At 53.1% G+C, this 57,671-nt stretch carries 51 protein-coding genes and 1 pseudogene (2 of these 52 running past the window's edge); 50 read left to right on the top strand and 2 right to left on the bottom strand.

All coding sequences use genetic code 11. The features are described from left to right. The 5 genes from mgtE to glgA form a co-directional block, all read left to right on the top strand. A protein-coding gene (mgtE, locus tag Q8N00_07810; GenBank protein ID MDP2382697.1) for a magnesium transporter crosses the window boundary here: on the top strand, positions 1–69 show its 3' end. The gene continues 1,356 nt to the left of window position 1, outside the view; only the last 69 of its 1,425 coding nucleotides appear in the window; the start codon falls outside the window, past its left edge; the stop codon is at positions 67–69. A 61-nt stretch (positions 70–130) separates the two neighbouring features. Beyond that, positions 131–883 (top strand): DNA repair protein RecO, encoded by a 753-nt coding sequence (gene recO, locus Q8N00_07815; GenBank protein MDP2382698.1) that lies wholly within the window; start codon positions 131–133, stop codon positions 881–883. Positions 884–923: 40 nt separating this feature from the next. Beyond that, positions 924–1,280, top strand: a complete 357-nt coding sequence (locus Q8N00_07820) for a DUF971 domain-containing protein (protein ID MDP2382699.1) — start codon at positions 924–926, stop codon at positions 1,278–1,280. Next, positions 1,277–1,798, top strand: a complete 522-nt coding sequence (locus Q8N00_07825) for a hypothetical protein (protein ID MDP2382700.1) — start codon at positions 1,277–1,279, stop codon at positions 1,796–1,798. The genes Q8N00_07820 and Q8N00_07825 overlap by 4 nt, the downstream gene beginning before the upstream one ends. A 51-nt stretch (positions 1,799–1,849) precedes the next feature. After that, a complete protein-coding gene (gene glgA / locus Q8N00_07830) occupies positions 1,850–3,313 on the top strand; it encodes a glycogen synthase GlgA (GenBank protein ID MDP2382701.1) in 1,464 nt (487 codons plus the stop codon). A 50-nt stretch (positions 3,314–3,363) separates the two neighbouring features. On the opposite strand, the gene Q8N00_07835 is transcribed toward glgA, so the two are convergent. Together Q8N00_07835 and Q8N00_07840 are read right to left on the bottom strand one after the other, a co-directional pair. After that, entirely contained in the window at positions 3,364–3,852 is a 489-nt protein-coding gene (locus Q8N00_07835; GenBank protein MDP2382702.1) for a hypothetical protein, read from the bottom strand. A gap of 188 nt (positions 3,853–4,040) precedes the next feature. After that, positions 4,041–4,649 (bottom strand): LuxR C-terminal-related transcriptional regulator, encoded by a 609-nt coding sequence (locus Q8N00_07840; protein ID MDP2382703.1) that lies wholly within the window; start codon positions 4,647–4,649, stop codon positions 4,041–4,043. Between the two features lie 352 nt (positions 4,650–5,001). Here Q8N00_07840 and Q8N00_07845 point away from each other — a divergent pair, with 352 nt between their 5' ends. From Q8N00_07845 to Q8N00_08065, 45 genes and pseudogenes are all read left to right on the top strand, one after another. Continuing rightward, positions 5,002–5,349, top strand: a complete 348-nt coding sequence (locus tag Q8N00_07845; protein MDP2382704.1) for a PilZ domain-containing protein — start codon at positions 5,002–5,004, stop codon at positions 5,347–5,349. A gap of 84 nt (positions 5,350–5,433) precedes the next feature. Then, entirely contained in the window at positions 5,434–6,087 is a 654-nt protein-coding gene (locus Q8N00_07850; protein MDP2382705.1) for a polysaccharide biosynthesis/export family protein, read from the top strand. Positions 6,088–6,104: 17 nt separating this feature from the next. Beyond that, on the top strand, positions 6,105–6,740 hold the full coding sequence (locus Q8N00_07855; GenBank protein MDP2382706.1) for a polysaccharide biosynthesis/export family protein: 636 nt from the start codon (positions 6,105–6,107) through the stop codon (positions 6,738–6,740). Between the two features lie 13 nt (positions 6,741–6,753). Then, positions 6,754–8,061, top strand: coding sequence for a hypothetical protein (locus Q8N00_07860; GenBank protein ID MDP2382707.1), 1,308 nt, complete (start codon positions 6,754–6,756; stop codon positions 8,059–8,061). Next, the gene (locus Q8N00_07865) at positions 8,061–10,385 is read left to right on the top strand and encodes an AAA family ATPase (protein MDP2382708.1); all 2,325 of its coding nucleotides are present in this window, start codon (positions 8,061–8,063) and stop codon (positions 10,383–10,385) included. Before Q8N00_07860 ends, Q8N00_07865 begins: the two co-directional genes overlap by 1 nt. 2 nt (positions 10,386–10,387) lie before the next feature. After that, positions 10,388–11,434, top strand: coding sequence for a TIGR03013 family PEP-CTERM/XrtA system glycosyltransferase (locus Q8N00_07870; GenBank protein MDP2382709.1), 1,047 nt, complete (start codon positions 10,388–10,390; stop codon positions 11,432–11,434). Between the two features lie 5 nt (positions 11,435–11,439). Beyond that, positions 11,440–12,372, top strand: a complete 933-nt coding sequence (locus tag Q8N00_07875) for a DUF3473 domain-containing protein (GenBank protein ID MDP2382710.1) — start codon at positions 11,440–11,442, stop codon at positions 12,370–12,372. Positions 12,373–13,163: 791 nt separating this feature from the next. After that, positions 13,164–15,101 carry an asparagine synthase (glutamine-hydrolyzing) gene (gene asnB, locus Q8N00_07880; GenBank protein ID MDP2382711.1) on the top strand — a complete coding sequence of 646 codons (1,938 nt, stop codon included), beginning with the start codon at positions 13,164–13,166 and terminating at the stop codon, positions 15,099–15,101. Between the two features lies 1 nt (position 15,102). After that, a complete protein-coding gene (locus Q8N00_07885; GenBank protein ID MDP2382712.1) occupies positions 15,103–15,351 on the top strand; it encodes an acyl carrier protein in 249 nt (82 codons plus the stop codon). Between the two features lie 246 nt (positions 15,352–15,597). After that, positions 15,598–17,106, top strand: coding sequence for a class I adenylate-forming enzyme family protein (locus tag Q8N00_07890; GenBank protein ID MDP2382713.1), 1,509 nt, complete (start codon positions 15,598–15,600; stop codon positions 17,104–17,106). A 152-nt stretch (positions 17,107–17,258) separates the two neighbouring features. Then, on the top strand, positions 17,259–18,260 hold the full coding sequence (nadE, locus tag Q8N00_07895; protein MDP2382714.1) for an NAD(+) synthase: 1,002 nt from the start codon (positions 17,259–17,261) through the stop codon (positions 18,258–18,260). A gap of 356 nt (positions 18,261–18,616) precedes the next feature. Then, on the top strand, positions 18,617–19,264 hold the full coding sequence (locus tag Q8N00_07900) for a hypothetical protein (protein ID MDP2382715.1): 648 nt from the start codon (positions 18,617–18,619) through the stop codon (positions 19,262–19,264). Positions 19,265–19,299: 35 nt separating this feature from the next. Beyond that, positions 19,300–20,328 (top strand): FemAB family PEP-CTERM system-associated protein, encoded by a 1,029-nt coding sequence (locus Q8N00_07905; protein MDP2382716.1) that lies wholly within the window; start codon positions 19,300–19,302, stop codon positions 20,326–20,328. A 62-nt stretch (positions 20,329–20,390) separates the two neighbouring features. Further along, positions 20,391–22,691 carry a GNAT family N-acetyltransferase gene (locus tag Q8N00_07910; GenBank protein ID MDP2382717.1) on the top strand — a complete coding sequence of 767 codons (2,301 nt, stop codon included), beginning with the start codon at positions 20,391–20,393 and terminating at the stop codon, positions 22,689–22,691. Then, on the top strand, positions 22,688–23,776 hold the full coding sequence (locus Q8N00_07915; protein MDP2382718.1) for a glycosyltransferase family 2 protein: 1,089 nt from the start codon (positions 22,688–22,690) through the stop codon (positions 23,774–23,776). Before Q8N00_07910 ends, Q8N00_07915 begins: the two co-directional genes overlap by 4 nt. Beyond that, positions 23,777–24,913: a GNAT family N-acetyltransferase gene (locus tag Q8N00_07920; protein ID MDP2382719.1), complete on the top strand. Its 1,137-nt coding sequence runs from the start codon at positions 23,777–23,779 to the stop codon at positions 24,911–24,913. A 20-nt stretch (positions 24,914–24,933) separates the two neighbouring features. Continuing rightward, on the top strand, positions 24,934–26,055 hold the full coding sequence (locus Q8N00_07925; GenBank protein ID MDP2382720.1) for a GNAT family N-acetyltransferase: 1,122 nt from the start codon (positions 24,934–24,936) through the stop codon (positions 26,053–26,055). Beyond that, a complete protein-coding gene (locus tag Q8N00_07930) occupies positions 26,039–27,046 on the top strand; it encodes a VanZ family protein (protein MDP2382721.1) in 1,008 nt (335 codons plus the stop codon). Before Q8N00_07925 ends, Q8N00_07930 begins: the two co-directional genes overlap by 17 nt. Next, positions 27,043–28,101: a polysaccharide deacetylase family protein gene (locus Q8N00_07935; GenBank protein ID MDP2382722.1), complete on the top strand. Its 1,059-nt coding sequence runs from the start codon at positions 27,043–27,045 to the stop codon at positions 28,099–28,101. Before Q8N00_07930 ends, Q8N00_07935 begins: the two co-directional genes overlap by 4 nt. Beyond that, complete coding sequence (locus Q8N00_07940; protein ID MDP2382723.1) at positions 28,098–29,285, top strand: ATP-grasp domain-containing protein; 1,188 nt, start codon at positions 28,098–28,100, stop codon at positions 29,283–29,285. The genes Q8N00_07935 and Q8N00_07940 overlap by 4 nt, the downstream gene beginning before the upstream one ends. Continuing rightward, complete coding sequence (locus Q8N00_07945; GenBank protein MDP2382724.1) at positions 29,278–30,438, top strand: glycosyltransferase family 2 protein; 1,161 nt, start codon at positions 29,278–29,280, stop codon at positions 30,436–30,438. The genes Q8N00_07940 and Q8N00_07945 overlap by 8 nt, the downstream gene beginning before the upstream one ends. A 23-nt stretch (positions 30,439–30,461) precedes the next feature. Continuing rightward, positions 30,462–31,265, top strand: coding sequence for an alpha/beta hydrolase (locus Q8N00_07950; protein MDP2382725.1), 804 nt, complete (start codon positions 30,462–30,464; stop codon positions 31,263–31,265). Then, complete coding sequence (locus tag Q8N00_07955) at positions 31,262–32,257, top strand: hypothetical protein (protein MDP2382726.1); 996 nt, start codon at positions 31,262–31,264, stop codon at positions 32,255–32,257. The genes Q8N00_07950 and Q8N00_07955 overlap by 4 nt, the downstream gene beginning before the upstream one ends. Positions 32,258–32,358: 101 nt before the next feature. Further along, a complete protein-coding gene (locus tag Q8N00_07960) occupies positions 32,359–32,841 on the top strand; it encodes a hypothetical protein (protein ID MDP2382727.1) in 483 nt (160 codons plus the stop codon). A gap of 278 nt (positions 32,842–33,119) precedes the next feature. Continuing rightward, on the top strand, positions 33,120–34,532 hold the full coding sequence (locus tag Q8N00_07965; protein ID MDP2382728.1) for a lipopolysaccharide biosynthesis protein: 1,413 nt from the start codon (positions 33,120–33,122) through the stop codon (positions 34,530–34,532). Next, positions 34,529–35,755: a glycosyltransferase family 4 protein gene (locus Q8N00_07970; GenBank protein ID MDP2382729.1), complete on the top strand. Its 1,227-nt coding sequence runs from the start codon at positions 34,529–34,531 to the stop codon at positions 35,753–35,755. The genes Q8N00_07965 and Q8N00_07970 overlap by 4 nt, the downstream gene beginning before the upstream one ends. Then, positions 35,742–36,875 carry a glycosyltransferase family 4 protein gene (locus Q8N00_07975; protein MDP2382730.1) on the top strand — a complete coding sequence of 378 codons (1,134 nt, stop codon included), beginning with the start codon at positions 35,742–35,744 and terminating at the stop codon, positions 36,873–36,875. The genes Q8N00_07970 and Q8N00_07975 overlap by 14 nt, the downstream gene beginning before the upstream one ends. A 3-nt stretch (positions 36,876–36,878) precedes the next feature. Further along, entirely contained in the window at positions 36,879–38,147 is a 1,269-nt protein-coding gene (locus Q8N00_07980) for an O-antigen ligase family protein (GenBank protein MDP2382731.1), read from the top strand. 46 nt (positions 38,148–38,193) lie between these two features. Next, positions 38,194–39,357, top strand: coding sequence for a glycosyltransferase family 4 protein (locus tag Q8N00_07985; protein ID MDP2382732.1), 1,164 nt, complete (start codon positions 38,194–38,196; stop codon positions 39,355–39,357). A gap of 22 nt (positions 39,358–39,379) precedes the next feature. Continuing rightward, positions 39,380–40,615, top strand: a complete 1,236-nt coding sequence (locus Q8N00_07990) for a glycosyltransferase (protein MDP2382733.1) — start codon at positions 39,380–39,382, stop codon at positions 40,613–40,615. Next, positions 40,612–42,018 (top strand): hypothetical protein, encoded by a 1,407-nt coding sequence (locus Q8N00_07995; protein MDP2382734.1) that lies wholly within the window; start codon positions 40,612–40,614, stop codon positions 42,016–42,018. Before Q8N00_07990 ends, Q8N00_07995 begins: the two co-directional genes overlap by 4 nt. Positions 42,019–42,063: 45 nt before the next feature. Then, positions 42,064–43,908, top strand: a complete 1,845-nt coding sequence (gene asnB, locus Q8N00_08000) for an asparagine synthase (glutamine-hydrolyzing) (GenBank protein MDP2382735.1) — start codon at positions 42,064–42,066, stop codon at positions 43,906–43,908. Positions 43,909–44,045: 137 nt separating this feature from the next. Then, positions 44,046–46,097 carry a Gfo/Idh/MocA family oxidoreductase gene (locus Q8N00_08005; GenBank protein MDP2382736.1) on the top strand — a complete coding sequence of 684 codons (2,052 nt, stop codon included), beginning with the start codon at positions 44,046–44,048 and terminating at the stop codon, positions 46,095–46,097. Next, positions 46,094–46,903 (top strand): class I SAM-dependent methyltransferase, encoded by an 810-nt coding sequence (locus tag Q8N00_08010; protein ID MDP2382737.1) that lies wholly within the window; start codon positions 46,094–46,096, stop codon positions 46,901–46,903. The genes Q8N00_08005 and Q8N00_08010 overlap by 4 nt, the downstream gene beginning before the upstream one ends. A 109-nt stretch (positions 46,904–47,012) precedes the next feature. Beyond that, a complete protein-coding gene (locus Q8N00_08015) occupies positions 47,013–47,693 on the top strand; it encodes a GDSL-type esterase/lipase family protein (protein MDP2382738.1) in 681 nt (226 codons plus the stop codon). A 223-nt stretch (positions 47,694–47,916) separates the two neighbouring features. After that, positions 47,917–49,023: a GDSL-type esterase/lipase family protein gene (locus Q8N00_08020; protein MDP2382739.1), complete on the top strand. Its 1,107-nt coding sequence runs from the start codon at positions 47,917–47,919 to the stop codon at positions 49,021–49,023. Positions 49,024–49,196: 173 nt separating this feature from the next. Further along, positions 49,197–50,258, top strand: a complete 1,062-nt coding sequence (gene rfbB, locus Q8N00_08025) for a dTDP-glucose 4,6-dehydratase (GenBank protein ID MDP2382740.1) — start codon at positions 49,197–49,199, stop codon at positions 50,256–50,258. Beyond that, on the top strand, positions 50,255–51,157 hold the full coding sequence (rfbD, locus tag Q8N00_08030) for a dTDP-4-dehydrorhamnose reductase (GenBank protein MDP2382741.1): 903 nt from the start codon (positions 50,255–50,257) through the stop codon (positions 51,155–51,157). The genes rfbB and rfbD overlap by 4 nt, the downstream gene beginning before the upstream one ends. After that, positions 51,154–52,035: a glucose-1-phosphate thymidylyltransferase RfbA gene (rfbA, locus tag Q8N00_08035; protein ID MDP2382742.1), complete on the top strand. Its 882-nt coding sequence runs from the start codon at positions 51,154–51,156 to the stop codon at positions 52,033–52,035. Before rfbD ends, rfbA begins: the two co-directional genes overlap by 4 nt. Positions 52,036–52,116: 81 nt before the next feature. Continuing rightward, positions 52,117–52,662, top strand: coding sequence for a dTDP-4-dehydrorhamnose 3,5-epimerase (rfbC, locus tag Q8N00_08040; protein ID MDP2382743.1), 546 nt, complete (start codon positions 52,117–52,119; stop codon positions 52,660–52,662). A 163-nt stretch (positions 52,663–52,825) separates the two neighbouring features. Continuing rightward, positions 52,826–53,566 (top strand): YdcF family protein, encoded by a 741-nt coding sequence (locus Q8N00_08045; GenBank protein MDP2382744.1) that lies wholly within the window; start codon positions 52,826–52,828, stop codon positions 53,564–53,566. 204 nt (positions 53,567–53,770) lie between these two features. Beyond that, positions 53,771–54,799 carry a glycosyltransferase family 4 protein gene (locus tag Q8N00_08050; protein MDP2382745.1) on the top strand — a complete coding sequence of 343 codons (1,029 nt, stop codon included), beginning with the start codon at positions 53,771–53,773 and terminating at the stop codon, positions 54,797–54,799. 229 nt (positions 54,800–55,028) lie between these two features. Further along, positions 55,029–56,180: a glycosyltransferase gene (locus tag Q8N00_08055; protein MDP2382746.1), complete on the top strand. Its 1,152-nt coding sequence runs from the start codon at positions 55,029–55,031 to the stop codon at positions 56,178–56,180. Positions 56,181–56,216: 36 nt separating this feature from the next. Beyond that, positions 56,217–57,029: pseudogene (locus Q8N00_08060) on the top strand (integrase core domain-containing protein). Positions 57,030–57,183: 154 nt separating this feature from the next. Continuing rightward, positions 57,184–57,671 carry the 5' portion of an acyltransferase gene (locus Q8N00_08065; protein ID MDP2382747.1) on the top strand. Its footprint extends 739 nt past the window's final position, so the window shows 488 of its 1,227 coding nt (coding positions 1–488); its start codon is at positions 57,184–57,186; its stop codon lies off the right edge, out of view.

Raw genomic sequence — 57,671 nt, forward strand, 5'->3', positions numbered from 1 at the left:
GCGAATGACATCACGGGCATTACCATCTATCTCTCTCTAGCCACGATGTTTATGGAACACCTTCGCTAATGGGACTGACCATGCGGTCTTGCCGCCAGGCTGGTTTTTTATCGCAACGGGTGTCATCCCTATGCCGCTGATCAAGACGGCGGCCATCACGCTGAATAGTCGGAAGTGGGGCGATGCAGATCGGATCGTGACGTTCTATACCAAGGAGATGGGGAAGGTTCGCGGGGTGGCGCGGGGGGCTCGTCGGATGAAGAGCCGGCTCGGCGCATCGCTAGAGCCGCTCACTATCTGCCATCTGAACCTGTTCGAAAAGTCCGGTGATTCTCTCTTTCGAATTTCTCAAGTCGATCTCGTAGAGCCGTTCATGAGATTTCGAGAAGACCTGACGCTCATGACCGCTGCCGCCAGGATGGTCAATGTGGTCAGTGCTGTGACACCGGATGGGGATCCTGATCTGCCGCTCTTCGAGACACTCGAGCAGGGGCTGCGCGCCTTAGTTGCGAGCCAGGATCCGGCGTTGACCGCGCTATTGTTTCAGATTCGTCTGCTGGGCCTTATTGGATTTCGTCCTGAGACCAATCATTGCACGGCGTGCGGAAAGGGCCGGTTAGTGGGAGAACCTCAGTTCTCGCCTCTCTCAGGGGGCCTGGTGTGCGTAGTTTGTGCTGCACGACAGACCTTCCGCTGTTTGCCGCTCTCGCGAGGGAGTTTGGCTTTTCTGCATCAGGCGTTGCGACTTGCACCTGCAATGGTCGATCGCTTGAGGGCCGCAGGGCAAGTCAGGTATGAGGTGGAGCGAGCGGTCGAAGGCTATGTTACAGTCGTGGCAGGGAGACAACTGCCTCCCGTGAATTTCTTGTCGTATCCGTCATGAACTTGACCCGCTGATTCATTGTGAAAGGGAGTTGCCTGTCATGACAGAGGTCTTGTGTGAACCGAAAGACATGGCCTGGGTCGAGAAGGGTGTGTTGGGCATCGAATGGAGCGACGGGCACAAGGCTGTCTACCCCGTTCGGTATCTCCGCCAGCAATGTCCCTGTGCCGCTTGTGTCGACGAGTGGTCTGGAGTCCGCCGTTTGCAGCCGGACGATGTCCCCATCGTCATCATGTTGCAGGATGTGCAGCCGGTCGGACGGTATGCGCTGCAATTTACGTGGAGCGACGGTCACGACACAGGGATTTACTCCTATGCCCTCCTTCGGCGGCTGTGCCAGTGCGATATCTGTCAGCCTGTGAAGCCGAGTGAACCGAGGAGCCGACGTCTGCTGTGAGAGACTATACTGGTATCAATGCCACTTCTTGTGGTGTTCCTCGGTTCCTGAACCTCAATGGTCTGAGACTCTCGAACTGGGCCGTGGTGGCGTTGGTGGTCGCTCTTGGATCGGCATTTGGCTGCAGCGGGATGCCGTCGTTGGAAGAACAAGAGCGCCATGTGCGAGAGAACGAGTTGGTGCTCCATCAGTTGACCCCGCGCGCGTTTGTCGGGGCATGGGGCGCACCGACGTATCAGCATGCTGAGTTCATGCAGTTCTTCGGTATGAATGATGATTCGCTTATGCCACGGTCGAGATTGGCGAGTGGAGAACCGCCACGAGGGTGGGAGGTTGATATTGAAGCCGGCGATGCGCTGTTTCTAGCTTATCCCGATCGCGGGTGGCTGGTGGTGTTTCTTGAGGAACGGCTTGTTTATCGCGAAGCGCTGACCGCGGCGCAGCTCCATACCTTGGGTCGTAGTTGGCAGCATGAAGATAAGTTTCGCTCCAGATTTGAAGTGCCAACTGCTCCATAAATATCTGTGTCCTGTGGGCCTCCCGTGACCAAGTATCCATTGAATCTCCTCATGGTTTCCTCAGAAGCGGTTCCCTATGCCAAGACCGGCGGGCTTGCTGATGTCGCTGGCGCGTTGCCTCTTGAGTTGGCAAAGCTCGGGCATGACGTCATCCTCTTACTCCCCCACTATCGTTGCCTGAATGAGTCAGGGCGATCCTTCCGTCCGGTCTGTCGCCTCCAAGTGCCGACTCCTCAGGGGCCTGTCGACACGCTGATCGAAGAAGATGTCATTTCCGTCGGTAGCGAAGGTCGCCACGTCCGTGTATGGACAGTCCGAAACGAGGCCTTCTTTGATCGGCCCGGGTTGTACGGAGATCGCGGCGCTGATTATCAGGATAATCTCGACCGGTTTGCATTTTTCTGCCGCGTAACGATTGAGGTGATCGCCTATCAGCACATTGTGAACCAATGGAAGACCCATCTCCTCCATCTGCACGATTGGCAATCGGCGTTGTGTGCAGTCTACCTCAAGACCATGGGGCAAGACCGGCCGGAGATTCAGGGTGTGTGCACTGTACTGACGCTCCACAATGTAGGGTATCAAGGGGTGTTCCCTGGAGTGCAATTCGAGAAAACCGGGCTACCGCAGTTGCTGTTTACGCCTGCGGGGCTTGAGTACTACGGTTCCGTGAATTTGCTCAAGGGGGGAATCGTCTTTGCCGATTTTGTGACGACTGTGAGCCCGACCTATGCGCGAGAAATTCTCACGCCCGAATGTGGCTTTGGGCTGGAGGGTGTATTGCACAACCGTGCGGACCAACTCTTGGGCATCTTGAACGGGATCGACATCGATCGATGGAACCCAGAAACTGATCCCTACCTTCCAGCAAATTACTCAGTGACCGATCGCTCGGGGAAGTTGCTCTGTAAAAAGGCGCTCCAACAAGAGTTCCATCTTCCTGAAACATCGGTTCCGTTGCTTGGCGTGATTGCACGGCTGACGTCGCAGAAGGGGCTAGATCTTGTGGCGGCCATCATTCCACAATTAATGGCGATGGATTTGCAATTGGTGGTCTTGGGAACAGGCGAGCCGGAGCTGGAAGCTATATTTCAGGCGCTTCAGGTGCGCTATCCGCGTCGCATGGGACTTCGTCTTGGCTTTGATGAAGGTCTTGCGCATCGCATCGAAGGTGGGGCAGATGTATTTGTGATGCCTTCACGCTATGAGCCTTGCGGATTGAGTCAGCTCTATAGTCTCCGTTACGGAACTGTTCCTGTTGTGAGAAAGACGGGTGGGTTGGCAGATACGGTCGTGCCATTGACCGTCCAGGCTCAGCAGGCTGGGCAGGCAACAGGGTTTCACGTTGAAGAGGATACGGCAAGCGCTCTTCTGTCAGTATTGAGTCGAACTGTGGCGATGTATCAGGATCGATCGATGTGGGAGCATTTAGTTAAGGCAGGGATGAGCACGGATGTGTCCTGGGCTCGTTCGGCGAACGCCTACGATCACCTGTTTGTGTCGCTGGTTAAATAGGGCCTCCGCTGGGGCGTAGGGGAGAATAGCTAGCACCGCGAGTGAATCGACTAGGGAAGGTTGAGTGTAACCTCAACGATGTTCGTCTCAAGCTCAGAAAGCAAGGTCTTCGCCTGCAGGGTGTAGTAGGCATACTCAGTTTGGGGCTGGTAGCTCAGGACAGTCCTGAGAAGGTCTTTGGCGACATCAAGCTTTCCTGCCTCCATGGCAGCAGAGCCGGCCCGTAAAGAGCAGGCTGCAGCCATTGCTTTTACATCTACCGCAAATCTGGCCGCAGGGGTCGAGACCAACTTCTCAAGTTTCACTGGTAGGGGAAGAACGAAAGATTCCTGAGCTAGCGAATGGTTCGCCGCGCTTGTTAATGCGAGCGCATCCTCTCTCAATTGGTCGATGCCGGTGCCGGTTTGGCAACGGGAGTAGGTGCCCCAAAGGCTCATGAAGCTTCCGTTATCGATGACGGCTGTTTTTACCGGTTGGCCAGTCTGACAGCCGGCTACTACGATTAAGAGGCTTATGAGTATGAGCTGAGTCGTTTTCATGCTACCCCTGATGATTGTCCTGCTATTGAGTTGCTCTCAACCTTCTGGTATCGGAGCAATGCAATCGATAGGCCAAAAACTAACAATGTAAGGTAATGATTTTATTTAATAAAATGCCATGCTCGAAATGTTCGTATGTGTTGAAGAAAGCGCACTGTGTGATTTTAGTTGCAGGTTACTGTGGCAGATTATGAGTTAAAGATATGAACGAGGATACCTGTCCTGGTCGTGGAGTTCGTTTTTCTCATGATGTGTTTGATGTGTTCTTTCACTGTCTGCTCAGTAATCTGAAGCGCATTCGCGATTTCTTTATTCGTCCAGCCCTTTGCCAGGTGCTCAATGACGGATTGCTCGCGATTGGTCAATTGAAACTTTTCCTTGGCTTGATCGGTATTGAGCTGTTGTCGCCTCGCCAACTCCTCTAATGTGACCACGAGTCTCGCATATTGGACCCCACCGCGATCAGGGAGGCCAAATCCCCGCAACAGGATGGGTTGTTCAGGATTGCCTGCAACACGTTTGATTTCGAATTGTTCCCAGTCCTTTGCCTCAGTGCGAACATGGAGCGCCTTGATAATTTCCCCGCAGAGTTCTGTCAGGGCCGTAGGCAAGACTCCATGGGCAGACTTCAGGCTCCCTCCACCATGTTCGGCTGCATTGATTTGTTTTGATAGTTCCGAGGCTTGCCGATTCATATGTAGGAGTTGCATGGACGCCGAGAGGACAACAATCCCTGCGCCTGCCCGTTGATCGGCAAGAGTGTCTGTCGGGTCTACGGGCAGTGAGGAATCACTCATGGAGGAGGGATACTTTCGCGGTTATTTCAAGAACAATGCTAGACAATCCAATGCTTTCTGTTAAGGTAGCACGTAGACATCGAGAACGTAACTATAGAGTGGAAATAGTACCTAACCCTTTAGGGGGAGTCAACACCCACCTTTGGAGAAGCGAGTCCTACATCGTCGGTATTGTCCCTCACTCGATGCCTTTCTATACTCTCCCTACAGAGTCAAGGCGTTCGGATAAACCATGAGGGCATCCGGCGTTGTCAGTAGAAAGAGCACGACGGGCAAGGCTCTTTTCTCGCGGGGCTGGACTCGGTGTTGGTGTGAAGATCTTTGCAGCAATTAATTTCGTAGGGGGGATACAGTGGGACAGAATGAGTGGGAATGGCCAATCGCGACGGATTTCCAGAAACACCACGATCGAGCGGCGCTCTTGCGTCCTATCCCCTACGAGATGACAGCCCCGGTGAACGATCCGCTGGCGGTTGCTCACAGGGGGAAAGCGCTGTCGGTCAATATTAGCAGCGGAGGTATGCTCATTTTGATGGATCAAGCCCCAGCGATCGAACAGGTGATGAAGGTCTATGTGCCGACACCTATCACTGCGGCAGAGACTCCGACACTCGCAGAAGTGCGGTGGACGAGGAAGTTACCGTTTGGTAAAAATAGTGGAGTGGGTCCCTATTTCGTCGGTCTCAAGTTTATGTTCTAGGCGAGATTGCAATGTGAGCTCGAGGGGCGGAGACCACACTGTATGCGCAGTATGATAGTGTCGATTCACTACATGAGGGCAGTGATGAATATGATGATACGTAGTATTGCGATTATGGGTATTATCCTGGCGATGACAGCGGCAACGGCATTGGCACAATCGAAGCCGTCCGCAAGTAACCCACTCCAGGAGTCGGCACATGAGAAGGCGTCACTGATTGTGACGACCGATTATATCCTCGGACCGGAAGACGTATTAGAAGTTACGGTATGGCGGAACGTCGACCTTTCAAAAACGGTGACCGTACGTCCCGATGGGAAAATTTCTCTTCCGCTTATCGGTGATGTATCTGCTGTGGGTAAAACGACGGTGCAATTGGCTGAGGATATTTCTGGTAAGTTAAAGGAATATAAGGAAAACCCCCAGGTGTCCATTCTTGTGAAAGAAGTGAATAGCTACGCGATTTATGTGCTCGGAGAAGTGGCACACCCGGGAAAGTTTCCGCTGAAGAGTAAGACTACCTTGTTACAGGCCGTCACAGTTTCCGGAGGTTTTACAGCTACAGCAGCGAGAAATAAGATCGTCGTGTTTCGCTTTGCCAAGGATGGCGCGAGCCAAATTAAGATAAAGGCAAGCTATGATGACATCGTGTTGAGAGATGGGTCGAATCAAAATATTGAGTTGAAACCGGGTGATCAAATTGTTGTGCCGTCAGAGACAATGGTGCTCGTGCCATGATGTGCAGGAGGGGCGGAATGATATCTGCTATGTGCATTGATTTGATGAGAAAGACTCTTTGCGTGTGTGTGATGGTGGGAGTTTCGCTCCTGCTTGTGGTTGCTTGTGTGGGAATCCCTAAAGAAGCGTTAGACGAAGTCAGTCGGCCTCTCCCGAAGGATTTCCTCCTCGGACCTGAAGATGTTGTGGAGGTAATGGTGTGGAGAAATCAGGATTTGTCTCGTACGGTAGTGGTACGGCCAGATGGAATGATTTCTCTCCCTCTAATTGGAGATGTGCAAGCAAGCGGTCTGACAGCATCGGGAGTGAGTGAAAAGATATCTAAGCGATTATCAGAATACAAAGAAAACCCGTCCGTATCTGTCAGCGTGAAGGAAATTAATAGTTACTATATTTATGTTGTGGGGGAATTCGTACATCCAGGAAAGTATCCGCTGAAATCTTATACCACGGTTCTGCAGGCAGTGTCGTTAGCCGGAGGGTTCACTCAATATGCTTCGAAGAATCGAATGGCAGTTATGCGGACCATTCGTACTGGAGCAGTGGATGAACGGCATGTACGCATTCCTGTTCGCTATGATGATTTGGTAATGGGAAAAGGGGAGGTCGGAAATTTCAGGCTTTTGACAGGGGATACCATTGTTGTGCCCTAAGGTCTTTGCATCCATGGTCCCCCTGTCGCGCTTGCTGGTCGTCGCCGTGGTCGTCTTTCTTTTGGCGTTGACAAATACGGTGTCGGCGCAAACAAGAAGTGATGGAAGTGAGCAGACCTCAGGGACTTCACAGGACGCTTTCCGCCGACCGATTGCTCCAGTGAGCGCACCTTCGGCGGGATCTCCCGCTCCGGTGATTCCGTTTGTAACTATCTCTGAGCGGTTTGATGACAATGTCTTGTTTACCCCGACGAATAAAATGCAGGACTTTGTGACGAATGTCACGGCTGGTGCGCGGCTTAATTATAGGGACGATATGGTTGATGGGACTTTTCGCGGAGGTCTTGTCTCTGAGGTGTATGTACGCAATCCTGGATTGAATTACATTGGGGCTAATGCGGCACTCACTGCTGTTTTGGACAATGCGGTGGGAAAGGTGGTTCGCGGTTTGGGGCTTAGAGTCAGTGATGCAGTGTCCTATAGCCCTAGGTCGCAGGCCTTTATTACGCCAGAAGCGCCTGTGAATAGTTTCATCAATGGCATTCAAGCCTTCAGAAATAATACTCTTACGAATGCCACAAATGTGCTGAGCACGTATGCCCTCAATCCATTGGATCAGGTTAGGGCGTCCTACTCATATCAGATGATCAGATTTTTCAACGATCAGCCAGTTTCTGGTGCTGTCGGTGGTTTGTTTAACTCGGATGTTCACACGCTCTTGACAGGGGTGGAGCATCAGCTCAATCCTTCTGATTCAATTGGAGGATCCTATCAGTATCAGCAGATGGCATTCGCCCCAAATACCGGTGGTCCATCAGCGATGGTGTCTGTTAACAGTGCCATGGCAACATGGAAGAATTCAATTTCTCGAGAGCTGAGGATGGAAGTGTCCCCTGGTGCTTCGATCTTGTCTAGTCTCCCCGGACAACCGCAATGGACGCTGCACACAAGTTTGACGTGGAGTGACACGAGAACAGCCGCGGGAGTTTCATTCTACAGAGACATTTTCCCTGGCTTCTTTTTTGCTGGGTCTGCCATTAGGACAGATGGGGTGACCCTAACTCTTTCGAGAATTTTAACTAGTCAGTGGACGGTAGGCGCTCAGTCAGACTATGCGTCTAGCCGCTCTCTTGGGGCGGGGAGTGGAAACCTTCAATTTAAGTCTTTCGGTGAGCGGGCCTTTCTGAATTACACTTTCTACCCTGGGCTAATTGCTAGTGCGAGCGCAACGTACAATCATTTTACTTTTGGTCAGGTGGGCTCTGAGAATCAGTTGAGTCGTCAGACGGTTACGCTTACGCTCACTGCAGAATGGAATTAATGATGAACTCGTCTACCGAACTTGGCATTCATGACTATATCGGTTTAGTCCGTCGCCGGAAATGGTTGATTCTTTCAGTTGTTACAGTCGCAATGGCTATTGCGACTGTCTTGTGCGTTATCCTGCCGAAAAGCTTTCGTTCGACAACAACAATTCTTGTCGAAAGCCAGAAGATCCCGGAGAGTTATGTAAAATCAGGGGTCGAAGGTACGATTGAAGGTCGAATTAATTCCATTCAGCAAATTGTCATGAGTCGATCATTGCTAACCAAGATTGCCGAGGACTTTAATTTTTTTCGTCCGGATACATCCCCTGAAGAGCGAGAGTCTATCGTAAGCGGCATGCGGAAAAGCATTAGGGTGAATACAGCCGAAACAGGACATGTAAAGGGGCGAAATACAATTGAAGCATTTTCCATTTCGTTTGCTAACGAAGACGCGCTCACTGCCATGAAAGTAACCGAGAGATTTGCCGAACAGTTTATTGAGCAAAACTTGAAGTTTCGCGAGCAGCTTCTGGAGGGGACCTCTAGCTTTCTTGCACAAGAACTGCGTTTAGCCGAGGCTAAGCTTGAAGATCAGGAGCGGTCGATCAGTGAGTTTAAGCGTAAGTTTATGGGGGAACTGCCTCAGCAGATGGAGGCGAATCTCAGGAGTTTAGACCGTCTACAAATGGACGTGAACTCGACGCGTGAAAATATTCAGACGGCTATGAACAGAGTTGGCATTCTTGAGAAACAGGTCAATGAGGCAGTCAGTGGTGCGAGAACTCAAGGGGCAACGGAGTCAATATCCACGAATCAAGGGCGTGTCGGCGACCCCCTGATCTCACGACTTTCAGAGCTGGAGCGTACACTGACCACGCTTTCAGCTGAGTATCGCCAGACGTATCCTGACATTGTGCAGGCTCGTCAGGAGATTGAAGCGGTAAAGGATCAACTGGCTCTCAAGTATGGCGTCTCGAAAGATGAAGTTAAAGCAGGGTCGGCTAAGTTGATAGATCCGGTGCTTCGTGACCAGATGAGGCAGCGAGATGAAGCGAAGAATGAGCTTGAAGTTTTGAAGGAACGGCTTCGCCGTCTGATCGAGCAGGTTAAGCAATATGAGGGACGAGTAGAACGGGTTCCTGCTCGAGAGCAGGAACTCATGATTTTGATTCGCGACTATGACAATATGCAGAAGAACTATCAGTCGCTGCTCGACAAGAGTCTGAACGCCCGGCTGGCAGAGAATTTGGAGAAACGGCAAAAAGGGGAGCAGTTTCGCGTTCTTGATCCAGCCAATCTTCCTGCCACACCTGAATCACCTAATCGCCTTTTCATTCTTCTCGGAGGCCTGTTTGTTGGCTGTGGGATTGGCTTTGGGGCTGCGTTTGGGATTGACTTACTGCGGCCATCATTTAGACGCCCGGAGGAAGCGGAAAGCTTTTTAGGGCTCCCCATACTCGCTGGAATTCCTTCCTTTAGTACATTGCCTGGTGCCAAGTGGAGCCTGCCGGTTTCTCCGGCACTTTCTACTCCACTCACCCAAGACGAGAAGAATAGAAAAGCTCTCCAGCTTTCTTATGGGAGAAAAGGCCAAAATGGGTCTGGCTCGACGGCACTAGTAAAAGGAGCGTCTGCTCAGGACGATGCCTCATGGAATCTTATTTCCAAGTGGTGGCCAAACTCCATGATTGCGGAACAGTATCGAGTCGCTGCGACGCGGCTGGCGCTTATGTCGACGGGGCAGCAGCATTCGGTTGCTCTAATTACAAGCTCTCTGATGGGAGAGGGAAAAAGTTCCACGGCCATCAATCTTAGCCATGTGTTTGCGCAGGGATTGGACAAGAAGACTCTGATCATTGATTGTGATCTTAAGCGACCTGCGGTAAGCAAGTATTTAGCAATGCCTTCCGGTCCTGGATTAGCTGATTATTGGGCAGGCACCCATACGATTGATGAATGTCTTCATAAGATGGGAGATATTCCATTGTGGGTGTTACCCGCAGGGACTCGGAGTGAAAAAGTCATCGAGTTATCGAAGGTTCGCCAACTCGAGCAATTGCTCGACGAGATGCGCCCTCGGTTTGACCAAATCATTCTTGATGCTCCGCCCGTATTCCCATTGGCAGATCTCAACTTTCTGTCACGCATGGCTGATGTGATGGTATTTGTGATTCAGGCGGGAAAGACGAGCCGTGATGTGGTAGAGAAAGCGATGAAATCTTTACGTCCACAATGTCAGGTTGGGATTATTCTTGCCGGCGTTGAATCGATGAGTATTCCCTCCTATCAATGCCATTATGATGACCCAGTTGGCGCTCGGTATGTCGAAGGAAAGTAGAGATGGAGAAAACTACTGCTGTGATCATTCCCAGTTTGAGGGAGATTCCCGTTCCTAGTCGAAGGCGGTACAGCCTTAAACGGCGCGTGGTCATTCTTGGTTGTGGCCAGCTTGCTTCCGAGGTGTATCATATCCTTGTGACAAAACGACGAATGACTGTGGACGTGGTGGGCTTCATCGATCGAGAACCCTCGCAAGTGAGCTCCCACTTAGGGAATCCCCAGATCATTGGTACCTATGAGAACCTCTGCGAAGTGGTTGAACGGTTTCAAGTTCATACTATTGCAGTATGTGTAGAAGATCGACGGTCTGTTCTTCCGGTTCAAGCCCTGCTCGATTGCAAAACCATCGGGATCGAGGTGATTGACGGGCATCAAATGTATGAGGAGGAGTCAGGGCGTCTATCAATCGACCAACTTCGACCGAGTGCCCTCATCTTCTCCGCAGGCTTTCAGCGGCGAGTCTTGACGATGGGGTTGAAAAGGGCGGTAGAAGTGGTGCTTTCGGCCATTGGTATGGTGCTGTTGCTGCCAGTATGTATTCTGATTGGCCTTCTTATCAAGATGGATTCGCCTGGCCCTGTTTTTTACAGGCAGATGCGTGTCGGGCTGCGCGGTCAGCCGTATATGATCTGGAAGTTTCGCTCGATGTATAGCGACGCAGAAAAGAGTGGCCCACGATGGGCGGAAAAGCAGGACCCTCGAATATCCCGAGTCGGCCGTATACTCAGGAAGTTGCGGATCGATGAACTGCCACAGCTCTATAACGTGCTGAGAGGAGAGATGAGCTTGGTCGGTCCACGTCCTGAGCGACCGGTATTTGTCGATGAGCTCAGAAAGAAAATCCCTTACTATGATATTCGGCATACCGTTCGACCCGGGGTGACGGGATGGGCACAGACGCAATTTCGCTATGGATCGACTGCTGAGGATGCACATACCAAGCTGCAGTACGATTTGTATTACGTGAAAAACATGACCCTAGCCTTGGACTTTCGAATATTGACTGAAACAGCCAGAGTTGTTCTGCTTGGGGAAGGGGCCCGTTAGGAGCAATGAAGCCACAACCAAGTCGAGTACATGCGCTCTCCTTTGATGTAGAAGAACATTTCCAAGTCGCGGCATTTTGGTCGACGATGAGGAGGCGCCAGTGGGACAATTATGAAAGCCGGGTGGAGCGGAATGTCGAGAAAATTCTCTCGATCCTCTCGACTCATGGGGTTCATGCAACATTTTTCGTGCTTGGATGGGTTGCCCAAAAACATCCGGAGCTTGTGAGGACTATTGCGAGTTATGGTCATGAGATCGCCTCTCATGGTTTCGGACATGAATTGATTACCTCCCAGACGCCGGGTCTATTTCGGGAAGATGTTCGCAACAGCAAAGACATCCTTGAGAATATAATTGGTGGGCCGGTCCACGGCTACCGGGCCCCGTCTTTTACCATTACATCGGAAACGAAGTGGGCGCTGCCCATACTGGTTGAGGAAGGGTATGTCTATGACTCAAGTATCTTTCCCATCCAGCATGATCGCTATGGGATGCCTGGGGCCAACCCCTGGTGCCATCTCTTAGAGACCCAGGCTGGTGCTCTATGGGAAGTCCCTCCATCGACATTACGAATGGGACCAATTCGTCTTCCGATCGCAGGCGGTGGGTATTTTCGATTGTATCCATATCAGATTTTGCGCAGTTTTCTCACGCGTGCCGCTACTGAGGAGCAGCCACTCGTCATGTATTTCCATCCGTGGGAGCTTGATCCAGATCAGCCGAGAATGGAAGGATCGTTGGTGTCGAAGTTTCGCCATTACTTGAATCTTCGGAAAACGGAATCTCGCTTGCAGCAATTGGTGAAGGACTTTAGGTTCGCGTCGATACGAGAAGCCGTTGACACAGTTGGTGTGGCCTGCGCCGATAAAGAGCAAGCTCTTGGGTTAGAGGCAGCTGGGGGTGTTCCCTGCCTTGCGGAGAAGACTCTCAATCGCTGAGCCTATGCAGGCGCTTGGCATATGGCATATATAACCGCATCAAGAATATGCAGTGGGGTCCGGAGCTCTGATAGGCTGGATTGAGGTTCTCTGTCCACGGGTCAGGAAGACAAGCACCTTAGGCAAAGATGCAGTCTGTCGTCACGCCGTTATTTTCAGGCTATCTCTTCGCTAGATCCTGTCTCTTGAGGTCAAGACTCGTCATGTATGTCACAGGTGCGTAGAACCGTATTGCATGTGGGCCTGCGCCGGACACTGTGCAGCGCGATATCATTGCCAGTATCCGTGAATGACGGCAGACGGGGCTGTCGATCCAAAGCTCCCTGCGCTACTGTGGAGATGTGGGTCGTATTCAAGAAGGTCCACTCTATGGGCTAGAAGCAGTGTTCGAGCTGGAGATGAATCGACAGCAACGAGCAAGGCTTTTGTTGAAAACCCTGACTTGCCAGCGCGGGTCGTTCTAGATCTGAATTCAGTTATCAATCTGAAATTTTCAGGTAAGATTAGCCAGGACGGGTTCTCGCCTGGTTCCCCTAAATGGGAAAGTCTATTAAAGGGACTCGCCAAGGGCTCCTCGCTCCATTAAAATGTCACGCCGCAAGTCCGCAGGGTGTGCCAAGGGGGTGAGGTGTGAATTCGTGGAGAGATGTTTCTGGCCTATAGCACCGGGACGCGGCAGCTCATTCAGCGCCTCTCGTTTCTGTGACAGGGCTGGTTTCGAGTAGACGATAGGGCAAGATCTCATGATTTTTAAAGTAAAGTTGTCGTTCTAGTAAACTCGAGATAACTCTATGTGTGGCATTGCAGGAATTGTAACGCATCCTAGCGCTGCCGTTGAAAAGTCAGTACTCCAACGGATGATCAGTATGGTGAATCATCGTGGGCCAGATGCGGCAGGATTTCACCTGTCTGGACCTGTGGGGCTCGCGCACGCGAGGCTCAGTATTATTGACGTTGGCGGTGGGCATCAGCCGATGCATAACGAGGACAAGACCGTATGGATCACCTTCAATGGTGAAATCTTCAATTATGTCGAATTGCGTGAAGATCTCATTAAAAAGGGGCATCGGTTTCAAACCCAGTCGGATACAGAAGTTATCGTGCATCTGTATGAAGAGAAGGGCGAAGAGTGCGTTCATGATCTGAATGGGCAGTGGGCCTTTGCCATTTGGGATTCCAGACGCGAGCGGTTATTTCTTTCGCGAGATCGGTTAGGGGTTCGCCCGCTCTTCTATGCACAGACTCCGGAAGGGTTTGTGTTTGGATCTGAAATCAAGTCGTTGCTGGTCGTTCCCTCCGTGCCTCGAGCCATTGATCGACAGGCCTTGGATGAATTGTTCACCTTTTGGGTCACCCTTCCACCTCGAACAATTTTCGAAGGGGTCTCAGAGCTTCCTCCAGGGCATTCAATCATTCTTGAGCATGGCGATCTCCAGATCAAACCCTATTGGACCCTCGACTACAACCCGTCGAAAGGGTTGATAGAGGAAGAGGAGGCGAGAGAGGGCCTGCTTGAGCTGCTTCTCGATGCTGTGCGGATTCGTTTGCGGGCGGATGTGCCAGTCGGCGCCTATCTGAGCGGTGGGCTTGATTCGACGGTGATTGCGGCACTGGTGAAGAAGCTTGGGACGACGCATCTGAAAACATTCTCCATCGCATTTGAAGATAAAGAGTTTGACGAGAGTAGCTTTCAGAACGAGGCAAGCCAGTTTCTCGGGACCGATCACCAGGGAGTCCTCTGCTCATCCCAGGATATCGGTCGAGTATTTCCAGAAGTGATTTGGCACACCGAGAAACCTGTTTTGCGGACGGCTCCCGCTCCTCTATTTCTGTTGTCTAAGTTGGTGCGAGAGCAGGGATACAAAGTTGTGCTCACCGGAGAGGGCTCGGATGAAATCCTGGGAGGGTACGATATCTTCAAGGAAGCGAAGATCCGGCGATTCTGGGCTAAATACCCAGATTCAAAGTTTCGGCCGATGCTTCTGAGGCGCCTCTATCCCTATATGAAAAATATTCAGTCCCAGTCCGACGCCTATCTGCGTGCATTCTTCCATGTGAGAAAAGAGGACGTCGAGAGCCCGTTTTTTTCTCACTTGCCTCGCTGGGACATGACATCGAAGATCAAACTTTTCTACTCAACGGCCACAGCGGACAGTCTTAAGCGCTGTGATGCGATGCAGGCGATCGAAGGTCTGTTGCCAAGCCGATATGGGCAGTGGGATCACTTTTCGCAATCGCAATATCTTGAAGCGGCCCATCTCCTTCCAGGGTATATTCTATCATCTCAAGGAGATCGGATGGCGATGGCCCATTCCATTGAGGGCCGGTTTCCCTTCCTTGACTACCGGGTCGTGGAATTTGCGTCGAGACTTTCTCCGCAGCTCAAGATGAAAGTCTTGAACGAGAAATATCTGTTGAAGGCGGCGATCGGAGACATGATTCCACGTTCGATCAGAAACAGACATAAGCAGCCGTACCGTGCGCCTGATAGCCAGAGTTTTCTTGCCGACGGGAAGAAGGGCAAGTTATTTGAATATGTCGAAGAGCTACTTGCTCCTCACGCCATTCAGGAGGGAGGTGTGTTTGATGCAGGGGCGGTAGGAAAGCTATTGGAGAAGGCAAGACAGGGTCAGATTGTGAGCATGAAGGATAATATGGCGTTGGTTGGGGTCCTCTCGACTCAGGTGGTCATCGACCGGTTTATTAAGAACTTTCCAAGGAGCGTGTGACATGTCATCGATTGAGACAGAGCTGCGAAAGTATATTCTGGACAAATTATTGTTTGGACGGACAGAGGTGGCGCTGAGCGGCGATGCTTCATTTCTAGAGTCCGGTATTATCGATTCGACGGGGGTCTTGGAGCTGGTTTCCTTCTTGGAAGAGCAATTCCAAGTCAAGGTTGAAGACGAAGACCTCATTCCGGCGAATCTGGATTCAATCAATGCCATTGTTCGCTACGTAGAGAAGAAGCGAATATAAACGTCATGCAAATCGAGGGATTTCTTTGCTTCTCTGGCAGTCGTCCAGCGCAGAGAACACGATTGCGGGCATGAAGAGTCATGGTGATGATGACGATCGAACCCCCATTGATGCGAACGACGTAAATGCGCGTCGAAGCATTGTCGGTCGCTCCCAAGAGCGGGTAGGACACGCAAGAGAGGCAGACGGTACAGCAGGTTCGTTGTGGCCTCTGCAGCTCCGTCTATTGAATGGCAAGGGTAGGGTATGCGCGTAGAGACTGTCATTGCTCAAACGATGGATTCATGGCCTCACAAGGTCGCCGTTGTCTATAAGGGCCGACAATGGACCTATGGAGGATTGCGAGACCTTGTCGCGACGGTGAAGCGCAGGCTAAGCGAAGGCGGATTTACAGAAGGTGATCGGGCGATTCTCTGGATGGAGAATTCGCCTGACTATATCGCCGCATATCTTGCTGTGCTTCAGGCCGGGGGTGTTGTGGTGGCCATCCATCCCCAGGTTCCGGTCGCAGAGGTCGTTCGTATTATTCGCCATGTTGGTGCAACCGGACTGATCGCCTCTTCGGCAGTCAAGCATTGGACCATTGGCGATGTGAGTTCGGTCGGCCTACGATTTATCGTGAGAGACGACCAGGTCGTTGCCTGTCGTCACGGAGAGTCCACCATCACGAGCCAGGCGGACCTTGCACAAATTATCTATACATCCGGGTCGACAGGCCAGCCGAAGGGTGTGATGCTGACGCACCAAAATTTAATGGCCAATACGAAGTCGATTCTTGAGTACCTGCAGCTTACGTCGGACGACTCAGCAATGGCCGTTCTTCCGTTCATGTATGCCTATGGCAATTCAGTCATGCTCACGCACCTCTTTGTCGGTGGAACGCTCGTAATCGAAAACAGCTTTCTCTATCCTCACGTGATCCTGGAAAGTATGATGCGGGAAAAAATCACCGGGTTTTCCGGCGTGGCCACCACCTATGCCATCATGCTCAACCACTCGAATTTAAAATCATATTCGTTCCCAGCACTGAGGTACTTGACGCACGCGGGCGGTCCCATGCCGTCAGAATTGTTGGTTCGCGTACGATCGGTGTTTTTGGAGGCACGTCTGTTTATCATGTATGGCCAAACTGAAGCGTCCGCACGGTTGACCTATCTCCCTCCAGACCTGTTGGATGTGAAGAAGGGATCTGCCGGCCGCGCAATTCCCGGTGTGACCCTGAAGATCGTCAAAGAGGGAGGCGCGGAGGCACCTGTCGGAGAAGTCGGAGAAGTGTATGCCTCGGGGGATAATATCATGCAAGGGTATTGGCAAGATCCTCATACGACGGCTGATACGCTCCGAGAAGGATGGCTTCGCACAGGTGATCTGGGGCGATTAGACGAGGATGGCTATCTGACGATCGAAGGCCGCAATAGCGAGATGATCAAGTCCGGTGCCTATCGGATCAGTCCTGTGGAGATTGAAGAGGTGCTGTTGCAGCATCCTCAAGTGCACGAGGCCGGAGTGGTCGGCGTCGACGATCCGATTTTAGGGCAGAAAATTTGCGCGGTCGTCACACTGAAATCCGCAGGCTGTGCAACCGACCAAGAGCTTCTCGCGCATTGTGCTCAGGGGTTAGTGCAATACAAACGGCCCAAATCGATTATTGTGGTTGATGCGTTGCCCAAGTCGCCTTCCGGTAAGGTGTTGAGGCAGAATCTTCGCGAAATCAGCTTGCGCGCAGTTCAATCATCGGCGCCTGTTACGTCCTAGCTCGTATCCGTCGCGCGAGCCGCGAGCCTTTCATTGGACTCTGTGACGAAAGAGATTTGTGAGGGATCGAAAAATGGCATGACGTCGAGTCCCTGCTGCAGTGGGTAGATGTCTGCACTGGATGACAACAGAATGTTGGGAGGAGGGTGACGATGAAGCAAGAGTCAGGGCTATTCTCGGCGGATCAGTTGAAGCTTGATGTCAGCAAAGAGGCAGACCGAATTGGTGTGTTCATGCGGGAAGGCGTGTTCAAACAGCTCAAGCGAAAAGGAGTGGTGGTCGGACTCTCCGGAGGCATCGACAGCAGCGCGGTCGCCGCCCTTTCGGTTCATGCCTTGGGGGCCGATCGCGTGGTGGGCATATTCATGCCTGAATCGGATTCTTCAGACGATAGCCTGCGCTTGGGGCAGCTACTGGCCAAAAAGCTTGGGATTCGAACGTTCAAAGAAGATATCTCCGGCATTCTACAGGGGGCTGAATGTTATCGGCGACGTGACGAGGCGATCAAGGCTGTCGTCCCGCAATACCATGCAGGGTATAAATCCAAGCTGGTGCTCTCCTCTCTCGATAGTTCGGAGTTCAGGATCTCGTATGTGGTGGTTCAGGATCCCGAGGGCAAGCAGACGAAGGTGCGGCTCACGGCCGATGCATTTTTGGCGCTTGTTGCCGCGACGAATTTCAAGCAGCGGACAAGAAAGATGATGGAGTACTACTACGCCGACCGCTTCCTCTATGCGGTTGGAGGAACGCCCAATCGTCTCGAATACGACCAGGGATTTTTCGTGAAAAATGGAGATGGCTCCGCAGATATCAAGCCCATCGCGCATTTATATAAGTCGCAGGTGTACCAGATTGCTCGATTCCTCGGGGTTCCAGAAGAAATCCTGAACCGTCCTCCGACAACCGACACCTATTCATTGGCACAATCCCAAGAGGAATTCTATTTCTCTCTGCCCTACGACAAGATGGATCTCTGTCTCTACGCAAAGGACCGGCAGATTCCGGCAGCGGCCGTGGCCGTGGCGGCAGGGTTGACGGCTGCGCAGGTTGATCGGGTCTATCGCGACATCGATGCGAAGCGTGCCGTTGCGCGATATCTACATATGGAGCCGTTATTGATTGAAGCGGTCGGCGACGTTGGGAAACCCTCCTAGGTTTTTGTGGGACATGGCTTGTGGCTGAGGCCGGTGCGTTTCAGGTTTGGGACCGTTGAAAAGACTGTTTCAGTTCGAACCACAGCCTCACCCTTGGGGACAGATGTCACGAGCGTTCGCTCTCGCCTTGATGGCCAGTAGGGGAAGGAGCGGGCTTTGGCGATGATCACAGTGTATGCGTCAAAGCCCGCACCCTTGATGGATATCGTTCTGCTTCGGCCGGCTGAATTGCAAAACTGGAATGGCAGGTGATACGGGAGATGGCGCTGCAGTCTGACCGATCCCTAACGCACTCTTGGGATGGGCTCGCGCGGATGAGAGTCTGTTTCGGCCATCAATCGGTTGGAGCGGACATCATGAAGGCGCTTTCGGCGCTGACCGGCAATCATCTTGAGGTGATTGAAGCTAACGATGCCGAGGCGCTGCAACGTCCCGTGTTTGCCCATTTCCGAGTAGGGCAGAACCGCGACCCGCTCTCAAAATGCCAGGCCTTTGCACGGGTGCTTGAATCAGGGGTGGGGGAGCGGGTGGACGTTGCCTTCTTTAAGCTCTGTTACGTGGATATTACTGCCAATACCGATATCGGTACCGTGTTTTTGAATTATCAGCGTACGATGGCCTCGCTCGGGGAGAGATACCCCAAGATCGTCTTTCTCCATGTGACGGTGCCGCTCATTCGTGTAGGAGGCGGGGCACTGCACTGGTTGCGTGAGAAAGCTGGATGCGTCAATCGTGAGCGGGAGGACCAAGCCAGGCGCCATGCGTATAACCAGTTGCTCCGGGGCGCCTACGGGAGTGTCGGGCGACTATTCGATCTTGCCGAAGTAGAAGCGACATATCCCGATGGGAGGCCTTCCTGTTTTCAGTATCACGGTGATCGGGTTCCGACTCTTGTGCCTGAGTATACGGAGGATGGGGGCCACTTGAACCACGCAGCTGCTGAACGTGCGGCCCGTCGATTGCTGTCATGTCTGACGGCTGTACAGCGTTGTCAGTCGACCTAACGTAGGACCTTGAGCGACCGAGAGGGATATTCGCGATGCAAATTGTTCAGTGTGATGAGAGTTACGCACAGGCCTGGGACGAGTTTGTATGCAGTCAGGAGCATGCGTCGTTCTACCATTTATTTGGCTGGAAATCGGTGAATGAATCTTGTTTTGGACATCAGACATTTTATTTAGCGGCGGTCGATGCGGGACGGATTCGTGGCGTGTTTCCCCTCGTCTATCTGAAAGGCCGAGTGTTCGGAAAAATTCTCTGTTCGCTTCCGTTTCTGAATTATGGCGGGCCCTGCTCCGACGACCCAGGGGTTGAGCTGCGGCTCCTCGACGAAGCGAGGAAGCTCGTCGATCAGCACCGAGTCGACTACCTTGAGATCCGTAGTACGAGAAAGCTTGACGGAGACCTTCAGACATCCGAACACAAGGTCAGTATCACGGTGACGCTCGATAACAATCCTGACGTAATCTGGGATGCGTTCAAGACCGGCCATCGCAAGCATATTCGGCAGGCCTACAAGCAAGGTTTGACTGTTCGGTGTGGTGGCCCTGAGTTGCTCGATACGTTTTACGATATTCTGAGCGAGAGTTGGAAGAATCTTGGCACTCCCCTCTATCAGAAGCGTTTCTTTGAGTGCGTGATGAAGACCTTTCCAGAACGAGCGAGGATCTTCGTTGTGGACTATGAGGGCGCTCCCGTGTCTGCTGCCTTCAACGGGTATTTCGGCCGTACGGTCGAAGGAATGTGGTTGGGGACGCGGCCGGAGTATCGCCAGCTCGAATCGAGCTATGTGCTCTATTGGGAGATGATTAAGGATTCGTGTGAGCGAGGGTATCAACTGTTCCACCTTGGACGGTCGACGGTCGATTCGGGAGGGGAGACATTCAAGAAAAAGTGGAATACGTATCCTACGCAACTGTACTGGCAGTACATTGTCCGTGACGGTCGTCCGATGCCTCAGCTGAATGTGGGTAACCCAAAGTTTCAATTGGCTATGCGGGTGTGGCGAATGCTCCCCATGCCGATCACCAGCATGCTCGGACCGTTGGTGGCGAGAGAGATTCCGTGAGTGCGGCATTGAATATTTGACGGGGTGCGAGGCGGTTCTTTCCTGAGAGATGGGGTTGACAGATGTCGGCGCTTCGATTCATACCACCAGCTGGAACGCCGATGGGCATCGCCGACATCGCGTGGTGGGCCCGGCATGTGCTGACGGATGACGATACACTCGTACGATTCGAGGAAGAGATTCGTGCGCGTTTCGGCGTCCGCTACTGCGCGTTTGTCTCAACCGGACGCGCGGCGTTGACGCTCGCGCTTCTCGCCCTGAAAACGCTGGATAGCGCGCGACGGGATGAAGTGGTCATTCCGTCGTACACCTGTTTCTCGGTTGCGGCGTCGGTGGTCAAGGCTGGACTGAAAGTACGTCTTGCCGATGTCGATCCGGCCACGCTGGATTTTGCGCCTGGTGCGCTCGAGGCGATCGACGAATCGCGGGTGCTGGCGGTCGTCGCCACCAACCTCTATGGCTTGCCAAGCGACCTTCCGGCGATCACACGATGGGCAAAGGGGCGCGGCGTATTTGTCGTGGACGATGCGGCTCAGTGTCTCGGGGGATCGATCGACGGTCAATCATCTGGGACCTGGGGCGACGTGGGCCTCTACAGCCTTGATAAAGGCAAGAACATTACCTCGATCGACGGCGGGATTCTCGTAACAAATTCAGAGCGGGTGGCGGCGGCGATTCACGATCAAGTGTGTAGCTTGCCGAAGTGCACACCGGGTGAATCGCTGATCCATATTGCGAAGCTCCTGGTGTATGCGGCGTTGTTGCACCCTCGGCGATATTGGTTGCCCAATATGCTTCCGTTTCTGGGCCTGGGGACCACTGCCTGTCGAATCGATTATCCGCTGGCGCAGTACGATGGATGGATGGCGCCGATGGGCCGCCGTTTCTTCGCTCGCCTGGATGCAATCAACGCTCGGCGCATCGAGAATGCCGGTCGATTGATGCGTGACCTCCCATGGGGGACGTACCTCGAGCCGGTTGTGCCAGATCCACGGGCCATTCCTGCCTGTCTCCGTTTCCCAGTGCTGATTCATCCTCGATATCGAGATGCGGTGGTGGCAGCCCTGTGCGCAAACGGAATCGGCGCGACCGCTTCGTATCCGACTGCGATCAGCGATGTGCCGGAATTACGAGACCATATTCGAAATGGTGAACGGGAAGTCGTGGGAGGACGAGAGGTTGCCCGTCGTATCGTGACCCTTCCGACACATGGATATGTGACGTTGCAGGACCACGAACGGATGGTGAAGGTGGTTGCCAGCTTGTTGCAAGATCGCCATGGCAGCCGGATGACCGCGCCGCTGCAGGCGCAAGTTCAATCGTCGATTGACGCCATAGGACTTGACGAAGAAAAGTGGAATGCCTTGATTGCTGGGAACGAGACCAATACGGTATTTCAGACGTATCAATGGACGAAATGTTGGCTCAAGGCGTTCGGAGGCCAGTATGAGCAGATGTTCGTTTCTGTGGCGGACCCTTCAGGCGTGGTGGGGATTGCTCCCTTCGTAGTCCAAACGGGAATTATGGGAGCACGAGTGGTCCGTTTTCTCGGAGATGGAAAGGCCGACTATTGTGATTTTCTTGCGGTGAGTGACAAATCGAAGGTGTTAGAGGAAATTTTTGACGTGATCTTTGCGATGCGCGAACGCTGGGATGTGATCGAGCTGAATAATATCCCAAGCGAATCGTCAACCATCGAGCTGGTTCGGGCCATTTGCCAGCGCACAGGACAGCGCATCTTGGTGCAAGACCATTTTCAATGCCACAGGCTGCTGATTAGAGGACACGAGGATGAAGCGCGTAAGATATTCAACAAGGCAGGGTTGCGTAGACGACAACATTATTTTGAGCGAAATGGATCCCTTGCGTTCAAGGACCTGACTGGAACGGCCGTCATTCCGTATCTTACTGGGTTCTTTGAGCAGCACGTCGCGCGATGGGCAGACAGCAAGAGTCCGAGTTTATTTCTCAAGGAGCGCAATCGAATATTTTACCGGGAACTCGCCGTTGCCATGGCTGACAAGGAATGGCTTCTGCTTTCAGTTGTCGAGTTTAATGGACAGCCTTTGGCCCTCCATTATGGGTTTAACTATAACGGCACATTGCTGTGGTACAAGCCCTCGTTTGATGTGACGTATGCGAAACATTCGCCCGGCCTTGTCCTGCTTCGGCATTTGCTCGGATATGCGATTGAGCAGCAACGGCGGGAGTTTGATTTCACGATTGGAGACGAGCCGTTCAAGAGCCGTTTTGCCAACAGCACGCGAAAGACGGTGAGCCTGAAGATTTTTCGAGGTTCAGGTCGGTTCCGCCTGGAATGCTGGAAGCGAAAGCTCTTGTCCGTGGTGAGGGGGATGCCGTGAGTATCAACCGGCCTGCCGTGCCCACATCACCAGTGGATGTGAGTGTGATCGTCCCGACATACAACCGTGGCCCGCTCCTCATTGAGGCCATTGAAAGTGTGCTTGCCCAGACCTGTCAGAATGTCGAAGTGATCGTCGTCGATGATGGATCAACGGATGATACGCTTCAACGCCTTGAGCCGTATCGGAAGAAAATCTCGATTGTTAGGACAAATCATGGAGGGGCGCCGCATGCAAGAAATGCGGGGATGAAAGCCGCCAAGGGGAGATATGTGGCGTTCCTGGATTCCGACGATCGGTATCTTCCGCATAAGCTTGCGTTGCAGGTGCAGATTCTGGATCAGTTTCCCGATGTCGGCTTGGTGTATTCGGAGTTCTCGGGGTTCGGTGACGGTATCACGGAGGAGTTTCATCTGAAAACGTATCACGCTCCTGCATTTCGAAACGGTGAAACCTACGATCAGTACTTCGATACATCGTTGTCATTGAAGGCGGCCGGGATCGACTGTCTTCCGTGGTCGGACCGGAGGATCCATTTCGGACATATTTTCAATCACTACCTCAGGGTTCTATTCGTGTTCACCAATTCGGTACTGGTTCGTCGCAGCGTGCTTGATTCGGTTGGGTATCACGATGAAGGCCTCTCCCTGTTTGACGGGTACGATTTGGTGCTGCGAATTGCCAAGCACAATCGAATCGCATTCGTCGATGTCCCGACCTATCAGCTTCGCTATCATGATGGGCAAATCTCCACGACAAAGCGGGAAGATGGACCTGTCGTCTTCATCAACAAACAGCGGCAATTGCTCCAGATCGTGGAGCGGCATGCGGTTCAGGATGCTGCCTATTACCGAGAGAATAAGATCATGGTTGATGCCACCATGGGGAATCTTCATCGCGCCCTTGGCGTCGCGTTCATGTGTTATCCCGGATATGAAGCGGAAGCGAGGAAAGTTTTCGTCGAGGGCCGGCGATACGGTCTGTCAGTACCGGGGTTCTGGCTCCTGACGTTTCTGCCTGGTTTTTTTCGTCGAGTGGCCATGAAGCTGCAGGAGGTCATCTTGCGAATCGGGAAGAGGACATGAATGGTCCTGGCTGAAATCCATCGCGGACGAGCCATGCTCAGCCAGTTGAAGGCGGATTGGGATCGTCTCGTCGAGCATGGCAATAATCAGCCATCGGCCTCCTTCGAATGGACAGAGGCACTCATGGAGTCTCACGTTCAAGAAAGCGACGACCTGGTATTTGTCGTCTTGAGGCGTCGCAACACCGTTATCGGAATTGTTCCGTTGGTGTTGCGACCGATGAAACAGCTGGGGCAGACAGTTATCACGGCGTTTCCCGTATCTGAGTTGTCAAACACGCATAGTGATTTGCTGATCGAAGAGGTGTCAGAATCAGTTTTAACCGCTTTCGTTGATGCGCTCTATTGTCAGGATCTTCGTTGGGACGTGTTTAATATGACACGGCTTTTGGAGGGGGAACCGCTTGGCGAGTTATGGTGCAGAATTTTACGCCAACGCCGGAAAGCCTTCGAGTTCACGAGTGCGCAACCGTCTTTTTTTTTAAGGCTGGATCAAACGTTCGAGGGATATCTCCGGCGGCGCTCGAGCAGTTTCCGGAATGCCCTGAAACGAACCGAGCGAAAACTGATGAGTCAAGGGCGTCTAGAAATTCGGAATCAGGGAGATTTTACTGACATCGATGAAGCGTATCAGGTGCTCCTTTCCATCGAGCATCGATCGTGGAAACAGGCCCATGGCACTTCCATTGCTGCCGTGTCTCGCCAAACAGTCTTCTATCGGTATCTCTGTGAACGGACATTCCAACGGAATTGGCTTCATCTAGGGTTTCTCTTTCTCGACGATCGGCCGATTGCCTACAATCTTGGGCTCATCGTGAACGATACATATTTTTATTTAAAGACGAGTTATGACTACGCAGAGCGGCCGCTGAGCCCTTCTACGTTTCTTAGGGCCAAGCTTGTCGAAGAGCTTATCGGCCGGGGAGTGAGGCAGTTTGACTTTCCTGCTGAGCCGTATGAATGGGAGAGTCAGTGGACCGACGAGATGCGCTGGCATCGGTCTCTTACCCTGTTTGCCCCTTCGGCAAAGGGTTTTGCGTGCCGTGTGTATCGAAGAGCCAGAGCGTTTCTTCGAGAGAGTGATTGCCATCAGGTACAGTACGTTAACCCACGGGATTCCAAATCTCGGCTTTCGTAGAATTGGGTGCTTCCTTCAGCATGGATTCGTATGGGTACGAAGTGGATGTATTCACTCGGGTTGACGACATGCGAACCATGGCGGCTGCCTGGGATGTCCTTGCTGAGCGATTTGGCAGCCCTCTCCTGGGCGCGGACTGGTTTCTCTCCTGTGCGGAGACCCTGTGTGCCGAATCAGATCTTCGCGTCGTGGTGGTGCGGTCGAAGAATGCGATCTGTGCGGTGGCGCCACTCGTTGTCGTCAGACGTGGTGGGATTGAGTGGCTGGAATTACTCGGGGTGTCGGTGCTCTACGAGCCGGCCGGATTGCTCTACGACGGTGTAGAGTCGCTTCAGCATTTAGTGCACAAAGTAGTCAGTTTTCGAATGCCAATGGTGCTTGCCAGGATTCCCGCTGAGTCTCCGATCGAAGCCACGTTTCGTGCATTGACTGGCTATCGAGGAATGGTTATCAGTCGAAAGACCGCGAGTGCTGCGTACGTCTGCATCAAGGGAAGCTGGGAGGACTATTTTCAGTCGATTTCAGGGCAACGCCGTTACGACTATCAGCGAAAGCGCAAGCGAATCGAGCGGCTAGGCCAGGCGGTTGTCAGGGTCGAGTGCCCTAGCTCCCGAGCTGACCTTCCGCTTTTGCTTGAGGAGGCCTTTAGAATTGAAGGGGCCGGTTGGAAAGCGCGATCGGGTTCCGCCCTTCTTGCCAACGAGCGCGTGCGAACGTTTATTACGCGTTACAGTGAGATGGCCTGTGATCGAGGGGCGCTTCGTGTCTGTTTTCTGGAAGTGCAGGGTCGCCCGATCGCCACGATCCTCGGTATTCAAGTCGCACAAAGATTTTGGGTGCTCAAAATTGGGTATGATGAGGAATGGGCCCGTTGCTCTCCCGGGATTCAGCTGACGATGGAGACCATCCGCTACGCATTCGAGCAAGGACTTGAGGCCTATGAGTTTCTTGGGTCCGAGGAGCCATGGCAGGCTATGTGGCCACGCCATCGCCATGTCTTGACCTCATTGGTGCTGTACCCGACGTCCCTCCAGGGGCTCCTGAGCTTCAGCGAAGATCTTCATCAATTTGCCATGAGGCGTGCACAGCAGATGTTCAGGAGTTTCGCGAAGAGGATGGACAGGCATGTCACCGAGTCATAAAGCCAGACGGTGGATCCAGTCCCACCTCGCGTTGGGAGACGGTTCCCACAGGCAGGGGATAGCAGCGATCGCTGCTCGTCTGAGAAGGGGGATCCCGTGGTGGCTGGGTCTCCTGATGCTGTCCGTGTTGTTGATCTTGCCGAACGTTGTGGCGGGAACGCTCTCGAAGGTATGGCTCCAGTTTCCTGGCCTGGATAAACCGACTCATTTTTTTGCATTCATGGCGGTGTTCTTGATGGCGTATGGTGTAATGCGCGGTCGCGCGTGGCCAGGCCAAGAATGGGAGAAGTTGTGTGTCGCGGTGGGTCTTTCCCTTCTCATCTCAGTAGCGGATGAGGCGCAACAGGCTCTGCTTGGTATGGGGCGGACGGCAGAATACGGCGATCTGGTGGCAGATGCTGCTGGCGTATTGGTCGGGCTGACGTTGGTCATGGCAGGGCGATTGGGCATGGGCCGTACTATTGCGATTGTGGTACTCCTTCTGTTGCCGGTCGCCGCAGTGACTTCGCAGACGTACCATGATCTCAAACACTTCAACCGTGGAATGGTGTATGAACGGGAGCACGACTACCAGCGAGCCAGGGCGGAATACATGCTGGCAGTAGAAAGCGGTTTTCAGTCCCCTGAGCTGTACAATACGATCGCATGGCTGGATATTGAGTTTCTGGGGGCGGATCCCGCTCAGGCGGAACGGTATGCCGCACAGGCGATCCGGATGGATCCGGACAATCCAGACATTCTCGACACCTACGGGTGGGTGTTAGTCCGGGCAGGACGAGTTCACGATGGGCTCGTGTTCCTTGAACGGGCCAAAACATTGAACCCGCATATCTACTGCATCGATCTCCACCTGGGCGAGGCCTATCGCGAGATTGGTGACGACGTTCGCGCAAGGGAGTCTCTTAAGCGCCAAATTGAACGGAATCCAACGGATCGCTTTGGGCGCTCCGCTCGTGTGGCGTTAGACCGACTGGAAGGGAATGCTGGATGACGGCGAGCGAGCGAGTCAAGTTCACGATTAAAGTGGTCATTTCCCACGTCTTATATGCCCTGGGTCTATTACAGTTGTGGCAGTCGATCACGCTTAAGCGCCGTGCAGTGATTCTCATGTATCACCGCGTCTTGACTCCGGAGGAACGTGCCCGTAGCGGTTCACATCCTGCCATCATGGTTGATCGGGAGACATTTGCCGAGCAGATGGCTGTAGTGAAGCGCCGGTTCAAGGTGCTCTCGCTCGAAGGATTTGCGGATCGAATGAGCCGCAACATTCCATTTGATGATTCGTCCTGTTTGATCACGTTCGACGACGGATGGACTGATAATTTTACCAATGCGCTGCCGATTCTTCGAAAATATGAGCTGCCGGCGGTGGTGTTCCTTCCCGTCAACTTCATCGGTGGGAACAGGCTCTTTTGGCAAGAAGCGCTTGTGCATCTTCTTGTCCTGGCTGTGATGACGGCGAGAAAGGATCCCGCCAGGGAGACGAGGCTCCGCGACCTGCTCGACCCCATCGGTCTCGGAGAGATATTCAATGTGCGCCATGACGATCTAAGGCCTCACGTTATTGAGGTAACCAGTAAGAATAGAAAAGGGTTGACTCCTTCTGTGGTAGAGGCAACATTAACAAGTCTGAGAATCGAGCTGCATGTCGAGAACGGAGATAGCACGGGGATAGATAGTTTTATGAATTGGGAGCAGGTCGATACGATGTCGCGGCAAGGGATCGAGTTTGGGGGGCATGGCGCCGAACATCGTTTACTTAGCCAGATGCCGATTGCGGAGGCTCGTGAAGATATTCAGCGTTCGAAAGAGATTATTGACCTGAGGCTCAAGTGTGGTACTCCTACCTTCAGTTACCCGAGGGGCTATTGGAATCCAGAGGTGGCGGGATTAGTCAAGGCATCTGGTTTCCGTCTGGCCTTTCTCGCCCAAGGGAGAAGTGTCAGCTGTGACGACAATCCCTTTGCCCTTCAGCGGATCAATATTTGTCAAGCTGCGACTGAAAGCATGCCGATGTTTCTCGCTCGTGTGGTGGGGTTATTTTGAAGATTCTCGTGACCGACGGCGACAATCGCGCTGCCTTGGCGATCACCCGTTCCCTGGGGAGCAAGGGGCACTCGATTGTTGTCGGAGAAAAGGTTCAGCCATCGTTGGCCCAGACCTCGCGGCACTGTGTCGAGAGCGTGATCTATCCCGACCCCGTGTTGGACAGTGTGGGGTTCGTCCAGACGCTTCTACGGACGATGAAGGAGTTGCAGATCGATGTGGTGTTGCCGGTCGCTGAGATTACGACGGCATTGGTGGCCGAGCATAAGTCCGCATTCGAACAGCACAGCCGAGTGCCGTTTCCGGACGTGGCCACGTTCGATAGGGCGGCAAACAAGGTTGATGTGTTGGCGCTTGCGGAGAAGCTGTCGATACCCATTCCGACCGGCGTGGTTTTGACGAGACCCGGTGATCGCCCTCAGTGGCCAGAGGGGCTGTCTTTCCCGATCGTCGTCAAGCCCCACCGGTCACGCATTCTTGTGAATGGCACGTGGCAATCGACGGCTGTGACCTACGCAGAAAACGCGAACGATCTCACAGAGATTCTCGCGGCGAAGCACCCGAGTGAATATCCGATTCTACTTCAACAGCGGATCGTCGGTCCCGGTGTCGGCGTGTTCATGTGTTATCAACGTGGCAAGCTGGTGGCTCAGTTCAGCCATCGGCGACTTCGTGAAAAGCCTCCGTCTGGCGGGGTGAGTGTGCTCCGTGAGAGTGTGCCGGTTTCTCCTCAAGCCAAGCGCTACGCCCAGGCGCTGCTCGATGCATTGAGCTGGCAAGGGGTGGCGATGGTTGAGTTCAAGATGGATCAGGCTGATCAGACCTTGAAGTTGATGGAAATCAACGGCCGCTTTTGGGGGTCATTGCAACTGGCGATTGATGCCGGCGTTGATTTTCCGGCTCTCTTGCTTCAGACGATGGCGGATGAGCCGCTCAAGCCGGTCGATACCTATCGAGTCGGGGTGAAGAGCCGGTGGTTTTTGGGCGACCTCGACGCGTTGATGATGCGTCTCTTAAAGCGTCAGGACCTGCTCCATCTTCCTCCTGGACATGACGGAAAACTTCGCTCAATCATCCGTTTTATGAGATTGTGGGAGAAGGATACGTACAGCGAGATTTTCCGATTCTCGGACATGAATCCTGGCTTCTACGAAGCCAGGCGATGGTTTTCGAATCATGATTGACGGGAGTACGACCGTGCGAGTGATAGAAGTGCTGTTTTGGCTTTCCGTGTTCGGTGTCGTCTACCCCTATCTCGGCTATCCGGTCGTGTTATGGGTGTTGGGCCGTTTCTTGGGACGGCAGGGGCGGCGAGAGCACGAGGAGGCCTCCTTTTATCCTTCAGTATCGATGATTATTCCGGTCTGCAATGAAGAGGCAAGGATCGAGCGGAAGATCATCAATACGGCGACCCTTCGTTATCCGGCTGATCGGCTCCAGGTCTTGTTCGTGTCGGATGGGTCCACCGACCGAACGGTGGAGCTCATCAAGATGCGAGCGTCTGAGGCAATGACCCTGATCGAGCTTCCAGTACGACAGGGGAAGGGGGCGGCGTTGAATGCGGGTCTCGAGCACGCCAAACATGACATCCTCGTCTTTTCGGATGCCGCGATTGAATTGGAGCCCGATGCGTTACGCCATATCGTTCGGGGATTTCGTGATCCTGAAGTCGGGTGTATTTCCGGAGAAGACAAGATTGCGGAGTCAGGGGGGGAAGCCTGGTATGGGCGGTACGAATTACTGGTCCGGCGCCTCGAGTCGAAGGTACATTCCATCGTGGGAGCGAGTGGATCGTTCTATGCACAACGGCGCGAACTCTGCGGGCCGTTCCTAGAAGGTCTGGCGCCTGATTTTCTTTCTGTACTCAGGACCGTGGAACAAGGATTTCGCGCAGTCAGCGAGCCGGAGGCAGTGGGCGCCATGACTAGCGTCAAGGACTCCAAACAGGAGTTCGAACGGAAGGTCCGCACGTTGATTCGAGGGATGACCACATTGTTTGCCTATGCGCGAGTGCTGAACCCCATTCGTTTTGGAATGTTTGCCTTTGAGGTATTGTCACATAAGGCCTTGCGGTGGTCGGTGCCGTTCTTTCTGGTTATGGCGCTGGCCAGTTCGATCACGCTACTCGGCTCGCCATGGTTTAATCTCGTGGTGATCGTCCAGGTCGCGTTCTATGGAGCGGCTCTCTTAGCGCTTTCAGGATGGAGCTATATCCGGCACTCGCTTTTCGGCAAGATCGCACTCTATTTTTCAATGGTCAATGCGGCGATTCTCGTGGCCTGGTTTCAATACGGGAAAGGAGTGCGGCAGGAACTGTGGACACCCTCCCAGAGATAAAGACCTCAGCGATCGAGACTCCGATGTTTTTCGAGAATGGATCGTATCGGCTCTTTGGCGTCTTGCATGAGCCGGCTACAGCCCCGTCGGGATGGGGTTGGGTGTTTTGCCATCCATTTGCCGAAGAGAAGTTATGGGCGCAACGGGTATACGTGTCGTTTGCGAGAATGCTGGCTGCTCGCGGCGCATGGGTGCTTCGGTTCGACGCAATGGGAAATGGTGATAGCCAGGGACGATTTTCAGACTCATCAGTGGACACGATGCTCTCCGATATCGGGTGTGCCATTAGGCGGCTAGAGCGGTCGAGCGGGACGGCGCTGAACGTGGGATTGCTGGGGCTGCGTTTTGGTGCGACCCTCGCTGCGCTTGCGGCTGAGCGGTGCCCGACTGTCGGCAAGCTCGTCTTATGGGAGCCGATTGTTGATGGCGGGAAGTATATGCAGGAATTGCTCCGAGTGAATCTGACGACCCAAACGGCGATATATAAGGAGATTCGTCACAACCGCGAGGCTTTGGTCAGAATGATGCGGGAGGAGGGACGTACGGTGAACGTCGATGGGTATGAGATTGCTTATCCATGCTATGAGCAAGCCTCGGCCGTGAAGCTTAACGAAGAGGGGAAGCGATTTGCGGGACCCTGCTTGATCGTCCAGATGGGAAGAGCAGGACAACCTATTCGCGCTGAGGTAAAGGTGTTAAAAGATACGTATCGGTCTGCCGATATTCGTGAAGTGGTGGAGGAGCCGTTTTGGAAAGAGATTAAGCAGTGGTACCGGACCGCACCGAATCTGTTTGAGGCAACATCAGCGTGGGTGGAGGGCCGATGATCAGTGACGTCACTCCGGTGACCTTCTGTAATAAGGCGGGTGCCCGCCTGTTCGGGATGTTTCACCAGCCTGCGGACCCCTGCAAGTCCGGCGTCGCAATTATTCTCTTATCGCCGGGGGTGAAGATGCGGGTCGCTCCTCACCGGCTATACGTGAAGATGACGGAGCGATTCGTGTCGCTCGGGTATCCGGTCCTACGATTCGACTTCTACGGCCTGGGCGATTCAGAAGGGGAAGTGCACGAGGAGTATTTGGCCGATCTCTATGGGGCGATCCAGGTGGGTCGCTACATCGATGATACGATTGCCGCGATGGATTGGATGCAGCAGACCTATGGGACATCGCAGTTTATCGTTTCAGGATTGTGCGGTGGTGCGATCACAGGGCTCTTTGCCGGGGCACGAGATCCGCGAGTCATCTGTCTGCTTGGGTTGGCAATCCCGGTCATCATTGATGGGTCCCGCATCGATTTCACGAAATATATGACCGACGTACAGTCGAAGGGCATGCGTGACGATTATGTCAAGAAACTGTGGACCCTTGAGGCCTGGCGCTCATGGGTGCGTTTCCTGACCTTTCAAAGCGACTACAGGCTAATTGCACGGTTGTTGCTCAAGCCGGTTCTGGCACGATTCAAGCCTGCAACGCAGGCTTCTCCTGCGTCCAGCCCAAGCGAAGCGGCAGATAATACGAATCCCTATTTTGCTCCTGCTTTTCGCCAGATGGTTTCCACGTCGCGATACGTGTATCTGGTGTTTGCCGGAATGGATCGACTCTACTACGAGTTCGAGAAGAAATTCGTGGAGCGGAATCGTGCTGAGTTAGAAGCGTACACCTCCTGGTATGAGATCCATGTGACACAGGATGCGAACCATATCTTCTCATTCCGTGAGTGGGAAGAGGACATGTTGGACCAATGTAGCAGGTGGCTTCGTCGCCTTAGTGGCCTGGCAGAGGCGTCTGTTCGCCCTGAGTTGGAGGGGCGTCGATGAGATCAGCCGCACGACTGCTGAAGAGAGGGGTCGTCGATATCTATTGGACGCTTCGAGGTCCAGGTATCCCTGTGGCTGCTATCCCAGCTAACCCGCGATCGATGCTGTTCGTCTGCAAAGGGAACATCTGTCGAAGTCCTTTTGCTGAGCATATTGCGTTAAAGCTGCAGGGTGAAGGACTAGTTTCAGGAATGAAGTTCGGGTCAGCCGGGTTAGATGTGCCCAAGTCCATAGCGTCACCGAGCGGTGCGGTCCAGGGTGCAAAGCCATATGGCATCCACCTGGAGAATCATCGTTCCCAAGCGATTTCATTGGAACTGGTGGAGTCGTACGATATGGTCATTGCCATGGAGGCCTGGCAATATGCGGCGCTCCGATCCTCCTTTCAGCACCATCACGAGAAGCTGTTTCTTCTTCCTTTGTTGGATCCGAAAGGACGGACTACACACAGTGGATATGCTGCGTTCAATATTTATGATCCATACGGAGGTCCGCCTAGCGCCTTCAAAGAGTGTTTTGATCGAGTGAGCCTGTGTCTCAATCGTCTGTTCGCTACGGTCGGATCACAAACACGATCCGTCTAATTCAGCACCTGTCCCTGAGATGATACCGCATACAGGCTTCCCGAACTGAGCCGTACGGGGGCAGGTAACGTGTGGAGTCTCTTCTCCTGTCAGCTCTTGTGAGTTTGGTCGTGCCAGTGATGTGATGATTGAGGTGGGGATGTTTTCCTGTAAGTGGATTACGCGGGTATCTGTGGGCACTGGAGAGGTAATTTGCAGTGGCGGACTTGTTTAAAAGACTCAGCCTGTTCCTGGATCGTTCAGATGGATCGCTGCAGCACAAGGCGATCAGGTCAGGCGTGTGGGTTACCTTGTCGAGTGTGTTTGGCGCGGGACTCTCCTTCCTCCGTTCGATCATTATGGCCCGACTCCTGACGCCGGAAATCTTCGGGCTCATGGCAATTTGCTCGATGGTGATCCGGGGGATCGAGATCTTTACCGAAACAGGATTCGGCGCCGCGCTGATTCATCGACAGGAGCGTTTCGAAGACGCCAGGGATACGGCGTTTACGCTCTGGGTGTTACGTGGTGCCGGGTTGGCAGTGATTGCGTTCCTCGTCTCGCCCTTGGTTGCCTCGTTTTATAATGAAGCGGTGCTGCAACCGGTTGTCGCAGTGATCGGGATCAGTTTTATCTTAACGGGCTTCAATAATATCAATACAATTGCGCTGCAGAAAGAGTTGGATTTTAAGCGTCTGACCTATCTGGAACAAGTTGGTGGGGTACTCAGTACAATCATAGGGTTAGGATTAGCGTATTGGCTACGGGATGTTTGGGCGCTCGTCTATTCGCAGCTCATATCTTCTGTTATTTCGGTGGTATTGTCGTACGTAATGGTGCCTGGACGACCGCGTTTCCGTTTCGATCCCGCGATCGCCAGAGAATTGTTTTCATATGGAAAATTCATGACGGGGTTAGCAGTTGTTGTTTTCTTGACCAATCAGCTTGACAGCGCGATGATCGGGAAGCTCTTGGGCATGGAGGCGCTGGGGTTTTATACGGTGGCCTACACCTTGGCCAATATCCCCTCGACAAATTTATCGAAGGTGATCGCGAAGGTGCTTTTCCCTATGTTTAGCAAGCTCCAAGCCGATTTGGTGCAGTTGCGGGTGGAATATGTGCGGGGGGTCCGCTTGGTTGTCGCTGTGGTTGTGCCGATCTCGGTTGGAATTGTGGTGCTCGCCCATGACATTGTGACTGCGTTATATGGAGCCAAATGGGCTGCCGCCGCGATACCACTGCAGATTTTGGCAATTTTTGGATGTTTCCAGGCGTTGTGGATGCTGAATGGCTATCTCTATAACGCGATTGGTAAGCCGCACATCGATTTTTATATGAACACCTCGCGTCTTGTTCTCGTGCTGGGGTTGCTGTATCCACTGACCATTGCCTACGGCCTTGCCGGTGCGAGTGCGGCAGTGGCCTTGCCGATGGCGGCGCAGTTTGTAGTTGGCGTCTTTTTATCCCGTAGAGTGATCGGGGTTCCCGTCATTGCCACCGTTCAACCGTTGGGAGTCGCCATCGTGCAGGGTGCGGTGTTGGCCGCAGTTCTTATCGCGGCCAAATCACTTATTGTCAGTGATTCCGTGCCAGGCCTGGTATTGGTGACGATCATCGGCGCTTCGCTGTGCCTCCTGTTTAATTTGCGAGATATCCAGGCGCAGCTAACGAGCCACAGGCTATCAATCTTCCCGGTTCGAGAAGCCCCATGAGCGAAGTCCCTGCCAGAGTCTTATATTGTGAGGGTAACGCCGATGGTACTGTCGGCGGGTCGTATTTTTGTCTTCTGTATCTTGTGAAGGGATTAGATCGTAGTCGCTATGAGCCCATGGTTGTGTTTCAGAATGAGCACTCGCTTCTTCCAGAGTTTCATGAAGCGGGAATACGGACCGTCATATGGCCTAAGCCAGCTTCGTTTACGTTTGGAGATAGGCTTTCTGAACGGCCTGGAGTCTTTCGACTTATTCAGACGGTGGGGATGGTCATCCAGAGAACCCTTAACTTCATTCGGAAATTCGTGTTTACTGCGATGGCTCGTACGTGGTTCCTGAGACGGGAAGGGGTCCAGATCGTTCATCTGAACAATACGATTCAGTATAGCCATGATTGGATGTTGGCTGCGAGGCTAGCTCGGATCAAATGCATCGTGCATGAACGTGGAATTAACGCAAGTTTTTCAAGGGCCGCTCAATATTTTGCGAAACGAGTGGACGCCGTCATCTGTATTTCCAATGCGGTTCGCCAAAATATGCGCGAGCGAGGAATCGACTATGGAAATTTGCAGACAATTTATGACGGAATGGATCCCGATGCAAAACAGCGCCACACGACATCTGATGCGCTGCGCAGTGCCTATGGGATCGAATCGGGTGCGACCATCGTGGGCATGGTTGGGAATATCAAGGAGTGGAAGGGACAACACACCGTCATTCGCGCAATCGATGTGGTTCGAAGAACGTTCCCTTCAGTCCGTTGTGTATTAGTTGGGGATACAGGTCTTGAGCATCGGGAGTACGAACATGGTCTTCGGGAATTAGTCCGTTCCCTTGATCTTGCCCAGCATGTCATCTTCGCAGGGTTTCAAAAACATGTGGCGGATCACCTCATGATGTTCGATGTGGTGATTCATGCTTCGGTGTTGCCTGAGCCATTTGGCATGGTCCTCCTTGAGGCGATGGCATGCAGTAAACCGGTCATTGGAGCAAGCGCTGGTGCAGTCCCTGAGATCGTCGAGGAGGGTCGCACGGGCCTTACGTTCCCTCCTGGCGATTGGGAGCGGCTTGCGGATGCGATCGTCACATTATTGGGTGACCCCACATTGGCCCAGTCCATGGGGCGAAACGGATTAGATCGTTTGGTAAAGAATTTTCACGTTTCAAGGAATATTGAGTCGGTTCAACAATTGTATCAAAGGGTTCTCTGTGAGGCCTCTTAATGTTCTTCATTTACGAGATACCCACGAAATTGGTGGGCCTGGTAAGACTATTCTGGAGACCCATCGAGCCATAACGCGGGAGGGCTTCAGGCTCCACCTCGGGGTGTTTCTGACCCGTGGCGAGTCCGGCGAGTCCCCTTTTACGGCTGAAGCCAGGCGTCTTGAGATGCCAGTCCATTTTATTCGGGGGTTCAATCAATATGATCCTCGTGTGATCGGGCGGGTCATCGATCTCGTGAAAACGCTCCCGGTCGACATTGTGCATGCACATGAGGTGAAATCGGACGTCATTACGTATTTGGCGGCGCGGCTCCATTCCGTCCCAATCGTGACGACCCTGCATGGTTGGATCGGGAATGGGTTTAAGCAGAGAGTGTTTACCGCGATAGATAAACGCCTCGTGAGTAGATTTGATCGAGTGATCGCAGTTTCGAAACAAATCGAACGTGATCTTGTAGTCTCGGGGGTGCCGCCGGAGAAGATCCGCTTGTTGCACAATGCCATCGTGATTGAGCGCTATCGTCGAATAGGTCGACGAGGTGTTCTCACCGAGGTGCTTGGACGCCCGGTTTCCAGTCCAGTGATTGCAAGTATCGGACGGTTGAGTGCTGAGAAGGGCCATGCGGACCTGATCGACGCCATTGGTATCGTGAGCAGCCTGGGCCATAAAGTTTCTCTGGTTCTAATTGGGGATGGGCCCGAGCGGCCCAAGTTGTGCGAACAGATCAGAGCTCTCGGCCTCGAGCGTTCTGTTCACTTACCTGGATACATCAGAGAACCGCAGCGAATGCTCGAAGAAATCAACCTGATGGTACTTCCGTCCCATACCGAGGGACTCCCCAATGCGGCATTAGAGGCGTTGCTCATGGAAGTTCCCGTATTGGCGACCAGGGTAGGCGGTACGCCGGAGGTCATCACGGATGGAGAGACCGGACGGTTAGTCCCGGCACATTCGCCTGCCGCGCTCGCAGCGTGTATCCTCGAATTTCTTGCCGCACCAGAGCTGTGGAAGCGCATGGCAAGTCGAGGGCAAGATATGGTGAAAAAAAACTTTGATTTTCAGGTGAGGACCCGTAAGTTGGAAGCGATCTACGTTGAGATGATGATGGGACGGGCCTAGAAAATGGTGTACTACGGGCTGCTACTATTTTTTGCATTAGAGTACATCCGTCCGTCGAGTTACCTGCCTGCACTCAACGCACTGCATTTGAATTCAATCGTCCCTCTCCTTGTCCTGATCGGGGCGATGTTTACCAAACGGGTTAAAATTGCAGATGTCCTGGCAAGCCCCAATGCCAGGTGGTTGATGTTTCTCCTGTCTCTCATCGTCGTTTCTGGTATGACTTCTGACGTCAAAATGTATGTGCTGATTGTCTTTGAAGCCGTGCTTGGGTATTTCTTCATGTTTGTCATTCTCAAGAAGGAACTCTATGACCTCGATAGGGTCAAGGGAGTACTCACGACTTTGATCGTGGTCCATCTGGTTGTCGGAGCTCTGACACCAGAAATGTTTTCGGGTGACGGGGAAAGACATTATATCGCCTCAGGTTCATTCCTGGGAGATGGCAATGACTTCGCGTTGTCGGTAAACATTATTATCCCGCTGTGCCTGTTTATGATGTCATCGTCCCAAGGGGTTGTTCGGAAGCTCTTCTATGCAAGCATCCTGGCCATTCTCATCATTTCCGTCGTGGCAACGCAATCAAGAGGGGGGATGGTCGCGTTAGCCTGCGTAGGGGTCTATTACTGGCTTAAGAGTAGCCGAAAGATTCTGGGAGTCGTTGGGATTCTAATCGTAAGCGCGCTTATTGTGTCTGTGGCACCGCCGCAATTTTTCGAGCGAATGGAAACGATGACCCAGACGGGTGACGAGATGGAGGGGTCTGCTCAAGGCAGGATTTTGGCATGGGGTGCTGCGATTAAAATGGTTTCGGACCATCCTATTCTTGGTGTCGGGGCGGGCCATTTCCCTGTTAAGTATGGAGTGGATTACCGGCCGGAAGGAATTGGGAAAAATGAGATTCCTTGGCAAACGGCACATTCATCGTATTTTCTTATTCTCGGCGAGTTGGGCATTCCTGGCATTATCTTTTTCTTGGCGATCATCATTTCAAATTTTCTAGCGGGTGAACGGATGTCGCGAGAAATGAAAACTCGATTGACCGAGCGCGATGTGACCTGCCGGAATCTGGTGATTGCGCTGAATGCGAGTTTGGTCGGATTTGTGGTTGGCGGAGCGTTTCTCTCGGCAACGTATTACCCTCATATCTATTTACTGGCGGGGCTTCTGGAGTGTGGGCGAGATCTGTGTAAGAAGACGCTCGCAGCAGAGACTGTAGATCTCGGCCCAGAGGGGAATGTGTCCCTGGCCTATCGGGGTGTGTCCGCATGAGGCCGGAAATGTCTTGGCCGCTCATTGGTCATAGCGAGGAGTGTAGATGATATCCGAGGCAAACCATTCCGCCAGTCGTCCGTCTGAAGGACAGCGCCCGAGAAAGTACAATCTCTTGATTGTCGTCTCTAACCTTTGGATTGGGGGGACCGAGGTCGTCATCCAAAATCTTTGTCATACCCTCGATCGCAGTTTATTCAATGTCAGTGTGTGTCATCTCAAGGAGCGTGGCAATATTGGAGATGATCTACATCGCGCAGGTGTGGACATCGTCGGGGTTCCTTCCTCAAAATTTTTCAAGAGAGCCAACTATTTTTCTTTTCTCGAGCTCTTGAAGGTCATCCGTAGTAAGGAAATTGACATCATCCATTCTCATACGACCTATTCTCTCACCGACTCCGCACTCAGCAAGCTATTTTGTCCGAGCGTCAAATTAGTGCATACGTTTCATTTTGGAAACTATCCTCATGATGACAAACGGCGGATGTTAATGGAGCGGATTTTTTCCAAGGTTGCGGATTGTTTAGTCGCAGTCGGCGATCATCAGCGGAAAACGATCGAGCAGGCCTACGGTGTGTCTTCGACCAAGATGAGGAAAATATGGAATGGTGTCACCCTGTCAGATGGGGGAGAAGCGTTTGACCTCCAGTCCGTCATCGGGACGGAGAAGCGGTTGGTGGTGGGAACGATTGCCACGCTGTATGAACAAAAAGGCATTACATTTTTGTTGGATGTCGCGGCCCGGCTAAAGAGTCAGGGGGAGAAGGTGGCGTTTATTGTGGCCGGTGAAGGGCCTCTTCGAAAAGAGCTTGAGCAAAAGTGCGAACGACTTGGTTTATCCGATACCGTGTATTTGATCGGTTGGGTCAAAGACGCGGCAGCGCGGTTAATCCCCAAACTTGACGTCTTCTTTCAGCCGTCTCTTTGGGAGGCCATGTCAGTGGTTGTGTTGGAAGCGATGGCCGCAGGGAAGCCAATCGTCGTCACTCGTGTCGGGGAGAACCCGCTGGTGATTGGCCATGATCGAGACGGCCTTCTTGTCGATCCCAGAAATATTGATCAGATGGTGAGTGCCCTGTCGCGGTTGATTCATGAGCCAGGGTTGGGAGCTCGACTCGGGGACGAAGCCAAGAAAACATTTTATCAGTCCTTTACTGCGGACCGGATGGCACGGGATTATGAACGGCTCTATTTGGAGGTTTTGGGGTGATCAACCAAACGCCTGGCCCCACATGCTGAGAGTGTTATTTCTCTCGCAAATCGTCCCGTATCCTCCTCACGGTGGTGTGCTTCAGCGTGGCTATAATCTGTTGCGTGAGCTAGGGCGCAACGCGCAGGTACATCTGCTGGCGTTCGTGCATCCTGATGTGCTTCCTACGGAGGCGTCGATTCAGGAGAGTCGGGCGGTTCTTCTCAAGTGTTGTGAGGCGGTGGAGTATTTCCCGCTTTGGCCCAAGGCTTCCTCGATTCATCGATTCGCAGGGCTGGCTGCGAGTGCATTATCTTCGAGCCCGTTCAGCGTGTTGGCACACCGATCAGCAGCGTTCCAGCGGCGTGTCTCCGAATTGATCGGTACACAGAAGTTCGATCTCATCCATGTCGATACCATAGCGCTGGCACAGTTTCTGGACAAGCAGCGGTCGATTGCCACGGTGGTTACCCATCACAACATTGAGTCGCAGCTGATGGAACGCCGGGCCGGTGCCGAGACAGGACAGCTTGCGAGGCGATTTTTGCAGCGGGAGACCCAGAAGTTACGCGCGTACGAGGCGGAGAAGGTTGGGGCGTTCGATGTCAATATTTTCGTCTCACAGACAGACGAGAAGACCCTCCTTGAACGAGTTCCGGGCCTCCGCACGGCCATTGTGCCCAATGGGGTCGATATTGAGTACTTCTCACCGAGTCAAGGGATAGACTCGCCGGCGCTTATCTATACGGGCGGCATGAACATGTTTGCGAATCGCGATGCTGTCATGTTCTTCCTGAGCGAGATTTGGCCCTTGATCAAGCAGCGGGTGCCGGACGTGCGGTTTTTTGCCGTCGGGCAAGATCCGCCGAAGGATCTCCTTGCGCTGGCAGCGAGCGACTCTCAAGTAATAGTCACTGGATATGTGTCCGATATTCGTCCGCTGGTCCGGGATGCATCAGTCTACGTCGTGCCTCTGCGCGTAGGAGGCGGGACGCGCTTGAAGGTCTTAGATGCGATGGCCATGGGCAAAGCGATGGTCTCGACCTCGATCGGTTGCGAAGGCCTCGACGTTCGCCCCGACGAGCATCTCTTGGTGGGCGATACCCCTGAACAGTTTGCGGAAAAGACCGTCATGTTGCTGGGAGATCGAAATCGCCGACTTGCGTTGGGGCGTGCCGCTCGCGAATTGGTCGAGCGCCGGTACTCCTGGCGCACGATCGGAGGACAGCTCCTGGATGCGTATCGTCGCGCAATGGAGAGCGGAGGGAAGGCGCGATGAATCGCTATTTAGCCGCGCTCTACAGTTTGGCCCCTGTTTGGGGGCAGAACCTGATCTTGACGGGATACAGCACCTTACTCGATCGTGAACGGTATGCCGGACGATTTGGCGAGTTTCGAGATTTGTTAGCCAAGGCTGAGTGGTTTTCGCGGAGCGAGCTGGAAGCCTATCAGGATGAGCGGCTTCGCACCATTGTGAAGCATGCCTATGAGACGGTTCCGTTTTACCGTCGCCGGTTCGACGAATGTAAGTTGAAACCGTCAGATATTCGAGGCCAGGGTGATTTGCCCAAGGTGCCGCTGCTGACTCGCGATGATGTCCGATCCCACTTTGATGACTTACGTTCCAGAAGTGTATCGCGTGGGTCGATGCGGACGGGTCATACGAGTGGGACGACCGGCACTCCGCTGACCGTCGGGTATGATGCCGATAATGTGTGGATGGCCTACGCGGCACTCGACCGGCATTATCGATGGGCAGGGTGCCGTCTGGCCAAGGATGGAGATCGAATCGGGGTCGTTCGTGGCAATGTCATCGTGCCGTTGGAACAGAAGGGGACGCCATTTTGGCGGATGAACCGGCGCCACAACCAGATGTTGCTGTCGTCGTTTCATCTCTCGAAACAGAATCTCCCGGCCTACTTCGATGCGTTAGCCCGTTTCCAGCCTGCGCTGCTCGACGGATATCCCTCGACGCTGTATGTGCTCGCCAAGTTTCTGCAAAGCCGGGGCGAGACCTTTCCCCTCCGCGCCGTGATTACGTCGTCCGAAACGCTCTACGATTTTCAGCGTCAGGTGATAGAGGAACGGTTTGCCTGCCGCGTGTTCGATTACTATGCGCTGGCCGAGCGGGTAGTGTTTTCCAGCGAGTGCGAGCGGCATGAGGGACATCACCTAGCGATGGAATATGGGGTCTCGGAGATCGTTGACAAGCACGGGCTCCCAACTCCGCTCGGCACTGTGGGCAAACTGGTCGGAACGAGCTTGCACAACATGGCGATGCCGTTGATCCGCTATGTGACGAATGACATGACGAGTCTGAGAGAGAAGTCCTGTTCCTGTGGGCGTGGTTTGAACATCATGGATGACGTGACGACGAAGGCCGAAGATGTGCTCACCTTGAAAGATGGACGGCTGATCTCCCCCTCTGTGCTGACGCATCCGTTTAAACCGCTTGATTGCATCGAGGGGTCGCAGATCGTGCAAACGGATTGTCAGACCGTGATCGTGAAACTCATTCCTGGTCCGACCTATACACCGGAGCATACGCACCATCTGATCACTGAGCTGAAGGCCCGTTTGGGACAGGATGTCCGGGTTGAGGTGCAGATGGTGGATCGGCTGGAACCGGCGGCAAACGGAAAGTTCAAATGGGTGACATCCCACGTTCCACTAGGTATCTGACCGGGCCAGTTCTTCCATTGGTTTGAAGAGAAGGGAACAAGACGTATGTGTGGCATAGTCGGCGTGGTCTATGCTGATCCTGCGAGGCGATGCGAGCAGGACCTTATCACGAAGATGCGAGACATCTTTGCTTACAGGGGGCCGGATGATGCTGGCCTGTATCTCGATGGGCCGGTAGGGCTCGGACAACGCCGGCTGAGCATCATCGACCTCGGTGGCGGGCACCAGCCGATGTCGAATGACGAGGGGTCGCTCTGTATCGTATTTAACGGTGAGATCTATAACTACCGCGTATTGCGGCAAGAGTTGATCGCGAAGGGGTACCGCTTTCGGACCGAGAGCGACACCGAGGTGATTCTCCATCTCTATGCCGAACGTGGAGAGGCCTGCGTCCATGCGTTGAACGGCATGTTCGCGTTTGCGATCTGGGACAAAAAACGCCGCCAACTATTTCTTGCCAGGGATCGCATGGGTGTGAAGCCTTTGTATTATGCCTCTACGCCTGGCGGCTTCATTTTCGGCTCAGAAATCAAGGCGGTCCTTGCGAGCGGGATGATTTCTGCTCGTTGCCGGGAAGAGGCCGTGGCCGAGTACATGCTTTTCCGTCAGGTCGCCGGTCCCGAGAGTCTGTTTCGCGATGTCATGAGTCTTCCTCCTGGCTGCACCCTGACGCTTCGCGACGACCAGACGAAGATCGCGCAGTATTGGTCTCCGAGGCCTTCCGGCGACCGGCAACAGATGACCTATGAGGACGCACGCCAGACCTTTGCCGATTTGCTTGAAGATTCCGTGAGGCTACGGCTGATCAGCGATGTGCCGGTTGGGACGTTTTGCAGTGGCGGGGTCGACTCCAGTCTCGTGACCGCGTTGGCCTCGAAACTCAAGGGAGGCCCGGTCAACACATTTTCGATCGGATTCGACGAACCCGAATATGACGAGAGTGTCTATGCGGCATTGGTGTCAAAGAAGTACGGAACCATTCATCACCCTCTCACTCTCAGCCATGTTGAGTTCAGTGAACTCTTTCCTCAGATGGTGTGGCAGAATGACGAACCCCTGAATTTTGCCAATTCGATTCAAATCTATGCATTAAGCCGTCTGGCCAAGCAGCATGTCACGGTGGTCCTGACCGGAGAGGGCTCGGACGAGTTGTTCTCCGGATATCCCCGCTATCGAATTCCAGGGATCGCATCCTTGTACCGGCGGATTCCTAGCGCTATACGAAGCCTGTTGAAGATGTGGGGCCGTGCAACCCGTGACCATCGAGTGGACAAGCTCGATCGCTACGTCGCCTGCTCTCCTGAGGAGACGTTAATGTACAACACGAGTGTATTGCGTCCGGAGGTCGTGGCGTCTGCTTGTCCGCGGATACTCAGCGCAAATCTCGATTATCGGCTGGCCTGTCTCAAGGGGACGGAGAATGTAGGGTTGGATGCGGTCGCCCGTTTGTCACTCCTCGATCAGGAATGTTTCCTCGTTTCCATTCTCAATCGGCAGGATAAAATGAGCATGGCGGCGAGTATCGAGTCGCGCGTTCCATTTATGGATTATCGGATTGTTGAATTTGCGAATAGTCTGCCGACTGCGTACAAGCTGAGAGCCGGGGTCGGCAAGGCTATTGTCAAGGATGTGGCGAGGACGTTCTTGCCAGCAGAAATCGTCGATCGACGCAAGTCTGGTTTCGGCGTTCCACTGGAGCGTTGGTTCCGGTCGAACGAGGGGATGGGAGCGAGGATGTTGGCATTTCCAGACCAGGCCGACGCTGATTTGTTCGATCGTGTGGCGCTCCGTCGAATCGTCACGGAGCATCGGTCTGGGACACATGACCATTCCGAGTTGCTGTGGACTGCGTTGAATCTACATGTCTGGCGTGAAACGTTTCATTGCTAGAGTCATGTGCGGAAATGCATTAGAGTACAGCAGCCGTTAACAATAGAAGGGACGATTGGACTTATTTCGAGTTGTTGAAGCCGACTCCTCAAGGGAGAATTGCTCAATAGTCCGTGATAAACCAAGAATCGACTGACATGGGACAACAAGGTCACGCACAGATACCAGTAGATGTCGCGCTTATTGGTTGTGGCAAGATGGGTGTGCATCACGCCAAAGCCATCAAGGCACATGGCGCAGGCCGCATCATCGCATTGGCCGATCCCTCCGGTGATCGGTCCAAATTGGACGGGCTGGTGCCCAAGGATGTGCCGTTTTTTACGTCCGTCTCCGACCTGCTCAAGTCTGTCAACCCGACAGTGGTCCATATCGCGACGCCACCTGCCACCCATGCCGACCTGGCAATGTTGTGCCTCTCACACGGTGCACATGTCTACGTCGAAAAACCGTTTACGCTTCGATTAGCCGATGCGGAGGCGGTGCTCGATGCCGCACGGCGTGCAGGTCGATCGGTCTGTGCCGGTCACCAGTTGTTGTATGAGTCGCCGGCGCGGGCCTTGGCGGCGGCGCTTCCGCTCATCGGCCGTGTGGTCCATGTGGAGAGTTATTTTTCGTTTAAAACGGTACGGAAGTCCAACGACGGACGATCTTTGCTGTCTCCGATCGATCAACTGCTCGATATTTTGCCGCATCCTGTCTACACCCTCCTCGACGCCTTAGGGGGAGCCGCCGGGACGGCACCGCAGCTGCAGTCGATGCTGGTCAGGCCTGAAGGGGAAGTGCATGCCATTCTGCAGGCCGGCGAGACTACGGGGGTATTGGTCGTTACGCTACGAGGACGGCCGATCGATTCGTATCTTCGTGTGGTGGGGACCAGCGGATCACTTCGCGCGGACTTCGTCAGGGGGGCGCTCACGAAGTTGCCAGGGCCTGGCACGTCAGCCGTGTCGATTCTTTCCAACCCCTATCGTGAAGGGATGCAGATTCTGATCGGATCGACTCGGGGGTTTGCCTCGCGTATTCTCCATAAAGGAAAGGGGTATCCAGGTCTGGCCGAGTTGATCGAAGCTTTTTATGACAGCGTTCGCCAGGGCACTCCGCCGCCGTTGTCTCCCTCTTCCATCCGTGAGACGGTTCGTCTGTGTGAACAGATCGGGGAGAAGTTGCGCAGCGCCAAGGCAGAATATGAGGTACGAGCGGAGGCGGACCTGGCCGCTCGCGAGCGGCAACTTTCGCCGACCGATGTGAAGAAGGGCCGCGTCTTGGTTACAGGAGGAACGGGGCTGCTTGGCCGTGCAGTCGTGGCTGAGCTTCGTCAATGCGGATGGCCGGTACGCGCGCTTGGGCGGCGCGTGCCTCCTCCGTCGGAGCGACAGGCTGGGGTTGAGTATATAGGAGCAGATCTTGGCGGGGACTTCGACGGGGCTGTCCTATCAGGAGTGGAGACCGTGGTGCATTGTGCGGCTGAGACTGCAGGGGGCAAAGAGGCCCATGAACGGAACTCGGTCCTGGCGACAAAGAATCTCCTCCATAGCGCGGCGAAGGCGTCGGTTAAGCGGTTTATCCACATCAGTAGCCTCGGGATCTTGAAGACCGGTAAAGAGATGGGGGGGCCGCTCGATGAGCGGACGCCGGTGGATGCTGGCAATCTGGCTCGCGGACCCTATGTCTGGGGCAAGGCCGAATCTGAACGTGAGGTAATGGAGCAGGGGCCTGCATTGGGTTTGACGGTGAAGGTCATCAGGCCAGGCCCGCTGGTCGATTTCTCAGATTTTGAACCACCCGGACGACTCGGTCGTGAGCTGGGACCCGTCTATGTCGCGGTAGGGCCTCGGTCGAGCCGACTGAGTCTGTGTGACGTGGGGACCGCTGCAAAAGTGATCCGGTCAACAGTGCAGGATATTGATGCCGCACCATCTGTGGTCAATCTTGTGGAGCCAGCTGCCCCCACGCGAGAGGAATTGCTTGCACTGTTGTTGAAGAAACGTCCAGATCTTAAGTCCATCTGGCTACCAGCGGTCGTGCTATCGTTGTTGTCGCCGATTCTTATTCTCCTCCAGCGAATCGTTCTGCGTGGCAAGACCCCGATTGATATCGCTGCGGCATTTTCCTCGGAACGCTATAACACCACAATCGCCGCTCAAGTAATTCAACGAGCCGGACAGACAACCAAGTCGAGGCTGACATGAACGAGTTGACCGAGAAGGCGGATGATGCGCACTCAGATTCAGCGATTCATCAGAAGTGGGTTGCGAATTATCGTACAGCAGAGATGCAGGCGTTTTATGAAATGGCATTTGACTTAATTGCCGAGCGCTTGAATGCTCCCACCGACTCAATGATCCTGGACGCAGGTTGCGGAAGTTGTGCCAAGTCGGTGCTGTTGGCTGCCAGAGGGTTTCGAGTGACTGCCAGCGACTACGCGGCCAACGCGTTGGAACTCGCTGCGGAAACAGTGCGCGAACGGGGCTTTCAGAATCGGATTACGTTGCAGCGAGAAGATATATTGGGGCTCTCGTTTCCCGATAGGTCATTTCCCTATGTCATCTGCTGGGGCGTGTTGATGCATATTCCCGATCTGCAACGAGCATTGGCAGAATTGGCACGGGTCGTAGCGCCGGGGGGCATGCTGGTCTTAAGCGAAGGGAATATGTACTCCATTCAGGCGGTGATAATGCGATGGCTCAAGAAGCTCCTCGGTCGTGAACGGGCCACGATCGACAGGGTTGCGGGAGGAATTGAGTATACTGAAAAGACGAGCCAGGGTGTTTTATTGACTAGGCAAACAGATATTCCCTGGCTTATTGCCGAATGTGAACGGCTGGGTTTATGCCTGAAGGCACGAGAACCTGGCCAATTTACAGAGCTATATGTGGCCGTGCCATGGCGGCCATTCAAGAGGTTTATCCATGCCTTCAACAAGGTATGGTTTCGATACATCAGGCTCGCCGGACCAGCATTCGGGAATATCCTTGTCTTTGAAAAGCCAAAATAGGTCGCAGAATATAGATTGGCTGATATGGAAGAATCGAATTCGTCGATTGGTTCCGCTGCAGAGATATGTGCTGGCGGTGGCTGTTAGTGCAATGAGCTCGTTTGTCCCAATGACGGTGAGCGGAGGTGAGTTGGGTGGCCTAGGGGGCAGCGCAGGGATGGATAAAATAGCGGTGGGCTCAAAAACTCTTGTGGTTCTTGGGGCTTCATATGCCGGAGGCTGGGATCCAAAGCAGCCGGTTGCCGGTTACCGAATAGTGAATAAAGGCGTGAGTGGGCAACAGTCGTTTGAGATGTTGGCTCGCTTCGAGGGCGAAGTGTCAGGGGTAAAGCCTGATGCGGTGATCATTTGGGGGTTCATCAATGATGTGTTTCGATCTGATCGAGCACAGATTGATGAGACCTTGAGGCGGACGAGGGAAAGCACACTGGCCATGGTGGAGCTGGCCAGAAAGTCTGGAATCAGTCCTATCCTCGCGACAGAGGTGACTATCAGGACCAAGGCTGGGTGGGTAGAAGCATTAGAGTCAATGATTGGAAGGATCCTCGGGAAGTCAAGTTATCAGGATTACATCAACGGGCATGTAATAGAGACAAATCGTTGGATTAAAGAGACGGCGGCTCGTGAAGGGATTCTCCTTTTAGACTTTGAAAAGGTGCTTGCTGATCAAAGCGGGCTACGTCGGAAAGAGTTTGCCTTGCCTGACGGGAGTCACATTTCCGTCCAGGGGTACGAGGCCTTGACCCAGTATGCCAAAAATCAATTACAGGCTGTACCCGGCATCCGTTAGTGTTCAATTCTGGCTTACTCCTCTCAGGCCCTAGGGAACGGCGCGTCGCATGTTTTATTCCCTTCTAGGGGCAGGAGATGATTGATACATCCCTCTCCTGAGACCTGTATTTGATTCTGACGTCATGATGAGAGCGTAGACCTTCTGTCACTCTCTGAAGAATTTGATGAGGGCCATCGGTTGTGCTCCGTTCCAGAAAGGATTTTCCCCGATGGGAGACCCCATGTCACAACGGACAGTGCGAGTGTTTACCGTAGTGCTATTGTTCGTTTCGACTGTGTTCTCAGTGGCTGTTGCCGAAGGTATCGCTCGATTTTTCATTCATCTCCCACAAGAGAGAATCTACCCACAGGTTCGCTACCAGGCGCATCCTGTCCGTGGATTTACCTTGCAGTCGGCCCAGACCGCCTATACGAAAGATCAGGTTGCAACCATAGATAGCCTTGGGTTTCGCGTCAATGGCGTACCTGCGTCCAAAAACATTCCAAAGCTTCGGATCCTCGCCCTCGGTGACTCCTTTACGTTTGGTTATGGAGTGGCTGATCGTGAGACGTGGCCAGCTGCTCTTGAACGGAAGCTTGGTCACACAGTTGAGATCATTAATGCGGGCACCACCAGCTATAACGTTTTTCATGAATTCGACATTCTCCGAGAAAAAGGGCTTGGACTAAAGCCTGGAGTCGTCATTCACGGGCTCTATTGGAACGATCATATGATGAATCGCCCGCCTCGTCCAACCGACCCGCCACTATTAACCGCGGATGGGCATTTCACGTGGGATGGAGATGATAATCCAGCGAGCGGTCCGTTTTGGTTGCGCGGAGTTCGTTGGCTGAAGGGCCATTCTGTTCTCGCCCATTCTGCGTTGATGCAGGCTAAGCGCTATATCACTTCTCCAGATTCAGGCGTTCACCTGTACGATCTTGAGTACCGTAAGCTCTTGGCAGGGGAGTTAGTGCCAGACGCGTGGCAGGTTGTCGATGATTTTTATCGAGAATTGAAGCAGCTAGGCGAAGAGTCCGGGTTTAGCGTCTATGTGATCATTTTCCCAGTTCGTGACATCATCACGATGCCGGATCCCGCAAACCATGTGTATCCCAAGTACATTCGTGAAATGTTGGATAGACACGGTATCCCGTATCTTGACGGGTTTGCGCTTTGGCACCAGGCGAAACTAGGTGTAGACCTGTTCCTCCCACACGACGATCACCTCGCAGCCGAAGGGTATCGCATCATTTCTGATGAAGTTGCCGCAATCCTTTGCTCTGATCGGGTATTAATAGAGAGGATTGGGAGTATTTGTCGTGACGATAGTGCTGTGAGCCACTGATCTGTCCCTAGAGTCTGGTCGGAGTATGCGTGTTACTGGTCCAGTCGGTCCTACGCAACCATGGAGTTCGCGCAGGAAGTCCTCATGTGATGAGAACGTTCACGGCCTTTCGACTAAGTCTGCCTACTATTGATATCGCGATGAGTTAACGCACAGCGTGGAAGGTTTAGAGGATGAGTATTGTCGTAACCGGCGGAGCAGGATTCATAGGGTCTAATTTTGTGCTCAACTGGCTTCGTCAGCAGGATGAGGTCATCATCAATGTAGATAAACTGACCTATGCAGGCAATCTTGAGAGCCTCGCGCCACTGCAAGGAGATGCGCGACATCAGTTTGTGCGAGGAGATATCGGTGACAGCGCGCTGATGGCCCAGCTACTCACCCGGCACAGACCCCGTGCCATTATTAACTTTGCGGCAGAGAGTCATGTGGACCGCTCCATCCATGGGCCGGAAGAATTCATTCAGACTAACATCGTAGGCACGTTCCGCTTGCTCGAAACCGTCCGTCAGTACTGGGCCGGTCTATCGGAGGAAGATCGGGCTCGGTTCCGCTTCCTTCACGTGTCTACCGATGAAGTCTATGGTTCGCTCGATCGTGATGAGCCTGCCTTTACGGAAGATCGTCGATACGAACCCAATAGTCCCTATTCAGCAAGTAAGGCAGCTTCCGATCACCTGGTCCGCGCCTATCATCACACTTATGGTGTGCCGGTTTTAACAACGAACTGCTCGAATAATTATGGTCCATTTCAATTCCCTGAAAAGCTGATTCCTCTGGTCATTCACAATGCGCTGGCAGGAAAACCATTGCCGGTGTATGGCGATGGCCAGCAGGTCAGGGATTGGCTCTTTGTGGAGGATCATTGCAGCGCAATTCGACGGGTGTTGGAGGCGGGACGCCTAGGAGAGACGTATAACATTGGGGGCGCAAGCGAACGGGTTAATCTGGAAGTGGTGCATACGCTCTGCAGAACATTGGACGAGCTCAAACCTAGGAGCGATGGGAAAAGTTATCAAGCACAGATTGCTTTTGTGAAAGATCGCCCTGGCCATGACCGTCGCTATGCGATCGATGCCAAGAAGATCGATCGGGAGCTGGGATGGAAGCCTGCCGAAACGTTCGAGACCGGTATGCGAAGAACCGTGCGCTGGTATCTGGATAACCAGCCGTGGGTTCAGCATGTGACAAGCGGGACGTACCGCTCATGGGTGGAGAAGCACTACAGCGCATGAAGATCCTATTGTTTGGAAAAGAGGGGCAAGTGGGTTGGGAGTTGCAGCGTTCATTGCTGACGGTGGGCGACATCGTCGCATCTGAACAACATGAACTGGACTTGGAAGATCCTGAGGCTGTGCGTGGGTGGGTCCGCCGTCACGAGCCGGATATCATCGTGAACGCGGCGGCGTATACAGCGGTGGATCAGGCAGAGTCAGACCAGGAGAAGGCACATCGGATCAATGCCGAAGCCGTTGGTGTCTTAGCGGAAGAGGCGAATCGGCTCAATGCCTGGTTGGTTCATTATTCGACAGACTACGTCTTTGATGGCGCAAAAAATGGGCCATATGTGGAGGACGATCTTCCCAACCCGCTGTCAGTCTATGGACGGACCAAACTTGCAGGAGAAGAGCGTATCAGGAATTGTCATGCGAAGCACATGATTTTTCGCACCAGCTGGGTCTTTGCCGCACGCGGGAAAAACTTTGCAAAGACGATGTTGCGCCTTGCCAAGGAACGGGAGAAGCTCAACGTCATTGCCGATCAGCATGGCGCGCCGACTAGCGCAGAGCTGATCGCCGATGTCACGGCTCTTGCCCTCCATCGGGCTGTGCACTGCGAGAACCCTACAGATGTGGCGGGTACCTATAACTTGGTGGCGCAAGGTGAAACGAGTTGGCATGGCTATGCGCAATACGTGGTCACCGTAGCACGAGAGAGAGGGATCGTCCTGAAGACCACCCCCGAAGAGATCTATCCGATTCAAACGGACGCCTATCCCTTGCCTGCAAAGCGGCCGCACAACTCACGACTCAGTGTGTCAAAACTCACCAGTGTATTCGATGTGCATCTGCCTGACTGGCATATCCAGGTCCGGAGACTCATTGAGGAGCTGGCCCTACAAGGTGGTCTATGAAACGTAGAGGCATTATATTGGCCGGTGGTACGGGATCCAGGCTCCATCCTGCAACCTTGGCCGTGTCCAAGCAGCTTCTCCCGGTCTTCGACAAGCCGATGATCTATTACCCGCTCAGCACGCTGATGCTTGCCGGGATTCGTGACATTCTCATTATCTCAACACCACAAGATACGCCTCGGTTTCAACAGCTCCTGGGAAGCGGTGAGCAATGGGGAGTGAACCTCAGTTATGCCGTGCAACCTTCCCCTGATGGTCTGGCGCAGGCCTTCATCATTGGCGAATCGTTTCTCGCCGGTGAGCCATCCGTCCTTGTGCTTGGAGACAATATATTCTACGGGCATGATTTTCCTCAGTTGTTAGGTCGCGCGATGAAGCGGGGCGGCGGGGCGACCGTGTTTGCCTACCATGTGCATGATCCTGAGCGGTATGGCGTGGTTGAATTTGACAGCAAGGGGCAGGCGATCAATCTTGAAGAGAAGCCTGCCGTTCCCAAGTCAAACTATGCGGTCACAGGTCTCTACTTTTATGATAGCCATGTCGTCGAATTGGCCAAACACCTGAAGCCTTCGGCAAGGGGAGAGCTAGAGATCACCCATCTCAACCAATTGTATCTGGATCAAGGCAATCTCCACGTCGAAATCATGGGGCGCGGCTACGCATGGTTGGACACCGGCACTCACGAGTCGGTGCTTGAGGCCAGTCAGTTTATTGCGACGATTGAACGGAGGCAGGGGCTCAAGGTGGCGTGCCCAGAGGAAATCGCCTATCGGAGCAGATGGATAGATGCGTCTCAATTGGAAAAGCTCGCGCAGGCTCTCGTGAAAAACGAGTATGGCCGTTATTTGCTGCAGGTATTGAAAGAGCCGCTATTCTGAAGCGTCGGCTTGGGTTGCCATTCGTATTTGGATACGTCTGATTTTTCCTTAAATGAGAGATGAAAGGGTGCGGGTTTAGTTATGCACATCATTCCGCTCGCCATACCGGAAGTATTGGTGATCGAGCCCCGTGTTTTCAAGGACGACCGTGGATTCTTTTTTGAAAGTTTTAACGGTAGAGCATTTGAAAAGGCTATTGGCAGACCGGTTGCGTTTGTTCAGGATAACCATTCCTATTCCTCAAAGAACGTGCTGCGTGGTCTGCACTATCAAATCAGGCAGCCACAGGGAAAGTTGGTTCGAGCCATAGCAGGAGTTATATTCGACGTGGCGGTGGATCTTCGCAAGGGGTCGCCGACATTTGGGCATTGGGTCGGGGATATCCTGAGTGCGGAGAATAGGAAGCAGATATGGGTCCCTGAGGGTTTTGCCCATGGATTCGCCGTGATGTCGGATCACGCCGAGGTCCTGTATAAAACTACGGACTATTGGTCGCCGGAAAACGAACGGTGTATTGTCTGGAATGACGAGACGTTAGGGGTTAAGTGGCCTATCGATGGGCCACCCATAGTCTCCTCCAAAGACGCCCGAGGTTCGACTTTGCAGACTGCGGAAGTTTTCGCCTGACTTTTCAGATGGGTTTTGCTTGTGATGCCATTGGCGCTGAGATCGTAGCTGTGGCCGCTGTCATAGATCTCGCTCGCATCTCTACTTCCTGGTACGGTGTTGTGTCCATTCCCCGTGAGTGCAAACTCTCGTGGCTCCGTGTGATTTAGGAGGGAAGGCAGGAATGGTCGAGCTTGAGGGTGTCGTGAAGTATCTGATCTTACCTTCGAGTATCGTCACGGTCGGTGTAGTTGTTAGTTTCGTTCTAGCCTGTATTCATTCAGTACGGCGATGGAGTATCGCAGCAGGGATCGTCGCATTAGTGGTATACGCCATTTTTGGGGCTGGGCCAGTTTCGTTCTTTTTATTAGGCTCTCTTGAATATCAGATTCCTCCTGCGACACCATTGGAGCAAAAGGCTGCTTCGACGATCGCGGTCCTCACCGGGTATGCCGAGTATGACTCCGACCATCCGCTGAGCAGCCAGGTTAACAGTGCTTCCGCATTTCGTCTGCTCGAAGCCCTTCAATTATTCCGATCCTCGCCGGATTCGACGGTGATTGTCAGTGGGGCAGGGGAAGTGGCTACGATCATGCGTGATGTGCTCGTGTCATCTGGAGTTCCTGCTGGCCAGGTTCTGGTTGATCCCGATTCGTTCAGTACCTTCGAAAGCGCAAAGCACCTTGCCCACACGCTTGCGGGAAGGCCATTTTTACTCGTGACATCGGCAGGGCATATGCCGAGAGCGATAGGAGTATTTCGGAAAGCTGGCACAAGCCCCCTTCCTGTCCCAACACACTATTTGACGAAGCGTAATGCGCTAGCCACCCAATATTTCCCGTCACCGACACATCTGGCCTACTCCGATCTGGCCATTTCTGAATACGCTGCGTTGGCGTGGTATTACATGAATGGTTGGATGTGACCTTGGGCCTAGGAGCTACTTGGTTTGTTCCTTGCGAGGCTTTGAGATATCTATGAATTTGATCATCAGCAATGAGTGAGTTGTTACCGTAAGAACTGATGCTGCTGGGCGTGAAAGTTTTCGAATCGATCGAATGATCAGGTATCGTTGGGAAAACGGAATCACCTGGAATATACTGTTGGGCTAATAGATGATAGAGGTACGATGAATCCTATTTTTCGCACGCTTGTGCTTACAAGCGGCCTCGACGATAAGAAACCATGGTGGTGGGACCACATTCCGCATGATCGGGCAGGGTGCCAACTTGACCACCACAAGATCCTGTTGGATCGTGGGAAAATATCCAGTGTGGCTTCCGTCCGATTCGTCGTATTTGTCGCTCAGGTCTTTTCTGTCTTGTGGCGTGCAAGACATAGGTATCACAATATTTTGACATTCGAGTGTGGATGGGAGTCGTTCCTGGTGTCAGTTTTTCAAACGCTGACATTGTCCCGTCGTCCGCGGCATGTGATACTGCAGTTTATCATGCGTGAGAAAGGTCAGAGTCTCTCATCGAGAGCTAAGTACCTTTTTATGCGCTGGTGCTTTTCCTCCGTGTATTTGTGCGTCTGTTCCTCTCGTGCGGAAATCTTATACTATCAGAAGGCGTTTACGTGGCCCAGCGCAAAGCTTTGCTTCGTTCCTCTTCATACCGATCCTCGTCTTTTAATTGGTGAGAGTGGCAAGAACGATGGATTTGTTCTTGCCGCCGGTCGTACGTTCCGTGATTACGGTACACTTCTCGATGCATTTCGGCAGATAGATGTGCCGTTACTGATCGTCGCTTCTCGATGGAACATTGATCCGAACGATCTCCCTTCAAACGTGAAGGTTGAATATGACGTGCCTGGCAGTGAGCTTATGGCCATGATGTCTCGATGTCTGGCGGTGGTCGTCCCGCTTGAAGAACGAATGATCTCGATAGGTCAAAGTGTTGTGCTTCAGGCCATGACGCTTGGGAAGGCAGTTATTGCGACGAGAGTGAATGGAACCGAGGACTACATTGATCATATGGAGACGGGGATTTTGGTCCCACCCAAGGACCCTGGAGCGATTCGAGATGCAGTCGCACTGCTTATTAAGAACGAAGGGCTTCGGCTGAAGCTGGGTCGTGCGGCTCAGGATCGTGTTAACCAGATGTATCTTCCTGCCCATTATGCAAAGGCTGTTTCAGATCGATTGCAGTCAATATGATGGTTTAGGTTGATCGAGAAAAATAATTAGAGTATGCCGTGCTCAGTGCCGCCGATGGTAAGTAATCACTGGACTGACTCAAATGAATGATATCAGGAAGAAGCTTTTCCGCATATGGGTGATTAGAGTCCTTGTATCGCTCGCAGTCCTTGCGCGCGGATTGATGTATTTATTTGTCGACCGGTTTAGGGGCATCTCTGATTTGTGCTGGGTGTATAGGGTGTCAGGAGTGAGCGGATTGAGGTGGGTTGCCTATAGGGTTGTGTCGGGATTCCTGCCGGAGAGGAACGCCGAGGGTAATCAGGTGGTCAGGGCATTTTTGGATAGTGATGCACCCATGTTGTGTAAGAAACGGTTTTTGGGGGAGAAGATCAATCTTGATTCCATGTTTCGAGACTTCATCATATTAAAGCCATGGTCTAAGGATGAAAAGGGAGTCTTGGTGTTGGAGTACAGTCAGAAATTCGATCTGTTTATTGCATTATTTGACCTTCAACGAATGATGAAAGATTACTATGTGGTTCTGGAGCCATGTTGGGCAGGATACTGTGATCCTAGTATTCTGATGTTCATGTCCTCCCTCAATGAAGTGATCGTTCAGTGTCCGGAGAGAAGTGATCTGGAATTCATTTCTGGCTTGAAGAGTAACCTTATCCCGATAGGTTTGGGTTCGTCGGACTGGATTGACTCAGAGCTATTTGCGCCTAAAGCGGAAGGCTCCTCGAAAGAATATGATTTGGTCATGGTGGCCAATTGGGCTAAGCACAAGAATCATCGGCAGCTATTTAAGGCCCTTCGCCACGTGAAACATCGACCGATTTCTCTTTTGCTAATTGGTGTCGATTGGGGTGGCCGTACGGACAAGGACATTGCCGCAGAAATGAACGAGTATGACCTCTCACACGTGAAGTTGGAAATTAGGAAAAGTATTCCAGCCAGTGAAGTCGCTGTCTGTCTTCGGAAATCAAAAGTCTTCTTGTTATTGTCTGAAAAAGAGGGAAGCAATCGGGCGATTGTGGAGGCGCTCTTTGCAGATATTCCCGCAATCCTGTATGAGAATTTTATAGGTGGCGCAAGAGGGAAGATTAACGAGCAAACTGGAGTTCTGTCATCCTTCGAGGAGCTTCATTTGAAGATTGATTATATGCTTGAAAGTTACGGGATGTTTACACCTCGAGCATGGGCTTTGGAGCATACCGGCTCGAAGAACGCTACAAGAAAACTAAACAGCTTGCTCAAGAGCATTGCAGTGTCCAAGGCTGAAAGATGGACGACGGACATCGTAGAGAAAGTTAATAATCCAAATTTTTCATATAAAGTTAAAGAGTCGATTCCGTTAGATCGGCAAGCAAGAGCGATCGCAAAGTCCTACTATAGATGATGAAGGTGGAAATCGACCTGGTCGTTGTCAGGCCTCCTCCGAGATCTCTCTCGCCAGAAACCGTTGTTGAGGAATCGTGTGTCGCCGGAGGTCGAACAGGCCTTTGTGCCGGTGGCGGTTGCCCAACCGGCGTGGGGCCACGTACGCGTGGTTAACGAACTCCGCAAGCAGGCGCAAGCAGGCCTTCACGATCTCCCACGCAGGCGTCCGGTGTATCTGGCTCCGGCATGATCTGGAGACGATGTGAAACGGCTGAAGGTGCTAGAAGCCAAGGTCGCCAGGCAGTCCTGGTGCTGACGGACGCCCAGGTCGTGGCCTTGGAGAAGACGAAGACGGACAAAGAAGCCCACGGCGAATTCGAGAGCGAGTGCCCGGGCTACTGCGGGGCCCAAGACACCTTCATCTGTGGAGACACAGAAGGGCGTTGGCCGGATCTATCAACAGCCGTTCATCGATACATCCAGCAACGTTGGGTTCGCGAAACTGTATGATCGCAAAACGCGAGTGATGGCCGCTGATCTCTTGAATGATCGGGTACTCCCGTACTTCGAGCAGCAGGAGATTCCGTTGAGCCGAGTGCTGACCGACCGCGGGACCGAGTACTGTGGGGCACCCGAGCGCCATGAATATGAACTCTACCTGGTCGTGAGGAATATCGACCATGCCAGAATGAAGATACGATATCCCCAGACCAACGGGATCTGCGAGCGTTTTCATAAAACCATGCTCAATGAATTCTGCCGGGTCACATTTTGGAAGAAGATCTATTGGACGCTGGAGGCGCTGCAGCTTGATCTCGATGCGTGGGAGGAGGAGTACAACCAGCACCGCCCGCATCAAGGATGCTGGTGATATGGCAAGATGCTGATGCAAGCGTTCAGGGATCGTGTGTCGTTGGCGAAGACGGAAATCCTAGCACCGCAAACCCGGTGAGGACTCGCTGGCGGTCAGATGAAATCTTGAATTATACAAGTTCCGTCCAACTTCTAAGTGCTAGGCGAGTATGATGGATCCAGTTAGTTCGTTGCCCGCGATTGCGTCTTTGCTCGTAGCAGTGGCCACATCGTTCGTTCTTGTAAAGCGTTTTGGGGCTCCTCCTAGTGAGGGGCGCTATGCTTCGATTGATGGCTTGCGAGGGTACCTCGCATTTTTCGTTTTTCTCCACCATTCATGTGTGTGGTATTTTTACTTGAATACGGGGCGGTGGGAACTGCCACCTTCAAACCTGTACTCTCATTTTGGTCAAAGTAGCGTCGTGCTCTTTTTTATGATTACAGGATTTCTTTTCTTTTCGAAGCTTATTGCCGGAAGAACGAGTCCGGTCGACTGGGGAAAGCTGTTCGTTTCGCGATTTCTTCGCCTGACACCTCTGTACGTCTTTGTGGTACTTTTGCTATTCGTGACAGTTGGATATTTGTCCGGTGGTACCGCGAATGAGTCCACGTCTAAGTTGATGGTAGGGGCCGTGAGATGGCTGGGATTTACAGCTTT

Source organism: Nitrospirota bacterium (genome assembly GCA_030684575.1).
In the GTDB taxonomy this organism is placed as follows: domain Bacteria; phylum Nitrospirota; class Nitrospiria; order Nitrospirales; family Nitrospiraceae; genus Palsa-1315.

Coding starts and splice junctions, on each gene's coding strand:
- nadE (MDP2382714.1), top strand. CDS start 17,259: ATGAAGCAAGAGTCAGGGCTATTCTCGGCGGATCAGTTGAAGCTTGAT.
- Q8N00_07870 (MDP2382709.1), top strand. CDS start 10,388: ATGGAGAAAACTACTGCTGTGATCATTCCCAGTTTGAGGGAGATTCCC.
- Q8N00_07885 (MDP2382712.1), top strand. CDS start 15,103: ATGTCATCGATTGAGACAGAGCTGCGAAAGTATATTCTGGACAAATTA.
- Q8N00_07890 (MDP2382713.1), top strand. CDS start 15,598: ATGCGCGTAGAGACTGTCATTGCTCAAACGATGGATTCATGGCCTCAC.
- Q8N00_08005 (MDP2382736.1), top strand. CDS start 44,046: ATGGGACAACAAGGTCACGCACAGATACCAGTAGATGTCGCGCTTATT.
- Q8N00_07955 (MDP2382726.1), top strand. CDS start 31,262: ATGATCAGTGACGTCACTCCGGTGACCTTCTGTAATAAGGCGGGTGCC.
- Q8N00_07865 (MDP2382708.1), top strand. CDS start 8,061: ATGATGAACTCGTCTACCGAACTTGGCATTCATGACTATATCGGTTTA.
- glgA (MDP2382701.1), top strand. CDS start 1,850: ATGGTTTCCTCAGAAGCGGTTCCCTATGCCAAGACCGGCGGGCTTGCT.
- Q8N00_07930 (MDP2382721.1), top strand. CDS start 26,039: ATGTCACCGAGTCATAAAGCCAGACGGTGGATCCAGTCCCACCTCGCG.
- Q8N00_08050 (MDP2382745.1), top strand. CDS start 53,771: ATGAATCCTATTTTTCGCACGCTTGTGCTTACAAGCGGCCTCGACGAT.
- Q8N00_07875 (MDP2382710.1), top strand. CDS start 11,440: ATGAAGCCACAACCAAGTCGAGTACATGCGCTCTCCTTTGATGTAGAA.
- Q8N00_07850 (MDP2382705.1), top strand. CDS start 5,434: ATGAATATGATGATACGTAGTATTGCGATTATGGGTATTATCCTGGCG.
- Q8N00_07950 (MDP2382725.1), top strand. CDS start 30,462: ATGTTTTTCGAGAATGGATCGTATCGGCTCTTTGGCGTCTTGCATGAG.
- Q8N00_07860 (MDP2382707.1), top strand. CDS start 6,754: ATGGTCCCCCTGTCGCGCTTGCTGGTCGTCGCCGTGGTCGTCTTTCTT.
- Q8N00_07995 (MDP2382734.1), top strand. CDS start 40,612: ATGAATCGCTATTTAGCCGCGCTCTACAGTTTGGCCCCTGTTTGGGGG.
- Q8N00_07920 (MDP2382719.1), top strand. CDS start 23,777: ATGGTCCTGGCTGAAATCCATCGCGGACGAGCCATGCTCAGCCAGTTG.
- Q8N00_07900 (MDP2382715.1), top strand. CDS start 18,617: ATGAAGGCGCTTTCGGCGCTGACCGGCAATCATCTTGAGGTGATTGAA.
- Q8N00_08045 (MDP2382744.1), top strand. CDS start 52,826: ATGGTCGAGCTTGAGGGTGTCGTGAAGTATCTGATCTTACCTTCGAGT.
- asnB (MDP2382711.1), top strand. CDS start 13,164: ATGTGTGGCATTGCAGGAATTGTAACGCATCCTAGCGCTGCCGTTGAA.
- Q8N00_07970 (MDP2382729.1), top strand. CDS start 34,529: ATGAGCGAAGTCCCTGCCAGAGTCTTATATTGTGAGGGTAACGCCGAT.
- rfbD (MDP2382741.1), top strand. CDS start 50,255: ATGAAGATCCTATTGTTTGGAAAAGAGGGGCAAGTGGGTTGGGAGTTG.
- Q8N00_08015 (MDP2382738.1), top strand. CDS start 47,013: ATGACGGTGAGCGGAGGTGAGTTGGGTGGCCTAGGGGGCAGCGCAGGG.
- Q8N00_07925 (MDP2382720.1), top strand. CDS start 24,934: ATGGATTCGTATGGGTACGAAGTGGATGTATTCACTCGGGTTGACGAC.
- Q8N00_07910 (MDP2382717.1), top strand. CDS start 20,391: ATGTCGGCGCTTCGATTCATACCACCAGCTGGAACGCCGATGGGCATC.
- Q8N00_08010 (MDP2382737.1), top strand. CDS start 46,094: ATGAACGAGTTGACCGAGAAGGCGGATGATGCGCACTCAGATTCAGCG.
- Q8N00_07855 (MDP2382706.1), top strand. CDS start 6,105: ATGATATCTGCTATGTGCATTGATTTGATGAGAAAGACTCTTTGCGTG.
- rfbC (MDP2382743.1), top strand. CDS start 52,117: ATGCACATCATTCCGCTCGCCATACCGGAAGTATTGGTGATCGAGCCC.
- rfbB (MDP2382740.1), top strand. CDS start 49,197: ATGAGTATTGTCGTAACCGGCGGAGCAGGATTCATAGGGTCTAATTTT.
- Q8N00_07985 (MDP2382732.1), top strand. CDS start 38,194: ATGATATCCGAGGCAAACCATTCCGCCAGTCGTCCGTCTGAAGGACAG.
- Q8N00_08020 (MDP2382739.1), top strand. CDS start 47,917: ATGTCACAACGGACAGTGCGAGTGTTTACCGTAGTGCTATTGTTCGTT.
- Q8N00_07820 (MDP2382699.1), top strand. CDS start 924: ATGACAGAGGTCTTGTGTGAACCGAAAGACATGGCCTGGGTCGAGAAG.
- Q8N00_07990 (MDP2382733.1), top strand. CDS start 39,380: ATGCTGAGAGTGTTATTTCTCTCGCAAATCGTCCCGTATCCTCCTCAC.
- Q8N00_07840 (MDP2382703.1), bottom strand. CDS start 4,649: ATGAGTGATTCCTCACTGCCCGTAGACCCGACAGACACTCTTGCCGAT.
- rfbA (MDP2382742.1), top strand. CDS start 51,154: ATGAAACGTAGAGGCATTATATTGGCCGGTGGTACGGGATCCAGGCTC.
- Q8N00_07980 (MDP2382731.1), top strand. CDS start 36,879: ATGGTGTACTACGGGCTGCTACTATTTTTTGCATTAGAGTACATCCGT.
- Q8N00_07835 (MDP2382702.1), bottom strand. CDS start 3,852: ATGAAAACGACTCAGCTCATACTCATAAGCCTCTTAATCGTAGTAGCC.
- Q8N00_07945 (MDP2382724.1), top strand. CDS start 29,278: ATGATTGACGGGAGTACGACCGTGCGAGTGATAGAAGTGCTGTTTTGG.
- asnB (MDP2382735.1), top strand. CDS start 42,064: ATGTGTGGCATAGTCGGCGTGGTCTATGCTGATCCTGCGAGGCGATGC.
- Q8N00_07960 (MDP2382727.1), top strand. CDS start 32,359: ATGCTGTTCGTCTGCAAAGGGAACATCTGTCGAAGTCCTTTTGCTGAG.
- Q8N00_07935 (MDP2382722.1), top strand. CDS start 27,043: ATGACGGCGAGCGAGCGAGTCAAGTTCACGATTAAAGTGGTCATTTCC.
- recO (MDP2382698.1), top strand. CDS start 131: ATGCCGCTGATCAAGACGGCGGCCATCACGCTGAATAGTCGGAAGTGG.
- Q8N00_07905 (MDP2382716.1), top strand. CDS start 19,300: ATGCAAATTGTTCAGTGTGATGAGAGTTACGCACAGGCCTGGGACGAG.